This window comes from Cognataquiflexum aquatile (assembly GCF_003316845.1).
GTDB classification, from domain to species: domain Bacteria; phylum Bacteroidota; class Bacteroidia; order Cytophagales; family Cyclobacteriaceae; genus Cognataquiflexum; species Cognataquiflexum aquatile.
Map to the genome: position 1 here is coordinate 1326439 of NZ_QMIK01000001.1, position 57671 is coordinate 1384109.

General features: G+C 40.2%; 45 protein-coding genes (2 of these 45 only partly in view). 18 read left to right on the top strand and 27 right to left on the bottom strand.

Annotated features, from left to right (window positions below; genetic code table 11):
• On the top strand, positions 1 to 463 hold the final stretch of the coding sequence (locus DQW11_RS05485) for a glycoside hydrolase family 32 protein (RefSeq protein ID WP_113922951.1). 1043 nt of this gene lie to the left of the window's left edge; the window shows 463 of its 1506 coding nt (coding positions 1044-1506); its start codon lies beyond the left edge, outside the window; it ends in the stop codon at positions 461 to 463.
• Between the two features lie 176 nt (positions 464 to 639).
• On the opposite strand, the gene DQW11_RS05490 is transcribed toward DQW11_RS05485, so the two are convergent.
• The gene (locus tag DQW11_RS05490; RefSeq protein WP_113922952.1) at positions 640 to 3489 is read right to left on the bottom strand and encodes a PD-(D/E)XK nuclease family protein; all 2850 of its coding nucleotides are present in this window, start codon (positions 3487 to 3489) and stop codon (positions 640 to 642) included.
• 156 nt (positions 3490 to 3645) lie between these two features.
• Here DQW11_RS05490 and DQW11_RS05495 point away from each other — a divergent pair, with 156 nt between their 5' ends.
• Both DQW11_RS05495 and DQW11_RS05500 read left to right on the top strand, forming a co-directional pair.
• The gene (locus DQW11_RS05495) at positions 3646 to 3855 is read left to right on the top strand and encodes a hypothetical protein (RefSeq protein WP_113922953.1); all 210 of its coding nucleotides are present in this window, start codon (positions 3646 to 3648) and stop codon (positions 3853 to 3855) included.
• Positions 3852 to 4172 carry a type II toxin-antitoxin system RelE/ParE family toxin gene (locus DQW11_RS05500; protein WP_113922954.1) on the top strand — a complete coding sequence of 107 codons (321 nt, stop codon included), beginning with the start codon at positions 3852 to 3854 and terminating at the stop codon, positions 4170 to 4172. The genes DQW11_RS05495 and DQW11_RS05500 overlap by 4 nt, the downstream gene beginning before the upstream one ends.
• 27 nt (positions 4173 to 4199) lie before the next feature.
• Here DQW11_RS05500 and DQW11_RS05505 read toward each other — a convergent pair whose 3' ends face one another.
• Positions 4200 to 7421, bottom strand: coding sequence for a UvrD-helicase domain-containing protein (locus DQW11_RS05505; protein WP_113922955.1), 3222 nt, complete (start codon positions 7419 to 7421; stop codon positions 4200 to 4202).
• 268 nt (positions 7422 to 7689) lie between these two features.
• Between DQW11_RS05505 and DQW11_RS05510 the strand changes: the two genes are divergently transcribed.
• Together DQW11_RS05510 and DQW11_RS05515 are read left to right on the top strand one after the other, a co-directional pair.
• Positions 7690 to 8004, top strand: coding sequence for a hypothetical protein (locus DQW11_RS05510; protein ID WP_113922956.1), 315 nt, complete (start codon positions 7690 to 7692; stop codon positions 8002 to 8004).
• Entirely contained in the window at positions 7994 to 8320 is a 327-nt protein-coding gene (locus tag DQW11_RS05515; protein ID WP_113922957.1) for a ribosome-inactivating family protein, read from the top strand. Before DQW11_RS05510 ends, DQW11_RS05515 begins: the two co-directional genes overlap by 11 nt.
• 122 nt (positions 8321 to 8442) lie before the next feature.
• Here the strand turns inward: DQW11_RS05515 and DQW11_RS05520 are convergent, their stop codons facing one another.
• From DQW11_RS05520 to DQW11_RS05540, 5 genes are all read right to left on the bottom strand, one after another.
• On the bottom strand, positions 8443 to 11388 hold the full coding sequence (locus DQW11_RS05520) for an FAD-binding and (Fe-S)-binding domain-containing protein (protein ID WP_113922958.1): 2946 nt from the start codon (positions 11386 to 11388) through the stop codon (positions 8443 to 8445).
• A 389-nt stretch (positions 11389 to 11777) separates the two neighbouring features.
• Positions 11778 to 12668, bottom strand: coding sequence for a transglutaminase domain-containing protein (locus DQW11_RS05525; RefSeq protein ID WP_113922959.1), 891 nt, complete (start codon positions 12666 to 12668; stop codon positions 11778 to 11780).
• Positions 12669 to 12851: 183 nt separating this feature from the next.
• On the bottom strand, positions 12852 to 13373 hold the full coding sequence (locus DQW11_RS05530; protein ID WP_113923234.1) for a DinB family protein: 522 nt from the start codon (positions 13371 to 13373) through the stop codon (positions 12852 to 12854).
• Positions 13374 to 13535: 162 nt separating this feature from the next.
• Positions 13536 to 14378 (bottom strand): hypothetical protein, encoded by an 843-nt coding sequence (locus DQW11_RS05535; protein ID WP_113922960.1) that lies wholly within the window; start codon positions 14376 to 14378, stop codon positions 13536 to 13538.
• Positions 14379 to 14521: 143 nt separating this feature from the next.
• Positions 14522 to 15628, bottom strand: coding sequence for a Gfo/Idh/MocA family protein (locus DQW11_RS05540; RefSeq protein WP_113922961.1), 1107 nt, complete (start codon positions 15626 to 15628; stop codon positions 14522 to 14524).
• 334 nt (positions 15629 to 15962) lie between these two features.
• Between DQW11_RS05540 and DQW11_RS05545 the strand changes: the two genes are divergently transcribed.
• The 4 genes from DQW11_RS05545 to DQW11_RS05560 all read left to right on the top strand — a co-directional run bounded on the left by DQW11_RS05545 (position 15963) and on the right by DQW11_RS05560 (position 25418).
• Positions 15963 to 17291 (top strand): DEAD/DEAH box helicase, encoded by a 1329-nt coding sequence (locus DQW11_RS05545; protein WP_113922962.1) that lies wholly within the window; start codon positions 15963 to 15965, stop codon positions 17289 to 17291.
• A 702-nt stretch (positions 17292 to 17993) separates the two neighbouring features.
• The gene (locus DQW11_RS05550; RefSeq protein WP_113922963.1) at positions 17994 to 21212 is read left to right on the top strand and encodes a SusC/RagA family TonB-linked outer membrane protein; all 3219 of its coding nucleotides are present in this window, start codon (positions 17994 to 17996) and stop codon (positions 21210 to 21212) included.
• Between the two features lie 29 nt (positions 21213 to 21241).
• Positions 21242 to 22798 (top strand): SusD/RagB family nutrient-binding outer membrane lipoprotein, encoded by a 1557-nt coding sequence (locus DQW11_RS05555; RefSeq protein WP_113922964.1) that lies wholly within the window; start codon positions 21242 to 21244, stop codon positions 22796 to 22798.
• 70 nt (positions 22799 to 22868) lie between these two features.
• On the top strand, positions 22869 to 25418 hold the full coding sequence (locus DQW11_RS05560; protein WP_113922965.1) for a phosphocholine-specific phospholipase C: 2550 nt from the start codon (positions 22869 to 22871) through the stop codon (positions 25416 to 25418).
• Positions 25419 to 25490: 72 nt separating this feature from the next.
• Here DQW11_RS05560 and DQW11_RS05565 read toward each other — a convergent pair whose 3' ends face one another.
• Positions 25491 to 26060: an HD domain-containing protein gene (locus tag DQW11_RS05565; RefSeq protein WP_113922966.1), complete on the bottom strand. Its 570-nt coding sequence runs from the start codon at positions 26058 to 26060 to the stop codon at positions 25491 to 25493.
• A 428-nt stretch (positions 26061 to 26488) separates the two neighbouring features.
• Between DQW11_RS05565 and DQW11_RS05570 the strand changes: the two genes are divergently transcribed.
• The 4 genes from DQW11_RS05570 (at position 26489) to DQW11_RS05585 (ending at position 30317) form a co-directional block, all read left to right on the top strand.
• Positions 26489 to 27184, top strand: a complete 696-nt coding sequence (locus DQW11_RS05570; protein ID WP_113922967.1) for an HAD hydrolase-like protein — start codon at positions 26489 to 26491, stop codon at positions 27182 to 27184.
• Positions 27185 to 27249: 65 nt separating this feature from the next.
• A complete protein-coding gene (locus DQW11_RS05575) occupies positions 27250 to 28572 on the top strand; it encodes a DUF5690 family protein (RefSeq protein ID WP_113922968.1) in 1323 nt (440 codons plus the stop codon).
• A gap of 3 nt (positions 28573 to 28575) precedes the next feature.
• Complete coding sequence (locus tag DQW11_RS05580) at positions 28576 to 29700, top strand: TIGR03364 family FAD-dependent oxidoreductase (RefSeq protein ID WP_113922969.1); 1125 nt, start codon at positions 28576 to 28578, stop codon at positions 29698 to 29700.
• A gap of 38 nt (positions 29701 to 29738) precedes the next feature.
• Positions 29739 to 30317 carry a helix-turn-helix domain-containing protein gene (locus DQW11_RS05585; RefSeq protein WP_113922970.1) on the top strand — a complete coding sequence of 193 codons (579 nt, stop codon included), beginning with the start codon at positions 29739 to 29741 and terminating at the stop codon, positions 30315 to 30317.
• Positions 30318 to 30455: 138 nt separating this feature from the next.
• On the opposite strand, the gene DQW11_RS05590 is transcribed toward DQW11_RS05585, so the two are convergent.
• From DQW11_RS05590 to DQW11_RS05630, 9 genes are all read right to left on the bottom strand, one after another.
• On the bottom strand, positions 30456 to 32270 hold the full coding sequence (locus DQW11_RS05590) for a metallophosphoesterase family protein (RefSeq protein WP_113922971.1): 1815 nt from the start codon (positions 32268 to 32270) through the stop codon (positions 30456 to 30458).
• Between the two features lie 168 nt (positions 32271 to 32438).
• Positions 32439 to 33149, bottom strand: a complete 711-nt coding sequence (locus tag DQW11_RS05595; RefSeq protein WP_113922972.1) for an SIMPL domain-containing protein — start codon at positions 33147 to 33149, stop codon at positions 32439 to 32441.
• Positions 33150 to 33274: 125 nt separating this feature from the next.
• Positions 33275 to 34123, bottom strand: a complete 849-nt coding sequence (locus DQW11_RS05600; RefSeq protein ID WP_113922973.1) for a prephenate dehydrogenase — start codon at positions 34121 to 34123, stop codon at positions 33275 to 33277.
• Positions 34124 to 34150: 27 nt separating this feature from the next.
• A complete protein-coding gene (locus tag DQW11_RS05605; protein WP_113922974.1) occupies positions 34151 to 35296 on the bottom strand; it encodes a pyridoxal phosphate-dependent aminotransferase in 1146 nt (381 codons plus the stop codon).
• 1 nt (position 35297) lies between these two features.
• Positions 35298 to 36113, bottom strand: a complete 816-nt coding sequence (locus tag DQW11_RS05610; RefSeq protein ID WP_113922975.1) for a prephenate dehydratase — start codon at positions 36111 to 36113, stop codon at positions 35298 to 35300.
• Between the two features lie 3 nt (positions 36114 to 36116).
• Positions 36117 to 36485, bottom strand: a complete 369-nt coding sequence (locus tag DQW11_RS05615) for a DMT family protein (RefSeq protein ID WP_113922976.1) — start codon at positions 36483 to 36485, stop codon at positions 36117 to 36119.
• Positions 36486 to 36535: 50 nt separating this feature from the next.
• A complete protein-coding gene (locus tag DQW11_RS05620; protein WP_113922977.1) occupies positions 36536 to 37783 on the bottom strand; it encodes a 3-phosphoshikimate 1-carboxyvinyltransferase in 1248 nt (415 codons plus the stop codon).
• On the bottom strand, positions 37780 to 38838 hold the full coding sequence (gene aroB, locus DQW11_RS05625; RefSeq protein WP_113922978.1) for a 3-dehydroquinate synthase: 1059 nt from the start codon (positions 38836 to 38838) through the stop codon (positions 37780 to 37782). The genes DQW11_RS05620 and aroB overlap by 4 nt, the downstream gene beginning before the upstream one ends.
• Positions 38839 to 38940: 102 nt before the next feature.
• Entirely contained in the window at positions 38941 to 40038 is a 1098-nt protein-coding gene (locus DQW11_RS05630) for a chorismate mutase (RefSeq protein ID WP_113922979.1), read from the bottom strand.
• Positions 40039 to 40518: 480 nt separating this feature from the next.
• On the opposite strand from DQW11_RS05630, the gene DQW11_RS05635 reads away from it, so the two are divergent.
• The 3 genes from DQW11_RS05635 (at position 40519) to DQW11_RS05645 (ending at position 44923) form a co-directional block, all read left to right on the top strand.
• Positions 40519 to 41706 carry a proline dehydrogenase family protein gene (locus DQW11_RS05635; RefSeq protein ID WP_113922980.1) on the top strand — a complete coding sequence of 396 codons (1188 nt, stop codon included), beginning with the start codon at positions 40519 to 40521 and terminating at the stop codon, positions 41704 to 41706.
• A 70-nt stretch (positions 41707 to 41776) separates the two neighbouring features.
• Positions 41777 to 43495, top strand: coding sequence for a lysine--tRNA ligase (gene lysS, locus DQW11_RS05640; RefSeq protein ID WP_113922981.1), 1719 nt, complete (start codon positions 41777 to 41779; stop codon positions 43493 to 43495).
• A 213-nt stretch (positions 43496 to 43708) separates the two neighbouring features.
• The gene (locus tag DQW11_RS05645; protein ID WP_113922982.1) at positions 43709 to 44923 is read left to right on the top strand and encodes an arginine deiminase; all 1215 of its coding nucleotides are present in this window, start codon (positions 43709 to 43711) and stop codon (positions 44921 to 44923) included.
• 19 nt (positions 44924 to 44942) lie between these two features.
• On the opposite strand, the gene DQW11_RS05650 is transcribed toward DQW11_RS05645, so the two are convergent.
• From DQW11_RS05650 to DQW11_RS05660, 3 genes are all read right to left on the bottom strand, one after another.
• Positions 44943 to 45851 (bottom strand): histidine phosphatase family protein, encoded by a 909-nt coding sequence (locus tag DQW11_RS05650; protein WP_113922983.1) that lies wholly within the window; start codon positions 45849 to 45851, stop codon positions 44943 to 44945.
• 182 nt (positions 45852 to 46033) lie between these two features.
• Positions 46034 to 46771 (bottom strand): hypothetical protein, encoded by a 738-nt coding sequence (locus tag DQW11_RS05655; RefSeq protein ID WP_113922984.1) that lies wholly within the window; start codon positions 46769 to 46771, stop codon positions 46034 to 46036.
• Between the two features lie 123 nt (positions 46772 to 46894).
• Entirely contained in the window at positions 46895 to 48526 is a 1632-nt protein-coding gene (locus tag DQW11_RS05660; RefSeq protein ID WP_113922985.1) for an Ig-like domain-containing protein, read from the bottom strand.
• A gap of 523 nt (positions 48527 to 49049) precedes the next feature.
• Here DQW11_RS05660 and DQW11_RS05665 point away from each other — a divergent pair.
• Positions 49050 to 49406 (top strand): LytR/AlgR family response regulator transcription factor, encoded by a 357-nt coding sequence (locus tag DQW11_RS05665; RefSeq protein ID WP_198669845.1) that lies wholly within the window; start codon positions 49050 to 49052, stop codon positions 49404 to 49406.
• A gap of 176 nt (positions 49407 to 49582) precedes the next feature.
• Here DQW11_RS05665 and DQW11_RS05670 read toward each other — a convergent pair whose 3' ends face one another.
• Together DQW11_RS05670 and DQW11_RS05675 are read right to left on the bottom strand one after the other, a co-directional pair.
• On the bottom strand, positions 49583 to 51223 hold the full coding sequence (locus DQW11_RS05670) for an Ig-like domain-containing protein (protein WP_157966041.1): 1641 nt from the start codon (positions 51221 to 51223) through the stop codon (positions 49583 to 49585).
• A gap of 393 nt (positions 51224 to 51616) precedes the next feature.
• Positions 51617 to 52930 carry a carotene biosynthesis protein gene (locus DQW11_RS05675; RefSeq protein ID WP_232826683.1) on the bottom strand — a complete coding sequence of 438 codons (1314 nt, stop codon included), beginning with the start codon at positions 52928 to 52930 and terminating at the stop codon, positions 51617 to 51619.
• Positions 52931 to 53675: 745 nt separating this feature from the next.
• Here DQW11_RS05675 and DQW11_RS05680 point away from each other — a divergent pair.
• Entirely contained in the window at positions 53676 to 55070 is a 1395-nt protein-coding gene (locus tag DQW11_RS05680) for an exopolysaccharide biosynthesis polyprenyl glycosylphosphotransferase (protein WP_113922988.1), read from the top strand.
• Between the two features lie 1093 nt (positions 55071 to 56163).
• Here the strand turns inward: DQW11_RS05680 and DQW11_RS05690 are convergent.
• The 5 genes from DQW11_RS05690 to DQW11_RS05710 form a co-directional block, all read right to left on the bottom strand.
• Entirely contained in the window at positions 56164 to 56358 is a 195-nt protein-coding gene (locus DQW11_RS05690; protein WP_113922990.1) for a hypothetical protein, read from the bottom strand.
• A gap of 258 nt (positions 56359 to 56616) precedes the next feature.
• The gene (locus DQW11_RS05695) at positions 56617 to 56844 is read right to left on the bottom strand and encodes a hypothetical protein (RefSeq protein ID WP_113922991.1); all 228 of its coding nucleotides are present in this window, start codon (positions 56842 to 56844) and stop codon (positions 56617 to 56619) included.
• Positions 56832 to 57272 (bottom strand): DUF5675 family protein, encoded by a 441-nt coding sequence (locus DQW11_RS05700; protein ID WP_113922992.1) that lies wholly within the window; start codon positions 57270 to 57272, stop codon positions 56832 to 56834. The genes DQW11_RS05695 and DQW11_RS05700 overlap by 13 nt, the downstream gene beginning before the upstream one ends.
• A 4-nt stretch (positions 57273 to 57276) precedes the next feature.
• Positions 57277 to 57459, bottom strand: a complete 183-nt coding sequence (locus DQW11_RS05705) for a hypothetical protein (RefSeq protein WP_157966042.1) — start codon at positions 57457 to 57459, stop codon at positions 57277 to 57279.
• Between the two features lie 19 nt (positions 57460 to 57478).
• Positions 57479 to 57671 carry the end of a hypothetical protein gene (locus tag DQW11_RS05710; protein WP_113922994.1) on the bottom strand. Its footprint extends 350 nt past the window's final position, so only the last 193 of its 543 coding nucleotides appear in the window; its start codon lies beyond the right edge, outside the window; it ends in the stop codon at positions 57479 to 57481.

Consider the following 57671-nt stretch of genomic DNA (forward strand, 5'->3'; position numbering starts at 1 on the left):
GTCCGGAGACGGCTATATAGTGGCTTCAAGACCTGTAGCAGAATTACGTGCCTTACGAAAATCCACACATGAAATCTCAGGGGAATCTATTGTTTTGGAAGAGGAATTGGTGGAATTAGGTCTTACAACGACCGTCGGAAGTAATTTTGAAATTGAACTTTCGAACGAAAAAGGAGAAAAACTCACCTTCAAAAAGTCAGGAGATTCTTTGATTTTTGACAGGACAGCTTCTGGTTTGGTAGATTTCGAAGCAAGGTTTGCTAAAATCCATACCGCTCCGCTTAATGGTTTGGAAGTAAAATCCCTCAAAATATACATCGACCGCTCGTCTGTTGAGATTTTTGTCAATGATGGCGAAATGGTCATGACGGAATTGGTTTTTCCGACTGAGCCTTACAGTAGATTAAAACTTACAGGCTTTGAAAATCCTGGATCCATGCATTACCTCAAGTCAATTTGGTAATCAAAAAAGCCTATCGCCTTTGGCAGTGTCTCCACTGCCAAATTTACTTAAAGAATGTCCGTGAAGGAAGGCAAGGTTTTCGCCAATGGCAGTGTCTCCACTGTCAATCTTTCAAGGATCTGAATGTCCGTGGAGACACGGACATTGGCGGCAGAAAAGTTTCATTAATTCAATACTTACCTTCCGCAAATTTCTGAATACGGGCAATATTTACATTTTTCCAGATTATCTGTCTGTGAAAAAGAAACTTCAGGATCGTACATTTCTTCAAGCATTTTCCTCAAACCTGATTCATATTCGACTGCATATTCTATGTAGTCCTGTACTTCAGATTTTTGTTCTTTGTTCTTAAGGTACGGATTGAAATCCTCTTTGAAAATCTCCTTAAAATTAAATAGCGCGGGTTTCAAAGGTTTAGAATTTTCAGGATGCATGGCCTGATAAAGCAATCCATAATACATGGTCTGCATGGCTGCTTTGTTCCGGTTTTTATCCTCCCGATCAAAAAGACTAGCCACATTGGAAAAATCCTTTTTGTCACCACCCGATTTGTAATCAATCAATCTTATAGTACCGTCTTTCTCATCCACCCTGTCAATAAAACCTTTGAGACTGATCTTTTTGATGCCGGTTCCAGTGTTGATTTCAAATTGGGACTTGTGGGCTTTTTCCATGGATAATAAGCGAAAAGGCGCATCTTCTTCATCGATCTCAAGCAAGCGAACCATGTATTTTTGCATCACATCCCGGACAATGGCCATTTGTCCACTGAGTTTGGTATCGGCATTTTCTTCCAGATGGTAAAACTTCCTCACCCCCAATTCTATCGATGGAAAGACCCAATTTTTCCTCAAATCCTCGAAATCTCCTTTTTCTAGAACATCCCGGTTTTTCCTTTTCCTAAATCCATCATAGAGAAATTCCATGCTGTAATGGGCAATATTTCCAAAAACTGCTGCGTCAATCTCTTCTTTTACCTCATCTTTTTCCTGAATGTTGGCGAGGTATTGCAGGTAAAACTTAAGTCTGCAATCCAGATACACACTCAAGGCAGAAGGTGAAAATGAAGTCTGGGAAAAACCTTCGTCAGTAACCACATACCTTTCCAGCAAATTGAGCACTTCGGGAGTTTTAGAAATGGAAATGGCATCTGTATTTTTCAAGTCAATGGGTACATAGATGATTTCTTCCTTCATCTCAATTCCCAACTCGACCATCATCTGCTGGATATACCGGCTCTTTTCACCGGCCTTGCCCTGATCGGAAGCAGTGGTATAGATCATATGTACTTCCTCCGCACTGTGCAAAAGTCTGTAAAAAGTATAGGCATAAATGGCATCATTCTGCTCCTGAACAGGAAGACCAAACGCCTTTCGGATATTAAAAGGAATCATGGAATTAAGCCCGGCAGAAGGAGGAAAACTGTCCTCATTCATATTACAAATGATCACACGTCGAAAATCCAGGTTCCTCGATTCCAACACACCCATGACCTGCAATCCCTGCAACGGTTCCCCTTCAAATGGCAATTTCACCTCACGGAATACCTGTCTGAACAATCGGATAAAAAACTCGCGGTCTACAGTCGTTGATTCCTGTTTTTCAAAAATTTCCCTTAACCTGTTCAACTGCTTGAAGCATTGGTACAGGTACGAGCGCTGCAATGGTTCATCGGTCAATCTCTCCGCAAGTTGTTCCATCAGGACAGAGAGATAAGGAAATAGGGTTTCACTCTTGAGTTGCTGAAAGATAAGCTGGAACAAAGCGCCACCTTGATGGAGCGTAGACTCAGGAATATATATTTGATTTTTCTCCTGCATGTCTGCCAAAGTCTTTGCTACAAAAGACTCATTTTCAGCTTTGAGGTAAATCGAAGACAGCAGGTTTTTGACAGGCTGATGGTAAAATAAAACCTTCCCTTCCTCGACTTTGATAAAGCGCTGCATTTCCAAAACAGCCTCCAGAAAAGCATAGACAGGGGCGTTTTTGACGGGATAGCCCATCGTTACGTTGACTTTATCGATTTGACCCGGTAAGGTATGTAGGATAGGAAACAGCATCTGCTCATCCGGCAAAATCACCACTGTCTCCTCCCAATTTTCATCCAGTCCTCCTTTTTCTAAAATAGACCCAACCAAATTCGCCTGATTGGTTTTGAGCGGAGTGGCATAGGTATGGATTTTGGCTTTTGGGTTTTGGATATGGGTGGGAATTTCCTTTGGAAAGGTCGGTCCAAAAAATTTGTCTTTTTGATATTCCCTAAAGAAAAGTCCCGCTTCCTGATTGGCATCATCCAAGTAATATCCATCGATATCCCAAAAAATCCTGGCATCAAACTCAGAAATGAAATACTTGATCAATTTCTCTTCCGTACCTGTAAATGCATTGAACCCGATGAAGATGAATTGCTTTTCGGGCTTTGAAATCTCTCCCAATGACTGTGCTACTTTCCGGTATAACTTTCCGGAATAAGCCAATCCTGAAACTTCCAGAGATACCTGATAAGCTTGGTATATTGGACTGAGCATTTGCCAAAACTTCAGAAATTTTTCCTGATGGCTTCTGTCCTGTCTTTCAAATGAATTCCAGAATTGACGGATCAATTCAATCTGACTGTTGCTCAAAAAGCTAAGGTCAGATTCCAATTCCTTGATTTCTGACAAATGGAGATAGAGTTTTTTGGCATCAGCCATAAACTGATCCAAGTCATTGAAGTCTTTGAGGATCATTTCTCCCCAAAAATAAAACCTGTCAAAAGTCTCCGGTTCGGGATGAAGCCTTTGGTAAACTTTATAAAGCTCAAATATCAACGTCAAATCGTCTGAAGGCCGCTGCCCGGCATATTGGTAAAAAACATCCTCAATCGTCTTTACCTCCGGCATCCAGGTCGGCTTCTCTATCAATGCCCCCAAATGTTGTGTAAAGAACAATCCAGCCCGTCGATTGGGCAAAACGATCACCAGATTTTGGAGTTCCTGATATTCTTGAAGAATGGAATCTGCTGTATTTCTTAAAAAACTATGCATGAAAGTAAGTTAAGTACTCCTACAAAAGAAACGGATTTAAAGGAAGGTAAAAAATCAATGACAGTAGATGTCAAGAATTAATTCCTCCTGCATTATTGCGGAAATTTTCAGTCAAGATTTATATCTTTATCACAGGTATATCTAAAAAAGTGTGAAATGAAACAAGTAACCATTAATATCCCGGAGAATATGTATGGATTTTTTATGGAATTGATCCAAAAACTTGGACTTGAAAAAGTGGAAAATGAAATTGTAGATATCCCTGATTGGCAAAAAAGAGAAGTTATACACAGGATGGAGTCAACCTCTTCTGAAGAATATTTGACTTGGGAAGAAATCGAAAACCAGTTAGAAAATGGTTTATGATCAAATCTTACACAGTAATATTCAACCCACAGGTTTACGACGATATCAAAGATTCACTAGCCCATTACAGAAAAGAAACAAAAAGTGAAATTCTAGGCCAAAGATTTCTTAAAGCTATAAAGACAAACATCAAAAAACTAAACAAAAACCCGCTGAATTATCAAATTAGATATAGAGACATGCGATTTTTGGAAATTGTTCCTTTTCCACATCTTGCACATTTCAGAGTAGATGAAGAAAATAGAATTGTCAGGGTTGAGGCCATTATTCACCCAGCTCAAGATCCAAATAAATGGCATTCCAAAACTTCTATCTGATTTTCTGATTGGACCTAGGGAATAATTTCAAACTACCTCTACCACTTTTCCTGATTCCAAATAACATATAAATCCTCTGACCGGCTTTGCGGCCAGTTTACCTACCAAGTCCATGTAATCGCGAACCTGCTTTTCATACTTTTCATAGGCTTCCCCTGTCTTAAAATCCACGATGAGAGCCTCGTTATCTTTGAGAATAATCCTGTCCGGCCGCTTTTGTTTTCCTCCCGGAAGGAGGATTCCCTGTTCGGCCAATAAAACGCCTTCTGTATCAAACCAAGAAGCAAAAAGCGGATTAGCAAACAATCCATGAAGTTGGGTTTCTACCTGAAGACGCTCCTCTTCTGAAATTCTTCCTTCAAAGTAAAAAGCTTGTAAAATGGATTGGCATTCAGCCAATGTCCCGGATTTCTCCAAAATCTCATGAACCAACAATCCGAAATTCTGCTTTTTCCGCTGTGCCATCCCTTCTGCAGAAAAATCAACGGCATACTGTTTCACCTTCAGGAGTTCTGACCAATTTTGGTAAGCCCACCGGAGTTGAGGCATATGTGTCTCCTCCTTTATCTTGGTTTCTGTTATTGGCCAAGATCCATAATCAAAGACCTTGGTTTCAGGATCGAAATATTCGGAAAGACTCAATTCTCCGATGTGATCCGAAGATCCGCTAAGTATTTGTTGCAGATGGATTTCAAGGTTATTTTCTGAAGATTTACTGTTGATTTCTTTAAAAGGCACCAAACCCCAAATCACTTCCTCTGCCCTTGTCAAAGCCACATAAATCATGTTCAGACTGTCCAGATACGCCAAAGTAGCCTCCTCAGAATAAGTTTCATTGAAATCTGATTTGGCCAATTTGCCATTCAAAGTCAGAGGAATGATGGCAGATAAATTCCTTTCAGAATCCTGAAAAGGTGACCAAACCACATTGCCTTTTCTGGTTTCAAAAATTTCCCATTTCAAAAATGGCATCAGCACTACTTTGAACTGCAACCCTTTGGATTTGTGAATGGTAAGGATCCTCATGGCATTATGCCCTTCGGGAATTTTGACAGTCCGCTTTACCTTGTTTTCTTCCCACCACTCCAAAAATCCTGATAAATCGGCTCTGTTGTTGGCAGTAAAATCATAAACCGCTTCTTTGAAACCCGATATATAAGCCTTCTCCAAGCCATTTTCTTGAAGCTCCAATTCATCTATCAACTCCTCCACTGCCTCCATCAAAGGCAACTGCAGAAGAATTGTCTCCTTGTCTTTGAATGACTTTTCCTTTTTGACCAAGTACTCGGGGGTTTTCTCCAAAGCAAACAAGTCATGGTTGACCGGTTCGTTTTTCAGAACAGAATAATAGTACCACATCGTCTTGAACTGAACCTTGTCTTCAGGTTCATGCAGGTAATTCAATCCCGCAACCAAGGCTTTGACTGAAGCCGACTTCTGTAGGTACATGGACTCATCCGAGAGTACATCAAAGCTGTAAGGAAGTTCGGGATTGTCTGCTCCAAAGGCCATCAAAGTATCTGCGATCGCCACTCCCTGATCTTTCGTTCTGACCAAAAAAGCAATATCACGAAGCTGATACCCCTTGTCCTGTAACTCCATCACGATTCTTGGAAGTCGGGAAAGTGCCTGTGCGTCAAATTTTCCCTCTTCCTCACTTTCCTTGACATCGATAAATTCAAATCGAACTTTTCCTTTCGATTCCAGATTGGCTTTTCGGTCAGAGACCTTTTGGTGCACATCATGGTATGCCCGGGAAATAATCCCTGCATCGCTTGCACTATAGACTCTTTCCACTACCTCTTCAAAAACCTTGGGAAGCTGCTTGAAAAGTGCATTGTTGAAGTTGATAATATTGGGAAGGCTCCTAAAATTGGTGTCCAAGTTTTCGTTTCTGACCCTTTGGGCGCCGATTTCAGATTCGACTTGCTCAAGTAAAAGCTTCATCTCCCCTCCTCTCCAACGGTAAATCGACTGCTTGACATCTCCTACAAGCAGGTTGGTATTTCCTTGGGAAAGGGAGTTTTCAAGCAATGGTTTGAAACTTGCCCATTGAAACCCTGAGGTGTCCTGAAATTCGTCAATCAGGTAGTTCCTGTATTGGTTGCCCACTTTTTCATAGATAAAAGGAGCATCGTTTTCTTTGGTGATTTCTTTCAGAAACTCATTGGCATCGGAAATCAACAGGATGCTTTCCTCGTCTTTGAGCAGGGTCAGTTCTTCAAGGAGGTTTCTAAAAATCCCAAAAACAAAAATATTCTTGGATATTGCCTCTAAGGTATTCCATTTGGTCAATAGGGTATCAAACTGAGAAAGGATCAGGTTCAAGCCATGATGATAAGCACTTTCGATCCGCTCCATATTCGGGTCTTTTTTCTTATACCACTTATCAGGATTGCCGATTTTGTCTACCTGCGTCGGGCTGAGTTCGGGGACAGGATTGTATCGGTCGCCCAAAAGATCAAACTTTTTAGCAAAAGAAAGGGTCGCTCCGGAAAAATCAGTCCATTCCAAACCATTGTTGATTCGGATCTGATTGGCTTCTTCCTTGAGTTGACGTGTGACCTTGATGAGTTCTGCTTTCCTTTCGCGAACAAAAGCATTCAGGTTTTTGATGTTTTCTTTTTCCTTCAAAAACTCCCTGATCTCATTCCCATATTTCTTGAAATCTTCCTGAAAAATCTGCTTTCCAAGTTCTTTTATGTTTTTTCGGATATCCCAGGATTTGCCGTTTTGGATTTGCTCGACAGCATAATCCACGAGCCATTTGTGCAAAAATTCATCGTCCATCACCTTTGCCACCACCCGATCTACAACGCGGTCAAGAACCGCATCCTGATCCATTTCGACCTCAAACTTTGCATTGAGATCCATTTCCCTGGCAAAGGACCGGACGACTTTCTGGAAAAAACTATCTATCGTACTGACAGAAAACCTCCCATAATCATGCAGTATGGAAGTCAGTACTTTGGCAGCACGGGATTTCAGTTCGTCTTCACCGATATTCAAACCGTCCAATAATTCCCGATCCATTTTCTGGTCAGATTGTACGGTATGTTTAAGCCTTTTCAATTCCTTGATGATTCTCTCCTTCATTTCGGCAGTGGCTTTATTGGTAAAAGTCACCGCCAGGATGGATTTGAAATTATCAGGAAATTTTAAGGCTAATTTAAGGTATTCCATAGTCAGGGTGTAAGTCTTGCCCGACCCTGCAGAGGATTTGTAAATGATAAAGTTTCTGTCTTCCATTTTCAAAAATCAAGATAGACAAAACAAGTAGAAATACAGAGGATAAAAAAACGATTGACGGAGACTGTCAGATTAATAAAAAACAAAATTTACTTTGGGTGACGGCATATAATTTTGCTAATTTCTAATAAAATATTCCAAATCCACTCACTTTAGGTTGAATTAGCTTAGTAAATTGAAATAAATAATAATATTTACTTTATAAACATTATTATTTTTATTAACCTTAAGTCCAAAATTAAGAAAACATAAGTCACGATATAATACTATGAAAATTGAAATCAGTATAAAAGACGATAAAGTTGATTTTGTACTTGAGGTTTTAAGCCACTTCAAGTATGTAAAAGTCTTGAATCCAAAAGATGGTCCAGTAAGAATCCCAGCCACACAAATTGACCACGACGGTGACCGTAGACTATACCGATATGAAAGGGTCCGTCAATTAAAAGAACCAGTTCCTGCCAAACAACCGAAAGTCATCAATTTGCCTAAACCTTATTCGGAAGCCGTCGAACAGATCCGACAGTCCCAAGAAGGTAAAATCGAACTCAAATCCGCTAAAACCTTATTAAATGAACTTTAACATTATCTGCACGGATGTCTTTACAAAAGAACTCAAAAAGTTGGTTAAAGAACATCCCTCCTTCAGCCACGACTTCAAATTACTATTGGACAAGTTAGAAGAAAACCCGGATACGGGAACTCCTCTTGGCAATCAGTTTTTTAAAACAAAACTTTCTTTCCGTTCAATGGGAAGACAAAGTAGAGAAAAACCAAATGTCCAGATCTATTTCTGTATCAGACAAAAGAACGTCTACCTTATTGCAATCCAAAACAGAAATGAATCAAGTGCATTTCCTGAAAAAGACATGCAGGAAGTATTGAAATCCATCAAATAATCAGATTGAAGCTTTTCTTTGGAAAGTATTGCTTTTGATTATTCCGACCTCAGATTCAGTTTTTTACAAAAAAAAGCGCAAGGAAATTTTTCACCCTTGCGCTTTTTCTTTGATTTTTCATGTCACTTTAGAGCATCCCACAATATCTCAACAGGATGCTTGGCTTTCTTTCCTGTTCCATCTTCGATCTGATGCCGGCAGGAAGTTCCCGGTGCTGCAATTAGTGTTGTCTCTTCCGCCTTGCGTACAGCCGGAAACAAAACCATCTCCCCAATCTTCATGCTGATATCGTAATGCTCCTCCTCATAGCCAAATGACCCTGCCATGCCACAGCAACCTGAAGGAATGGTTTCGACACTGAAATTCTTTGGTAAGGAAAGCATCTTCTGCGTCCAGGTCATGGAAGACAACGCTTTTTGATGACAGTGCCCGTGAAGCTTGATTTTCTTGGTTTCCTCAGTAAAGGAATCTGATTTGATGTTTCCTGCTGCAATTTCCTTCCCTATAAATTCCTCTATGGTTTGGGTATGAAATTTCAGTTTCTTTGCTCCCTCAACCAATTCCTTTCCCACCAACCTTGGATATTCATCCCTGAAACTCAAAATAGCAGAAGGTTCGATTCCCACCAAAGGTGTGTTTCCATCAATTAGGTCCTGAAATATCCTCACATTAGCTTCCGCGTGTTTTTTGGCTTTTTCGAGCAAACCCTTGGACAAAGCAGAACGACCGCTTTCCTCGTGGTCCGCTACCTTCACCTCATATCCCAACTTCTTGAGCAATTTGATCGCCGTGATTCCAATTTGGGTATCGTTATGGTTGGTAAATTCATCTATGAACAAGTACAGCGATTTGATCAAAGGAGTTTTCCCGGGAAGTTTGCTGTAATTGCTTTTGTACCACTTCCTCAAACTTGTTTTGCTGATTTCCGGCAGGTTCCTTTTTGGAGCGACTCCCAAAACCGATTTCATCAATCCTCCCGTAATCCCATTTGCCAAAGTAAAGTTGGCTATACCGGGAACAATTGCCGCCAGTCCATTCAGTTCATTGATATGGGCAAAGGCTTTGGACCGTAGCGGAACCCCGTGGGTCTTTTGATATTGGTAGAGAAATTCCGCTTTCATCGAAGCCATATCGACATTGGATGGACATTCGGCAGTACATCCTTTGCAGGAAAGACACAGGTCCAAGGCCTCCTTGATCTCCGGATGGTCAAAGGCATTTTCTTTTTTGTCCAAAGTCAAAAACTCACGTAAAGTATTGGCACGGCCGCGAGTAGTATCTTTTTCATTTCTTGTAGCCTGGTAACTTGGACACATCGTCCCGCCTGATGCCGGCAATTTGCGGCAGTCTCCTGAACCGTTGCACTTCTCCGCCAACCTCAATATGCCTCCTGCAGCACTGAAATCCATCAGGGTGTCTTGCTCCGGAGTCACCATTTCGGCTTCATACCTCAAAGAAGTATTCATCGGTGCAGTGTCCACAATCTTGCCGGGATTGAAGATATTGTCAGGATCCCAGGTGTATTTGACGCGGCGGAGAAGTTGGTAATTGTCCTCTCCCACCATCATCGGGATAAATGGCGCACGGACCCGACCGTCTCCATGTTCGCCGCTGAGTGAGCCATTGTATTTTTTGACCAACTTGGCGGAAGCCTCCGAGATCCTGTAAAACTCCTCCTGATCTGCTTTTTTCTTCAAATCCAAAATCGGGCGCATGTGGATTTCGCCTGCGCCGGCGTGGGCATAATGCACAGGATTTTGGTTGAATCCCTTCAGGATTTCATCCAATTCATCAATATAATCCGCCAAATCATCGATATCCACGGCGGTATCTTCAATACATGCCACGGCTTTTGGGTCGCCGGGAATATTCGCCAAAAGTCCCAAACCTGCACTTCGTAAAGCCCAAGCGGATTTGGTCAGGTCAGGTCCGATTACCGGATAGGCATAACCCAATCCGGCTGCTTTCAGGTCAGCAATAAGTTTGTCTCCTTTTTCCCTTGCTTCAGATTCGGTCTTGCCGGTAAACTCAATCATCAACAATGCCATCGGATCACCCTCGACGAAATAGCGGTTTTTGCTGTATTCAAGGCTTTCTTTGGTACAATCCAAAATGATTTTGTCCATCAGCTCCACGGCAGTCGCAGGATGCTTCATCGCCACCTGGGCGGCTTTCATGCTTTGGTGTATTGATTCAAAATGCGCAGCCACCACGATTTCCAATGGATCAGGAACAGGATCCAAGAGGATTTTGATCTCTGTGGTAAAGGCCAATGTTCCCTCCGAACCGGCCAACAGCTTACAGAAATTGAACTTGCCTCCACCTTGTGTAAATATTTCGGACTCCAAAAGAACATCTACTGCATAGCCTGTATTGCGGCGGTGAATGGTTTTCTTTGGAAATTGTTCTTCAATGTTTTTTTTGTTTTCCGGATTGGAAAGTTCCTGTCTTACCTGACGGTAAAGCTGCCCTTCCAAAGTTTCAAAATGGCACTTGGCTTCAAATTCAGCTTGGGATAATTCGCCAAAAACCACTTGCGAGCCATCACTCAAAAAAACTTTTAACTCCAAAACCTTATCCCTTGTCGTCCCATAGACGATCGAAGTCGTCCCGCAGGAATTGTTCCCCACCATCCCACCGATCATGGCCCGGTTAGCGGTGGAAGTAATGGGACTAAAGAACAAACCGTGAGGTTTCAAAAATTGGTTGAGTTCGTCCCGGACTACGCCCGGCTGCACACGAACCCATTTTTCTTCTTTGTTGAATTCCAGGATTTTGGTAAAGTTTCTTGCCACATCCACCACGATACCGTTACCGACACACTGTCCTGCGAGTGAGGTTCCCGCTGTCCTTGGGATCAGGGAAGTTTTGTTTTTACCTGCGAAAAGGATCAGTTTTTGGATGTCGGACTCTGATTTTGGAAAGGCGACAGCCAAAGGAATCTCCCGATATACGGAAGCATCTGTGGCATAAAGAGTTTTGGTAAGTGCGTCAAATCTGAGTTCCCCTTCTAATTGGGTAGCCAAATTCTCCAATAAAGGCAACAGGTTAGGTTTGGTCAAAGTCATGCTTCAAAAATAAATAAAAGAAACAGGGTATAGGAGAAATTCACGTTGGTTTGGGAAATTATTTTAGGGAAGACAGAAGACGGAAGACGGAAATTTTTGAAAAAGACCGATGACCGATGTAATGGCCATGGAGGTTATTCCATCTCGGTGGACAGTCGACCGTGGACTGTTGACAATTTAAATCCAAATTCTCAACCTTAACCCTTCATTTTAAACTATTTTTGTATTCTATTTGGAGGTGTTTTTCATTCAGAGAATCACTATTCAAACTCAATCCCAACTTCTAAAAAAAACTGAATTTCATAATTAATCGGAACCGCCCGCTGTATCCAGGGTGATGTTACTGCTTGCCTTTTTCTTAAGTTAGAGTCCAAAAGGGTATATGTTCTTTATTTTATTGGTTCTTTATAAAAATCCTTCAGAGAATTTGTATAGTCTTTGTCATCAATAGGATATTTCCTTTGAAAGACACTAGGTTGTTTACTTCCTAGAGGAACTAGCATCAAACTAGAATTCCCATTAAATCTAACCATCTTATCAGGATCAATGGTTGATTCGTCGAAAGAGATTGTAAAGTAATAAAGGTAATGAGGGATAAAATCCATAAACTTCTTATACTCTTCGGGATTGAGCTCACCCTTAAGGTTGATCAGGGAAAAATCCTTTTTTTCAATAATTGCCGATTGAAACTCTACGGCACTTAAAGGGATATTATCCAATGTGGGCATAACATCAAACTGGGCATCGACCATCGCCCATTTCTTATGGTCATTCAACCATACCTCTGTCAGAACGTGACCTGCACCAAACTTAACTTTTTCTACATCCTGGGTCATTAGGCCCAAAGTCCTCGATTTCATACCGATTGTAGCTAAGACACTTTTTAGGACTATTCCATATTCTACACATCTGAATTTCTCTCCTTGCCCAGCCCTTTTTAAAATGACATAGGCATCTTTTGTACCTGCATTATTCCAGCTATTATGTTCCCATTGATTTCTTACCCAATTCAGCGCTAAAAGTATTTTGGTCTGTTCATCTTTTTCATCCCTGATCAAATCCTCAATGGGATAATTCTCTCTAATCTTAAATATGATAGAGTCTTTGTTTGGGTCAGGAAAATAAAATTGATACTCCGGATTTATTGATTCTGTGTCAAATGATATTTTATTTATCTTTTTTGATGGTAAAATATTCAACACTGTACATCCCGAAAAAAACAATGCACAAGAAAACAGAATTATTAGTATCCTCATTTTTTTATCTTTTTTAATATGCACGATTTTTAGAAGCTAAATCAGTTTTTATGGTTAGCCCTAACTGTTTGCAGCTATTCGGGTGGCAGCAAGATCTGCCTAATCTGTAAATTTTATAGGGAAAAAGCAAAGTTAAATTGTAAAACTGCACCTCATTTTAAGCACTTCACCCCGCATGGCGCAAGACCAGTGAAGTAGCTAACAATTTTATTTTAAATTGCGTTTAGTTAATTCTTCGTGATGTCTAACGTGATAAATTGTAAAATACAGCATTTCTCGGATTGTCAATTTGCCCAATAATGGATGAGGTAAAATATATTTATCAAGGTCATCTTCAGTTAATTTGTCAAGTTTACCAGCTAATTTATCTACCTCATTTTTCAAGTCACCTTTCAGTCTTAAACCTTTTTCGATACTTACTGCTTTTGGGATAAATCTTCCAATTGCTCTTCCTCCGTTTTCTAATTTCAATAAATATTTTTTCACCAAATCTTCGTAACTCTTACTTTTCCTGTTGGCTTGTCCCCAAATAAGTTTCAGAATGAAATTAGGAAAACTCAATATTTGGCTAACAGGTTTAACTCCAAGAAATATGTGTTCAAGTTGTTGTCCTGCTGTCCATTTATCATTTTTCCTACTTAGAAATTCATCTTCAGACAAACTTTCCAAATAGGAAATAAATGAATTATGACTTTCGTAGAGTTTATTTTTTATAGTCTGTTTGTCCATGATTTTTGTCTTTACGCTTTTGACTAAGGGTCCGTAGCTAAGAAACATGGGGGCATTTCGGAGCGATTTCCTTTCTGCAATAACTAAAGTTAGTTCGGGGAACAAACTTTGCGAATGCCACTGACTGTTCCATGTTTCCTTAGGTGCTGTTACCAGAGGGTTTTATCTCATTTCAACTTTTTGACTTGTCTTTGTTACCATTTCATTTGTGAATATTAATTCTTCAAATCCTACAGATATTTTCATTTTTAAGTCAGTGCCATAATCTTTTACAAAATTGGCTTTCATGTCATAAATGGCTTTTCCTATTCCTATTCCCTCTGCTTTTATTGTGGCTGAATCCTGGTCCATATTTAATTCAATCTTTTGATTTAAATTAAAATAGGCAAAAGCGTCTTTAATTTCATCTAAAGTATAGGTGGTAGAAATTTTTATATAGACGCTTGCTAAATCTGCCACAGGAATTGTCATAGGGATGACTTGATAGAATGAATCGCCAATTTTCATCGGCTCTTCAGGAAAAGGAATACTTTGCGTGACCTTTTCTAGAGATGATTTAATTACGTTTTTTGTAGCATCATTTACTTTATCACTGATTATATTCAGAACTTCAACTTGTCCATCGGGTTTATATTTTCCTTCTATAACCAAACCTGTCATTGGGTTTTCCTTTTCTTCTTTTTTTCCGTTTTGTGTGGTTGTTGTATTTATGGACTTATAAAGCATTGTATAAAAGAAACTCTCATCTTCTTGTTTCTCCCCATTTTTCATTTCAGTTTGTATTTGGGTTTGACTTAAAATTTCTATAGGGAAATCAAACCCATTTTCCTTTATTTTCAATATTCTTTCTTCAGGTCCTGACACATCAAGGGTATTTTTGGAATCAGTTGAGCTTGATGTGAAATACTCTTTATCAGGTAAAAACCTTGACTTAAATACGACTTGCTGACCTTGGGCGCAGGGCACAATTGCTACAAATATCAAAAGGGAAATAATTTTCTTCATATGTGGTTTTTTTAACTTGCCGGTAACATCCTCAAGTCCTTTATAATAAGAAAAGAGTTCAAATAGCTTACTTCCTCCAAAAATTTGGAAATAATTCCCTATAAAACTAAAAGAATTTTTTAAACCTAATCTATCCCATCGCCCTATCTCCCCAAAAATACCGTCTCCTTTTTCTCCGCTGACTTTCTGGCGGCATCGAGGATTTCGGCGACGATCATGTTGTTGTTCAGAGAATAAAGACTATAGTCTTCCACTTTGATTTTGCCCCTGATCACCTCTGCGAAATAGGAAAAAGGATCTACATACACCCCAACTTCATCCGGCCGAACTTCGAAGGTTTTTTCCTCAGGATTGTCCCAAGTTCGTGTCCGCATCTTTGACCTGTTTTCGCTGATTACCTGACCGGTCTTTCCATAAAATTCCATGTCCTTTCTGTCAAAAGGCCAATTCCAAGAAGCTTGGATAATCGCCTGAGCATCTCCATAAACCAAAATGATCGTCGCCTCATCATCCACTTTGGGATAGATGTCCGGTTTGTAGGTATTCGTGACGGCTGTGACGGAAATCGGCTTTCGCCCTTCCATCAGGTAAGTCATGATATTGGCTCCATAGCAACCAAAATCAACCAACGCGCCACCCCCATTTTGAACCGGATCCGTCAGCCAATCCAGAAACTCCTTCCCCACCCCGATTTCTTTGGGACCTCTGTGTCCATGATGAAATACAGCTTTGCGGATCGGCCCAAAAGCTTCCTTGTCCTGAAGCAATTGATAGGTCTTTTCGGTACTTGCATACCAAGAAGTCTCAAAGTTGGTCAGGAGATGGATCCCGTGTTTTTTGGCCAAAGCTTCCATTTTTTTGGCTTGGTCGAGAGAAAATGTCAACGGCTTTTCCACCATGACATGAATTCCACGCGGAGCGGCAAGTTCCACGGCTTCCAAATGGGCATAAATGGAACCAAAGGCCAATACAGCTTCCGGCTTTGTAGCATCAAGCATCGCTTTGGCATCGGTAAAAAACAGTTTTTGATCCAAGTTGTAGCGCTTGGCATAGCTTGCTGCAAGGGCTGCATCCGGTTCGTAAATCCCCACCAAGTCCACATCAGTCTTGTCTTTTCTATTGAAAATCCAGGGCGAATGCCCATGAGAAAGTCCCATCATCGCCATGCGGACAGGTTGATTGCTTTGCTGTGCAAATGAGTATTGAAAAAAAGAGGAACAAATGAAAAGAAAAAGGAGGAGATTTTTCATGGTTTGGTTTGGGTTGGAGAATAGAATACAAGATGGGAATTTTCATTCTTCACAACAAATTCGGAATTTTTATATCTAAAACTGAACCTAATATTTTTTATGCGGGGAGAAAAAAATAAGGTTCGGATTAACTGATGGAATTAAAACTTCATCAATTTCAAATTTAGAATATACATTCATACAGATTCTCATTTTTCCATTTTACCAATTTGTATTTACACTTTCACGTCACCAACCAAGTAAAACTCGGACTGAAGTTCATATGCAGCATCTGTGGACTATGGACTGGTGACTATTGATAAATCTCCAAATTTTATTTCCGTACCTTTGCCCCATGTCAGAAAATACCGCTTCCTCCCACGCCAGATATTTAAAGAACCTTTCTATCGATGCATTCAATGAAATGCAATCGGACTTTATAGAATCCGCTGCCAAGACCGACAATATCATGCTCTTGGCACCTACCGGTTCGGGGAAGACATTGGCTTACCTGATTCCTTTGGTAGATTCCCTTCAGGAAGACCTAAAGGAAGTACAGGCGCTGATCATAGTCCCATCACGGGAGTTGGCGATACAGATCGAGCAGGTTTTAAAAGGGATGAAAACTCCTTTCAAAGTAAGTACTGTCTATGGCGGTCATGCCATGAAGGTCGAGCAAAACAGCCTCAGCGAAGCGCCTGCAGTGGTGATAGGAACGCCGGGAAGACTTTCTGACCATGTCCAAAAAGAATCTTTCGACACCCAGGGAATCAAAATGATCATCTTGGATGAGTTCGATAAATCCCTGCAAATGGGTTTCCACGAACAGTTGCAGGTGATATTCCGAGGACTGAAGGCACAGACCCAACGGCACATCCTTACATCGGCCACCGTATTGGAGCGCTTGCCTGATTTTATTCCTTTCCAAAAACCCTATACTGTCAACTACCTCGAAGAAGTGGACGATTCCAAGCTAGAGCTTAAGCTTATCCATACTTCGAGTAAGGAAAAAGTCCAGGTCTTGATGCGCTTGGTAGCAGGATTTCAGAATGAACCCTGCCTTGTTTTTTGCAATCACCGGGATGCGGTGGACCGGATCAGTATGCTGCTAACAGGAAATGGATTTGAACATGGCGTCCTGCATGGCGGAATGGAACAAATTGACAGAGAAAAAAACCTGATCAAATTTCGCAGCGGAGTTTACAATCTCCTGATTGCAACGGACTTGGCTTCGAGAGGTCTTGATATCCCCGAAATCATGCACGTGGTACACTACCAATTGCCGATCAGGAAAGATGCCTTCATCCACCGAAATGGTAGAACCGCAAGGATGCATGCCGAGGGAAACAGCTACCTGGTCTTGGCCAACGATGAGGTTTTGCCCGATTATATAGACAAATCTGTCGAGGAAATCACCGTTACCGAAGAACTTCAGCCGGTGCAGCCTTCATCCTTTGAATGCCTGTATTTCAGTGCCGGCAAAAAGGACAAAATCTCCAAAGGCGACATTGTGGGTTTGCTGACACAAAAGGGAGGCCTGACAACTTCAGATATCGGGCTGATTACAGTTTTGGATTTTTCATCTTATGTGGCTGTCAAAAGATCCAAAGTCGCAAAAACCCTTGACAAAATCAGGAATGAGAAACTGAAAAAGAGCAAGGTGAAAATTGAGGTGGCGAGATAAAGTGCCTGCACCCTGAGGAACGAAGGGTCTCACTTTAATCGGTTGTAATTGTTATAGTTGTTGTAATGGTTGTCTGGAATTTTGGTTATTTGGTTAAAGGGTTATTTGTTTAACTGATTTGGGTTTAATTGGTTAACTGATTTGGGTTTAATTGGTTAATTGATTATTTGGTTAATTGAATATCCTTAATCTAGTTTATCTCATCCCGAAACGTGCGAGATTATAACCTTAAAACGGAACGATAGAATAGCAATGAGGTATTCCTAATTATCTCCAATTTCACATATATCCACTCAATTCTTTTGCGACCTCCAAACCACAGTCTTTCCCAACCCAGGAACCTTCCAATTTTTTAAACCTCCTGCTCCTCTTACCTTTTACTTCTCACTGTCTAGCTACTTCGTACTTGGTACATTGTACTTAGTACTTTCAGGTACTAAATCCTTTCCACCCTCTTGTTTACTATTTATATACTTTTTTACTTAACATAAACCTAACTATTTCTAAACACTACACCTTTTTTAACTATCAATATTATCTCAATAATGTTGATTTTTGATTTAAAAAAGCCATTTTTTTATCATTTAACATAAAATTAATTCACTTTAAGTTAACTTTTTCTTAACTGCCAAAAATTCTCAAAAGTTTAGCTTTGGTAAAACTTTTAAACTTAAAGCTATCAAACATTTCTACCAAAAACACATGAAAACGGCAAGATTACAGCACGTCGGATGGATGTTGGTCCTCTTTTTTGGATTGACGCTATCAGCCATCGCCCAAGAAAAAAGGGTCGAGGGAAAAATTACTGACCCGACAGGGCAACCGCTACCAGGAACAAGTGTACTGGTCAAAGGCACCAACAGAGGCACTGTAGCAGATCTGGATGGTTTGTACAACATCATGGCAAATCCTTCAGATACTTTGGTTTTCTCCTTCATCGGATTTCAGAAAATGGACAGGATTGTAGGGAATTCTTCTATCATGAATATCACGTTGATGGAAGGTTTAGATATGGGCGAAGTGGTCGTGACGGCACTCGGAATGGAACGTGACGCAAAAGCTTTGGGCTACGCAGTTCAGACTGTAGGAGGCGACAGGTTTACCGAAGCTAGAGAGACCAACGTCTTGAATTCCCTGAGCGGACGTGTTGCCGGGGTGCAAATCACCAATGGATCAAGTACTTTGGGTGGTTCCACAAGGGTGACAATCCGGGGAGAATCTTCTTTGAACATCAATGCCAACCAACCGCTATTCGTGGTGGACGGTATTCCTATCAGTAACAATATCGTCGGTTCATCGGGACGGGGCGGCCTAGAGGTGGATTATGGCAATTCTGCCGGCGAGATCAATCCCGACGACATTGCTTCAATGACGGTTTTGAAAGGTCCTGCCGCAGCAGCACTTTACGGTTCAAGAGCTGCCAACGGTGCGATTCTGATTACAACCAAATCCGGAAAAGGCAAAAAAGGATTGGGAGTGACCATCAATTCCAACACAACTTTTGACAGTCCGCTCGTCATGCCGCAGTGGCAGGACAAATATGGACAAGGCAACAACGGGCAATTTTCTTTTGTTAATGGTGCTGGTGCCGGTATTGCAGATGGGGTCGATGAAAGCTGGGGTCCAGAAATGGACAAAGGACTGAACATCCCTCAATTTGATTCTCCTAGAAACATTCCTGGATTCAGGGGAGGTGATTTGAATGCACCTGCAGGAAGTACCATCAATGCAACCCCTTGGGTTTCCGATAGGGACAACATCAATAACTTTTTCCAAACCGGCGTCACTTTGGCAAACAACGTGTCTATTGCAGGTGACAATGAAAAAGCCAATGTGCGCTTCTCATGGACCAATCTGGACCAAAAAGGAATCGTGCCCAACACAGATTTGAAGAGAAATACCTTGGCGCTGAATTCAGGCATCAACATTATTCCTGAAAAATTGACCTTGAACACCACGGTCAATTACCAAAATACCACTTCAGGAAACAGACCAAACATCAGCTACGGTACAGAAAGCTTGATGTACCTCTGGATCTGGTATGGAAGACAAGTCAATACCAATAACTTGAGGGACTATTGGATGCCAGGTCTGGAAGATGTTCAGCAGTTCAATTACAATTATAACTACCATGACAACCCCTACTTCACTGTCTATGAAAATACCAACGGGCAGCAAAAAGGCAGGGTCTTCGGTAATGTGTCTTTGAATTACAAAATCACAGACAAACTCAACCTGATGGTCAGGACGGGTCTGGATACTTACAATGAATTTAGGGACAGAAAAAGGGCATTTTCTACACAGCGTTTCCCTAGAGGACATTACAGAGAGGATAATATCTTTTTCAGTGAAAGGAATTCTGATTTCTTGCTTTCCTACACAGAAGCCGGCAGAGGAACCTGGACATATAATGTAGCCCTAGGCGGTAACCTGATGTCACAGGAAAACAGGTTCCAACAAGTAGTTGCACCTGAATTGTTGATTCCAGGAATTTACAATTTAACCAATACGGCAGTTGCATTGCAGGTTGACCAATTCAATTCAAAAAAGAAGATCAATTCGCTCTATGGATTTGGGCAGATCGGATATAAAAACATCCTGTTTTTGGACATCACAGGCCGAAATGACTGGTCTTCCACTTTGCCGGTCAACAACAATTCCTACTTCTACCCTTCAGCAACATTGAGCGCTATCCTTTCGGATATGATCCAAATGCCAAGAAGCGTCAGTTTGGTAAAATTGAGGGCTGCCTATGCAGAAGTGGGAAATGACACAAGTCCATATAGCTTGACCAATGTGTTCAACAACCAGATCGCATGGGGTTCAAACCAGGCCAAGACTGAATCCTCTACCCTATCCAATGCAGACTTGAGACCTGAAAGAACAGCCTCCACCGAATTTGGTCTTGACCTCAGGTTCTTTGAAGGAAGACTCGGATTGGATGTTACCTATTATGACAATGTCACCCGTGACCAGATCATCCCTATCACTTTGGATATTGCTACAGGTTACAACAGCCGGATCATCAACGCCGGAAAAATCCAAAACCGTGGTATAGAAATCGTCGCTTTGGCCAACCCGATCAAAAGACAAAGCGGCTTCCGTTGGGACGTCATTGCCAACTTTACAAGGAACAGAGGAAGGGTACTTGAACTGACAGAAGGATTGGACACATACACCCTTACTGAAAGAAACGGTGCATTTGTTCAGGCTAGGATCGGTGAAAGAATGGGGAATATTTACGGAGTAGGATTTGCAAGGGTTGAAGATGCGAACAGCCCGTATTTTGGCCAAATCATCCATAACAGCACGGGAACTCCACTCAGGGATTCTGAATTAAAACTTCAAGGAAACTACAATCCTGATTGGATGCTTGGTATCCAAAACAACTTTACCTACAAAAACTTCAACCTCGGGTTCTTATTTGATATCCGATATGGAGGCATTGTGGTATCGAGGACCAAAACGATCGGAAGTACTTCAGGCCAATTGGAAGAAACACTTTTTGGAAGAGAAAATGGCTATGACCTGACTGTAGAAGGCAACGGCATCATCAGCCCAGGTGTCATCCAAAATGCTGACGGTTCTTTTACTCCAAACACCATCAAAATCACTTCCCGAAACTGGCACAACAGGTACTTCGAAAGAAACAATGTGGAAGCGGCCAAATATGATGCCTCTTATGTGAAATTGAGAGAAGTTACACTTGGATACAACTTCCCAAGGGAATTTATCAGCAGGACTCCTTTTCAGGATATCAAAGTCTCATTTGTAGCCAGAAACCTGGCGCTGTGGACCGAAAACCCACACTTTGATCCTGAGACATTGTCTATGTCAGGAGGAACTTTGCAGCCTGGAGTCGAAAATATGGCGTTCCCATCTACCAGAAGTCTTGGGTTTAATATCAATCTTAAGTTTTAACCAGTAAAATTTCCGAACATACATTTGTTATGAAAACCAATATCAAAAAACTATTCACTGCCTTACTAGCCCTTCAATTGGGTTGGTTCGCAGCCTGTACAAGTGATTTTGAGGAAATCAACAGCAATCCCAATTCACCGGAAACTGTCCCTTCTTCCCTATTACTGCCGACTATCCTTAGAACAACAGCAGGCCAGCATGCCGGTCAAGCTTGGGGAATCGGCAATGTGGTCATGCAATACACTGCGAAAATCCAGTTTACCAATGAAGACCGATACAATTGGGGTCCTTTTGGTGATCCATATGGAAGCTTTTTCAATGCCCAGAGAGACATTGCGAACATCATCAAAATCTCTGAACCTCTTGGCCAAAATAACTATATCGGAATTGCCAAAATTGTCCGTGCATTACAGTATTCCTTTATGACAGACGCTTATGGGGAATTGCCTTATTCAGAGGCAATTCAGGCAAAAGAAGGGATAAACTATCCTGTATTTGATTCTCAAGAAGCCATTTATGAAGGGATCTTGAAAGATTTGAGAGAAGCCAATGAACTGCTTGGTTCAAGCAGCGAGCCCGTGCGTGGAGATATCCTTTTCGGGGGAAACATAACCACTTGGAAAAAGTTTGCCAATTCCCTTCGGATCAGGGTTTTGATGAGGATTTCATTGAGAAAGAATCCATCCACAGAATTGGAGCAAATCCTCGCTAACCCTGCTCAGTTCCCGGTTTTCACCGGAAACAGTGATCACGCGGTGTTACAGCATCTGCCGGATGTTCCCAATCAGCATGATCTCTATACCACACGATCGGGTTCGTTTGACGAATTTAGGCTAAGTAAAAACATGGAGATAACGCTCAAAGGGCTAAATGACCCAAGACTTTTTGCTTATGCCCAACCTACCAATGCTTCTGCAGCAGGTGTTGTTGGAAATCCAGCTGATTACAGTGGCGTACCAAACGGTCTTTCTGATGAAGAAGCTTTACAGTATTCCCCATCAGGTGACCCGGCCAAAGGTGGTTCCAACTTCATCTCAAGGGTAGGTTTCCTTTGGACATGTGCTGCATGTTCTCCTCGGGCAAACCCAATAGGCTATCAAACGATCTTGATGAATTACTCAGAATTGCAATTCTTACTTGCTGAGGCATGGGAAAGGGGTTATATCACATCAGGTACTGCGGATCAATATTACCTCAATGGCATCAATGCTTCTTTTGATTACTATGAAGCAAGATACAGGGTAGTCAACCTTCCCCAGATTGCAGACAGGCTAAACATTGGAGATGAGTATCTTTCCCAACCAAATGTTGCCTATACCGGTACACAGGCCGAAAAACTTAAAAAAATCGGAATTCAAAAATGGGTAGCTTTATATTTCTCAGGTCTTGAAAACTGGTATGATTGGAGAAGAACAGGTATCCCAACAATTGTACCTGGACCGGCAGCATTTGAACCAAACGTTCCGAGGAGGTTTATGTATCCCTCGTCTGTTCAGGCTTTGAACGAAGATAACTATAAGGCCGCGCTTGCAAGACAGGGAGTGGACAGGATCTCTACCCGTGTTTGGTGGGATTTAGCTAGATAATTTAATTGAAAAATGATAGATTCCTGCCTGTTCCGGACATCGGTACAGGCAGGATTTTTAAACAATACCCATGAAAAATAACAGAAGAGAATTTCTTAAACAGGCAGCAATTTTTTCAGGAAGTATGGCACTTTGGGGAGGAATCCCACAGGCTATCCAAAAAGCCATGGCCATCAGTCCGGAAGCCGGCACGACATTTCTTGATGCGGAGCATATTGTATTCCTGATGCAGGAAAACAGGTCTTTTGACCATGCATTGGGTTCTCTTCAGGGAGTCCGGGGATTCAATGACCCAAGGGCTATCAAGCTTTCCAATGATTTGCCCGTTTGGCTACAGCCTGACAAAGACGGCAAAATCTACAAACCATTTCACCTAGATATCCTAAATACAAAATCTACTTGGATGGGTGGAGTTCCCCACTCTTGGGAAGATCAGGTTGATGCACGGAATGAAGGAAAATATGATGGATGGGTAGAATCCAAAAGACCCGGGAACAAAGAATTCAGCCATATACCCTTGAGCATGGGATATTACAAAAGAGAGGACATCCCTTTTTATTATGCATTGGCTGATGCATTTACGGTCTGCGACCAGCATTTTTGTTCGGCACTGACCGGCACCACGACCAACAGAATGTATTTTTGGACAGGAAAAAGCAGGGATCCCAAAGACGGGTTTTCGGTTGTACGTAACTCCGAAGCCACTTATTCCAAAGAAGTGGATTGGAAAACTTATCCTGAAAGACTGGAAGAAAACGGAGTTTCATGGAGGGTTTACCAAAATGAAATCAGCTTATCTTCAGGTTTAGAGGACGAAGACGAATCACTTTTAGCAAACTTCACAGACAATAACCTGGAGTGGTTCAAGCAATACCACGTGCGCTTTGCCAAAAGCCACTACCCATTTTTACAGAAAGGAGAAAAAGATCTGCTGAAATCCATCGCTGATTTGGAAAATTCGATGAAATCCAATCCAGTCGATGGCATGGAAATAGCATTGGAAGAAAACAAAACCAAATTGGCCTATATCCAAGCGACCTTGGTCAAGTATCATCCGGACAACTTTGACAACCTTTCCGAAACAGAGAAAAACCTCCACAATAAAGCATTTACAATCAATTCTGAAGATCCTGATTTTCACCAGACAGAATGGATGGAATATGAAAAAGACGGGGAAACCTTCAAAACAAGAATCCCTAAGGGCGACATCCTCCACGAATTCCGCAAAGATGTCAAAGAAGGAAAACTTCCGACCGTATCTTGGCTAGTCGCTCCGCAAAAATTCTCCGACCATCCATCTGCCCCTTGGTACGGCGCATGGTATGTCTCCGAGGCAATGAACATCCTGACCGAAAATCCTGAAGTCTGGAAGAAGACAATTTTTATCCTCAATTACGACGAGAACGACGGATATTTTGACCATATCCCTCCTTTTGTCGCCCCGCATCCTTCAGATCCAAATTCCGGAAAAGTAACCGGAGGCATTCAGACCAAAGATGAATTTGTAACCTTGGAAGAGGAACTTTCCAAACCCGGAATGAAGCCTGAAAATGCCCGCCAAAGTCCCATTGGTTTGGGTTATAGGGTCCCGCTGATCATCGCCTCCCCTTGGACGCGCGGCGGTTGGGTCAACTCAGAAGTCTGTGACTTGACTTCTCCCCTGATGTTTTTGGAGAAATTTCTCAAACACAAAACCGGAAAAGACATCACAGAAGACAATATCAGCAGTTGGCGAAGGACCGTTTGTGGTGACCTGACATCCGCTTTCAGACCTTATGATGGCGAGAAAATAGATTTTCCAAAACCCGTAGTACAGCAAGAATTTATGAAAATGATCCACCAAGCGAGTTTCAAAAACCTGCCTGACAACTTCGGCCCTTTGAAATCAGAAGAAATCCAAGCAGTCAAAAAAACCGGGAGAAAATCCAAAGTCCTGCCCAAACAAGAAGCCGGCACAAGGAATTCCAATGCGCTTCCTTACGAATTATACCTAGATGGAGCAATGGATTACTTTCAGCAGTCATTCCGGATAGTTTTTCAAAATTCGGATAAGGTGTTTGGGAAAAAGACAGCAGGTGTTCCTTTTCAGGTTTATGCTCCTACCAAATATTTAGAAAATGGAAAATGGATGCCGATGAAAGTCTGGTCTTTTGCTTTGGAACCTGGAACAGACCTTGATTACCAATGGCCATTGGTCAATTTTGAAAACGGACATTACCACTTGGATGCTTATGGCCCTAATGGATTCTACAGAAGTTTCAAAGGAATTAGAAACGAACCTTTGGTAGAAGTCAGTGCAACTTACGACCTCAAAGATCCAAAAAATCCCAAGTTGATTCTCACTATCAATAACCACGACAAAGTCAAAAATTTGGACTTGATCTTGGAAGATCAAGCCTATGGAAAAGCCCAGACGGAAATATCGTTGAATCCAAACTCAGAGAAAACGATCACATTGGAAACCGAGAAAAGTTTTGGTTGGTACGATTATGCTTTGAGAATCAAAGGAAACGAACTATTTGAAAGAAGACTTGCAGGAAGAATAGAAACAGGATTACCTTCTAAAACCGACCCACAGATAGGGAATTTGTCAATAGAGAGTGACACATTCTCTGTTTAGGTGAGTGCATTGAGAGATGATTTTATGAAAAAGCCGGTATCGAATCCGGCTTTTTTATTTTCGAATCATATTTCATTCAATAACCGACAGCGCCATTTCTTTCAAATATCCCAAATCTGGAACAGGAATTTGTTCCTCTTTGGCCAATTCATCCCATGTTCTCATTTTGAGGGAAAGGTCAAATAAGGGATCTTTTTCAAAAGCCTCAGCTTCTTCCGAAGACATGACGCCACCTTGGTAACCCAAAGTCATCAGACTCGCCTCGGACAGCTTTTGAAGATATTCAGTGTATTTGAAAGTCAGGTAGCGCTTTGCCTGCACATGGTTTTCGACAAGTTTGGCTACTTTGTCAGGGAAACCTAATTCTCTCAAAAAATCCGCTCCGATTTGCTCGTGGCGCTTTACTCCAAACCCCCCCATATTTTCAAGCTGTCGGTCCATGGCAAACAAATGACCCAAATCATGGAAAAAAGCTGCCAAAATCACTTCGTCGTCATATCCTTCTTTTTGGGCAAGTTGGGCGGATTGGCACATATGTTCAATCTGGGAAACGGGTTCACCTATATAATCTGCATGACCAAATTTTTCATACAAGTCAAAAACCAAATTGACTCTTTCTTCCTTGGAAAGGGTATCCTTCATTTTGTTTAATGTTTATAAATACTAAATTAATTCATCCTTTTGGATTCCATACAAAATTCGAATTAAGAAAAGATTATGTTAAAAAATAAATGATAATCCGCTATTAGGCTAATATATTCCAAAAGGGCAAAGAGGTGCAAATAATCGACCACAGTCGATAGAGGACAGTCCAAGGCTGCTACAAAAAGACTTCAGCCCAAGTTTTATTTGGAGAGTGGCATGAAAGCGAAAAAACAAAATTAAATGATTGATTAAGGCTAAATCACCAACAGGAATTTGAATGATAACACAATAGTAATTGCATTATATTTGAAATATAAAATCGTAAAGTTTATTTTTGCTAAACTTATGTTTAAAAATCTAAGCCATAAAAAGTCAACAAATCCTTCTTTTTCATTACCCAAGAAAAGAATCTAAAAATACAGCAAATGAAAAAAGCCATCAAACTCGCAGTTTTTGACATTGCCGGAACCACGATCAAGGACAATAGCAATGTTGCCGGATCTTTCCAGCATGCTTTTCTGAATCATGGATTTGAAAATGTCACTCTTGCGGAAGCGAATGAAAAAATGGGCTATCCAAAACCATTGGCAATACAGGCAATTCTTTCCAATCATGTAAGCGATAAAGCCACCATTACTGCGGACCTCATCGATGATATCCACGAAGATTTCGTCCAAAATATGATAGCCTATTATCTCACCGCTCCCGGAATTGCACCGATGGATGATGCGGAGGCTGTTTTCGAATCACTTCAGGACTTGGGGATAAAAATCGGATTGGATACAGGTTTTAGCAGGGACATTACCGATGTGATTTTGGAAAGGGTCGGTTGGAAAAACTCCCCGTTGATTGACGTTACCGTTTGTAGCGATGAGGTGGAAAAAGGCAGACCATACCCCGACATGATCCGAGTGATGATGAATAGATTCGGGATTACTGACCCCAAAGAAGTCATCAAAATCGGCGATACCGAAGTTGATGTCAATGAGGGACACAACGCAGGTTGCCTGATGAGTATTGCTGTCACAACAGGCGCTTTTTCTGAAGAAGAACTTTTGAAGCATCACCCTTCCCACATCGTGAATTCATTGACAGAAATCCTGGACTTTATCGATCAATAATCTAGACAAAAACCCTCCAAGAGTTCCGTACCCTTGGAGAGTTCACTAAAACCAATTTTTCTCCCATGCTGCAGTTCCCTTTTGTCTCCAAAAAACTTGCCCAAAGCAGCAACTTCAGCATGAGTTTGTTTGCGGCAGTAATGGCCTTTTTGACTTACAGCAGCATGTATGCTTTCCGAAAGCCATTTGCTTCAGCGACTTTTGAGGGGGAGTTATTTATGGGAATGGACCTGAAAGTCTGGTTGATATTGGCGCAGACTTTCGGCTACATGGCGAGTAAATTCTATGGCATAAAGATGATCTCAGAACTCAAACCTGAAAGAAGGGCGGTTTTGATTTTAACTTTGATCGGCATTTCATGGATGGGATTGTTAGGTTTTGCGGTACTACCTGAACCATTCAATATCCTTTGTTTTTTGGTCAATGGGTTTCCTTTGGGATTGATTTGGGGATTGGTTTTCAATTACCTGGAAGGGAGAAAATTCACTGAAATGATGGGCAGTATTCTGGCTGTCAGTTTTGTATTCTCCTCAGGTTTGGTCAAAACAATAGGCAAGTACCTCATGGACGAATGGCATGTTTCCGAACTTTGGATGCCATTTTGGACGGGAGGAATTTTCATGCCTTTGCTTGTGATTTCTGTTATTTTGCTCAATCAGACTCCTCCACCCAATCATGAAGACGTGGCTTTGCGCTCTGTCCGCACGCCTATGTCCAAAAAAGAAAGAGTTGATTTCTTCAATGCGTTCAAGCCGGGAATCATCATTCTTGTTTTGGTCTATGTGGTGCTTACCGCGCTCCGTGATATCAGAGACAATTTTGCAGTGGAAATATGGGAGACAATGGGAATCAATGTCAATCATGTGCTACTTACACAAACAGAAATTCCTATTACCCTAATTCTTTTGGTCATGATGGCGCTTTTGGTTTTGGTCAAAAACAACCAAAAGGCGCTGTTTCTGTATCATTGGATCATCATTTCCGGACTTGTTTTGGCCGTCGGTGCTACTATTCTGTTACAGATGGGCGTCATTCCACCCTTTCTTTGGGTTGTCTTGACCGGCACAGGGATTTATATGGGATATATTCCATTCAACTGTCTGTTGTTTGACAGGCTGATTGCCTCATTCAAGTCTGCAGGAAATGTGGGATTCCTGATGTACCTCGCAGACAGCTTCGGATATTTGGGTTCGGTAGGGATAGTCACCATCAAGCAATTTGGTATTTTGCAGGACATGAGTTGGCACCTTTTCTACACCCAAGGCATCTTGGTAATGCTGAGTATCGGGACAGGAATGATGCTTTTTACATTATGGTATTTTAAAAGAAAAACAAAAACCTACAAGTCGGGAATCGTTGAAAACATTTCTCTGGCTTCAAAAATATAAACCATGCAACCATCAGCAATCGTCATTGGCTCAGGAATCGTCGGATTGGCAGTCACAAGAGCACTTACAAACAAAGGTTGGAAAGTCAACGTCATCGAAAGAAATCCCAAACCGGTTGGTGCATCCATCCGGAATTTTGGAATGGTATGGCCGGTCGGACAGGCACAGGGTGCGACTTTTAACAGGGCAATGCGGTCAAGGGCAATTTGGTTGGAAATGAGCAAAAAGGCAAAATTCTGGGCAGAAGAAACCGGATCATTACACCTAGCATATACTGACTTGGAAAATCAGGTGGTCGAAGAATATGTGGCTGCGATGCAGGGCATCAAATCAGCCTTTCATTTAAATCCCGCACAGACCGCAGAGAAAAGTCAGGCGGCAATCGTAAATGGGCTCAAAGGTGCACTTTGGACAGAAGAGGAAGTGATCGTAGATCCCCGGGAAGCTATCTGGCAAACTGCTGCTTACTTGGAATCTTTAGAAAATGTAACCTTCGAATGGAATAAGGCAGTCACTGAAATCAACGGAAACAAAGTCAGGTCAGGAAACCAAACCTGGGAAGCTGATCAGATTTTTGTCTGCAGCGGAGCAGATTTTGAAACGTTATATCCTGAAATTTTTGATGCCACTCCCATCACCAAATGTAAACTTCAGATGATGCGCCTTGCAAAGCAACCCGAAAATTGGCGTATCGGACCGCCGCTTTGTGCTGGCCTGAGCTTTATCCATTACAAGGGCTTTCATGTAGCTCCTTCATTGGCCAAGCTCAAGGAGGTTTATGAGGAACAATATCCTGATTTATTGGATCTGGGTATCCATGTGATGGTTTCCCAAAATGGAAATGGCCAACTGACCATCGGTGATAGCCACGAGTATGGCAGGCATTTGGATCCGTTTGACAGGGAGGATATCAACAAAAAAATCACTGATTTTTTGAAGACTTTTGCGGCATTCAGGGACTGGACTTTGGAATCTTCCTGGCATGGGATTTATCCCAAAATGACCAATGGAGCAACTGAATTTATCCATCAAGTCAGTCCTCAAGTCTGGATAGTCAATGGAATGGGAGGAGCCGGAATGACGCTTTCATTTGGCCTTGGCGAAGAGGTGGTGGATAAAATCAGCTAAGGACTAGGGTATATTTAGATATCCTGCTATTTTTCATCATGGAAAACGAAATCTTGGTTCAGATCAGCCAAAAAATCAAAAGCATCAGAAAAGACAAAAACCTTACCATACAGGAAATCGCCGAAAGGGCGGGCGTCACGAAGGGTTTGATCTCACAGATTGAAAACTCGAGGACGCTCCCTTCGCTGCTTGTGCTGATGCAGATTATCAAAGCGCTTGAGGTGGACCTGAATTTCTTTTTCAATGACCTCAGCCTCGACGGCAGGGAAGCTCCGGTTTTGGTCCTGAGGAAAGAAGAATACAGCAAATTCGAAAAAGAACCTGCTTCAGGCTATCAGTATGAACGCATCTTCACAAGAAAAATCAAATCAGGAGCAGTTGATTTTGTGTTGCTGGAAATCAAGCCGGGATCGGTAAGGAATTTTGTGACAACTGATGCGTTTGAATTCAAATATATCCTTCAGGGCACCGTCAAATACATTTTCCGCGATCAGACCGTCGAGCTTTTTGAAGGAGATTCCATGCTTTTTGATGGACGATTGGAGCACAATCCTGTCAATGAAGGAAAGGAAACTGTGAGGATGCTTGTGGTGTATTTCTTTGAAAATATGGATTAAGGGTGAAATCCAAATTCATTTTTATGGTTATCCCTTTCTTTGCCCGTTAACCAAAATCCCACTACTGTCAGGACGGAAGTCGGAAGACCGAAGTACCGTGATTTCAGTTTTTCTGGCTCAATTGCAATTATAAACTTTTCATTTGTTGACTTTAAAGACATCAATAATCTCTCCCTCAAGATTGTACGTCCTTAGTTCCAGAGAATCCCCAATCACCTGAACGGTACAATAATGATGGCCTCGGAAGTTCTTGGCAGTAAACCAAGCACGGGTTGGGGCATTGTCCTCCAAGTTACCTCCCGCTCCTCCTGCCTGCACATAGACTGTCCCTTTTTCAGAATCGACTTTGTCCCCTTTCAAAGGATGCGACCGCATATAAGTATGCAGATGTCCGAAGAAAACCATATCAACTTCATTGGCTTCAACCAGTGAAATCAAGTCTTTCAGTTGTGAATCACCCTGATTTCCGGGTTCCTTCCAGGTATTGCCATAATCATCCTCATCTGCAGAATAGGGTGCATGGTGCAGTACGACAAATTTCCACTTAGATCCACTTTTGGTAAGTTCATTTTCCAGCCAAACATATTGTTCTCCTCCTTTCTGAAGGTCTTTTCGGGGATTGCTGTTGAGCATAAAAAAGGAAGCGTCTCCGTAATCGAAACGGTAAAAGCCCTTTTCACCTGTATGCGGATGGTAATGTTTGTACCAATGAAGGTCTCCGTCCCCATTTCCCGGAACAGTTGCAATAGGAATCCTCGCAGTTAAGGCACCAACTCCTTGAAAATATTCCATTGTCCACTCAAACTTGGAATCTTTCCATCCACCATCCGTCAGATCCCCCAAATGGACCAAAAAATCCGGCCTTTCTTCCCAAAGTCGTTGGGCAACTTGGTTGTTGACCTGCGGTCTGCTTTCTGTATCACTGATGATTCCAAAAAGAAAAGGATTGCCTTTTGGCTTCGCGGTTTGGAAAGATAGAACAGGAGTGGATAATTTCTCTCCGCTTTCAGATTCCAAGTCCAGCTTGTAAAAATAGGTCGTCCCGGATTTCAAATTTTCTAAAGTAATGGTTCTAATGAAGTCATTTCCTGAGTCAAAATTCTTAGACATTTCCAAGGGATGTTTTTCTCCATAGGTCAAGATGGCTTTGGAGGCCCGATCTGTTTCCCAAACCAATTTGGCAGAATTCTCACTGATGTCATTGAGATATGGGCCTGCCATGAGATGGAACTTGTCAGAATAGAGCTTTCCAGCACTGATTTGGTTTCCTATTTTCGAAAAAAGACCGGCTATTTCCTGTTCTGTGAGGTCTTGGTTGAATTTCACCGCTTTCTTAAGAATATCATGGGCTTCCATGTAAGACTCCATATCCAAAAAAGATTTTAAGATCAACTGACTTCCTTCCAAAGTTTTGTCCAATTCCTTTTGCCAAACCATTTCTCCTTGTTCAAAAAGTGTAATGTTTTTCCCATCAAAGTTTAGCAAGTAATGATTCCAGTATTTTTTCCAGGGTTTGGAATTGGATCCTGATTCCTCCCAAATCCCATTTTCCATCATGCCGGTAGTCACTTTTTTATCAAATACCGAAATAGCCAATCCCAATTCCTTCTCATTCCAAAATTCCCAGGAAATCCCAACCGGATTATTGACATGGATGAGTAACAAAAACTCTAAAGCAAATGGCTTAGAAAAATCGACAGTATGGCTTTCAAATAGCTGAAAAATGGACGAAACCGGTTGATTCAGGCTGTTTGGTGAGTCAGAAAAACCTGCACTAAACTTTTGAAAATCTTTCAAATAAACGGTTTCATCAGTAGACTTTGTAGATGCATTTCTTGGTAGGTCATACTGATTCCAAAACCAGAATTCTTGGGCAGGTTTTGGGATTGAATCAGAAGAATGAAGTGAAGCCTTTGGAAAGAGCAATGAAAAAAGGATCAGAAAAGTCAGCATTGGAACAGGAATTTTTGTTTACCAATACTAAACAGAAGAAAAATAAAAGAGATGAAGGGGCTGTTAAGAAACTGCTATAAAATCATCAACATAAAAGCCACCGCCAAAAAGGATTGATACTTTTCAGCGGTGGCTTTCACTTTTTGATATTCTTACTTTTTCTTATTTCTACTTTGAAAAAGAAAAAGAAACCATCACCCTGTCATTGAGCTTTTGCTCCTCAAGACTGAAAGTAGGTTCTTGGTATGATTCACTAATGTCCATGGCCATCATGGCTTTGGCATTGCGCATGACAGGCATGTAGTTGTTATTCCCCGAGGTATAGGTGACATTATGGACTTGGAGTTTTGATAGCCCCATCGCTTTTGCAATTACCTCTGCCTTGGATGTGGCATCAGCAATGGCGAGTTCGAGCAATTTGGAAGCAGATGATTTCCTCAACGCGTCCGAAACCTGAAATTGCACTGTGTAGGTCATATCTGTCGTTTGATGCAATGCTTCGGTGATTTTTACCAAATTCTGTTCTGCGATTTTCACCCTGACTTTGATTGTTTGGGCAGCAACGTAGCCACTGTCTTTGGAAGAGTTGTTGGAATAAACCCTGTTGACATTGACAAAATAATTGTCCACGGTAAAAGTGTATCCGCTTACCCTGGTTTTTTTGAGGGCATCCTCAATTGATTTTGTCTTCTTGTTCAGTGCATTGGTAGCATCTGAAACTTTCAGTGCTTTTTCTGAGAGGTTGATAAACATCAACGCTTCATCCGGCATAATGCTGAGTTCGCTTGTTCCTTCGACCTGAATGAGTGGAATGTTTTCCTGCGCAAAGGCAGATCCAAACAGGAATAAAAACGGCAATGCAAATAGTAGTTTTTTCATAATATTGGTTTTTAAGTCTTGTACGGAGGGTTCAAAATTTCGGCCAGTTTTTTCCTGTAATCAATAATCAGAAAAAACGGTTGGCAGTGGAGACTGCAAACTGAGACTGAATACTGCAAACTTAATTATTTTCCCAAATCCAGGATATCCTTGATTTTGTTGGTTTTTTCCATTTCGTGGTACAATCCTTCGTAGTCATCTGCAATGATTTTATCACGAAATTTGGAAAGGTTGGATATGTACAAGCTCATCGCCTCAAGGATGTTTTTCTTGTTTTCCTGCATGATGGGTGCCCACATTCCCGGCGAACTTTTGGCCAACCTGACCGTCGACGCAAAACCACTTCCCGCCATGTCAAAAATGTTTTTTTCATCTTCCATTTTATCCAAGACGGTCTTGCCCAACATAAACGAAGTGATGTGCGACAGGTGGGAAACGAAAGCGAGATGTTTGTCATGCTCTTCAGGATCCATGAAGCGCAGCTTCATATTCAGCGCTTCCAATACCTCATAGGCTTTGGCTTTCAAGTGGATGTCTGTCTTTTCCATTTCGCAAATGATAAAAACTTTCCTATCCAACAAATCTGCTTTGGCGGCTTTTGGACCTGAATATTCTGTTCCTGCGATCGGGTGGCCTGCCAGGTAATGATCTCTTTTGGGATGTTCTGATACCGCCTGGCAAAGCAATTCTTTGGTTGATCCAAAATCCATCACCAAAGTTTCGTGAGAGATCTCATCAAGAGTTTTGACCAGCAATTCAGATAAGGTATTTGCAGGAGTTGCCAAAACGATGATATCTGTGTCCGCATCGGCCTTTTCTTTGACCTCATCAATGATCCCCAAAGTCAGGGCATCCTGGAGGTTTTGTGGATTGGAATCAAATCCTGTAAAATGGATTTCCGGCTTTACCTGCTTCAATGCCAGGGAAAATGACCCTCCCAAAAGACCCAAACCGATGATGTGAATTTTTTTCATTGTTGATAATGTATGTGGGTGATGTGTTTATGATAATCGATTTATTGCTTCTTTGATGGATTCCTCTTTGACACAAAGTGAAAATCTTATGAAACCTTCCCCTTGTGTTCCGAAAATATGTCCGGGTGTAAGAAAAATAGATTTGTTGTAAAGTAGGTTATCTACCAATTCATCAGATGTTTTTCCCTGAGGCAATTTAGCCCATACAAACATGCCTGCTGTGTCCTTTTCAAATTCCAAACCCAATTTTTCTGCCAATTCCCAAATCAGTTTTCTTCTTTTGGAATAAATTTCATTCAGTCCTCCATACCAATCCTTTCCCAATGACATGGCTGCAATGGCACCTTGTTGGATTCCGAGAAACATTCCTGAATCCATATTGCTTTTGACTTTGGTGATGGCAGAGATCCATTCTGGTTTACCTGCTACAAAACCAACCCGCCAACCGGCCATATTGGAGGTCTTGCTTAGGGAATTGAGTTCCAAAGCTACTTCTTTGGCTCCTCCAATCTGGAAAATACTTTTTGGATTATCCTCCAAAACAAAGCTGTAGGGATTGTCATTGACGATGATGATGTGATGCTTTCTCCCAAATGCAATCAGCTTTTCAAAAACCTTCAAATCAGCCTTTGCGCCTGTAGGCATATGCGGATAATTGACCCACATGAGTTTGACTTTGCCTAAGTCCATTTTTTCAAGTTCATCAAAATCAGGATACCAACCATTTTCTGATTTTAAGTCATAATAAACCGGTTCCGCCAAAAGCAATTTGGTCACAGAAGTGTAAGTTGGGTAACCGGGATTTGGTACCAAAACCTGATCTCCCTCGTCCAAAAAAGTCATGGAAATGTGCATGATTCCTTCCTTTGAACCCAATAGGGGCAATATTTCCGTATCGGCTAATAAGTTTACCCCATAATGACTTTGGTAAAAATCAGCGTAGGCGATTCTCAAAGCTGGAATTCCCTGATAGCCTTGGTAGCCGTGGCTCGTTGGCAACAAAGAAGACTGGTGCAGAGCCTCTACGACAGAAGGATGAGGCGGCAGGTCCGGACTTCCAATTCCCATGTTGATGATTGGCTTTCCTTCCTCCCGCAGTCGGTTGACCTCTTTGAGTTTTTGGGAAAAATAATATTCCTGAATGCTATCTGTCCGTTTGGAAAATCCCTTCATCTTATTTCCTGCTTACATATTCACCAAAAATCTTCACTTCTCCCCCATTTTGATTGACTGCGTCGATGGCCTTCAGGTATTTGGCGTAGTCGTCAAATTGTGCATCAATGAAAAACGCATAGTGCCAGGGATTTTCTATAACCGGAATGGATTGGATTTTACTCAAGTCAAGGTCATTTTCACTGAGCAAAGTCAGGAGCTTGGCAAGACTTCCCTTTTCATTTCTGATTGTGATTTTGAATGAGGCTTTATTGGGTTTTTCAGTTTGCTGCGGTTTGTCTTTTTGCAGGAGTATGAAACGGGTAAAATTGTTTTTGATCGTCTGAATGTCATCGGCTAGGATTTCCAAACCATAGATTTCTGCGGCTGTCGAGCTTGCAATTGCACCCAAGCCTTTTATTTTTTCATCCGAAATCCGCTTTGCAACAGTAGCCGTATCCACATCATCGATCAATTTGATGTCAGGATAATACTCAAAAAAGCGCTTGCACTGAAGTAAAGCCATAGGATGGGATTTTACCTCCTTGATATCAGTAATTTTTTGCCCCGGCAAAACCATGAGGTTGTGGGAAATCGGCAGGTAGTATTCTTCAAAAATATGTAATTCATGCCTGTCGATCAGGTCATAATTTGGGAGAATTGCACCTGCAATGGAGTTCTCGATCGCCATGACACCGTAAGGAACATCTCCTCTTTGCACCGCCTTGGCCACTTCCTCAAAAGTCCTGAAACCCTCGATTTCAGTATCCGCCCCAAAATAATTGAGCGCAACCTGATGGTGAAAAGAACCGGGAATACCTTGAATGGCGACTTTCATAAGCTATTTTTTGAAAATAAAATAAACCGCAAGCACTAAAAACCCAAATCCGATAAGATGATTTAGTTTGATGGTTTCATTCTTGAAAAATACCAAAGTGAAAATCATAAATACCACCAAAGTGATAACTTCCTGAAGCACTTTCAATTCTACCAAAGAAAAAGGCCCTCCGTTTTCTTTGAACCCTATCCTATTGGCAGGAACCTGAAATATGTATTCAAAGAAAGCGATTCCCCAACTGATCAAAACGATCGAGATCAACCCAAGATTTTCAAACCACTTCAAGTCTTTGAACTTCAGGTGTCCATACCAGGCCATGGTCATAAAGGTATTGGAAAGGATCAAAAGAAGGATGGTATAGGTGCCTTTCATTATTTAGACAGGAGATTTGAGACGTGAGACGTGTGATTGGAGATGGAAGATCAAAGTCTTGTGTCTTGTGCCTTGTGTCTTGCATCTATCAAAGAAACGTGTTTCCAAAAACTCGGATACGATTTATTGACCACTGAAGGATCTTCGATAATCACCTTCGTTTTGGTCATCAGCGGCATAAATGCCATGGCCATCCTGTGGTCATCATAGGTGTGGATATGGACCTCATGGGGCATTGTCACGGAAGGAATCAAGGTAAACACTTCATTTTCTCCTTCTTTGAGTTGGGCATTGAACTTCCCCAATTCTTGCTGCAAAGCATAAATCCTGTCAGTTTCCTTGATCCTCAAACTTTCCAATCCTGTAAATTTTGTCTTTTGACCAATGATCGCACAAGTCACAGCTACTGTCTGTGCAAGATCCGGGCAATGTGTAAAATCCCAGGAATCAAGTCCTTTGACAGGTTGTTTGGTGAGTTTGACCCCACCATTTTGAAATTCACTTTTGACACCTAGCCTGTCCATGATGTCCACGATTTTGGAATCTCCCTGAAGGCTGTTTTCTTTCAGGCCTTCCAAAAAGAGCTCCCCTTCATCGGCACAAGCCAATAAACTGAACCAATAACTTGCTCCCGACCAATCACTTTCGACATTGAATTGGGTAGGTTGATAAGCTTGATGGGAAACTTTGATGAAATTTCCTTCCCAAGTATACTTTATACCAAAAGCAGCCATGAGTTCAAGGGTCATTTCGATATATGTCCTCGATCCGATTTTTCCTGTCAGTTCCAATTCGAGTCCCATAGGAAGCACCGGCGCAATCATCAACAGTGCTGAAATGTATTGGGAACTGACGTCTCCCCGGATTGTGATTTTATTTGTTTTTTGTTCTTTCAGGCCATGAATGGCCAAGGGTGGAAAACCTTCCTTATTCATGTAATGGATTTCAGCACCTATTTCTCTCAGCGCATCCACTAATATCCCTATCGGCCTTTCACACATACGGGGCGTTCCGGTCATGACCTTATTTTGATTGGTTGCAGCAGCAAAAGCAGTCAAAAACCGCATGGTCGTACCGGCATCCAAAACATCAAAGATTGCAGGATTTTCTCCAAGCAACCTGATCATGGTCTGGGTATCACGCGCTTCGGCAAGGTTGCTCAGTTTGTTCTCACCTTCTGTAAGCGCATCGATGACCAATGCCCTGTTGCTTTCACTTTTGGAAGATGGAAGCGGGATGACTGTAGGTTGAAAAGCACTAATCTGGCTTAGAAATAAAGTTTCCAAGGTTGGATTCATTGGTTTAATGGAACTTGTGAAGTTAATGATTGGTAAAATGAGATGGCTTCTTTGATTTCTTCGGCTGTTCCTTTGATGTTGTAATCACAATTGCCGATTCTTCTCAAAAGTGAAAAGTTTACCGTTGATCCTTCATTCTTTTTATCCTGACTGCACAATTTGATAATATCATCGATATCAGCTTCGGAAAACTGAAAAACCCCGTAAATTTCAGTCAAGGCATCAGTAATGTTTTGGAGATCTTCTTTTGGCAATCCTGATTTTTTATGGGAAAGAAAAGCTTCGCAAACCATCCCTACCGCAATGGCTTCACCATGCAGCAAATGCTTATCGGTATTGAGGTAAAAAGACTCGAAAGCATGGCCGATAGTATGTCCAAAATTCAAAATTTTCCGCAATCCAGCTTCTTTAGGGTCTTTTTCTACCACTTCCCTTTTGATCTGAACAGACTTTTCAATGATCTCCCTCCAATTTTGCTTTTCCCAATCTGCGATTTTGAGGCAAGAAAAGTAATTGGCATTTTGGATCAAGCCGTGCTTCAAAACCTCAGCGTAACCCGACCGGAGTTCTTCATGAGGAAGGGTTTGGAGAAAAATTTCAGAAATCAAAACGAGTTCTGGTTGGGTAAATACGCCTATGTGGTTTTTGAAACCATTGAAATCAATCCCCAATTTTCCACCCACACTGGCATCCACCTGAGAGAGCAAAGTTGTCGGAATATTGATGAATCGGATTCCTCTTTTGTAAGTTGCCGCACAAAAACCTCCCATGTCCCCGGTCACGCCTCCACCAAGATTGATGATCAATGCTTTTCTGTCAAAGCCTTCATCAGTCATCCATTGCCATATTTGGGTACAGGTGTTGAGGTTTTTATTGGCTTCGCCGGCAGGAAAAGAAAAATGTTTATGGCCTTCCGGCAAAAGCTTCTCGATAATCGGATAACAGAATTTTGAAGTATTTGAATCTGAGATCACTCCCAATTGGGAATAGCCCAATTGGTTCAGGTATTTACTCAAATCAAAAGAGATATTATTTGAAAATATTACTGACTCCAAAATATTGGGGATTTAAGGTATAAATAGAAAATCTATTTTGGGAGGTAAGAAGTGAGAGGTAAGAGGTGAGGACAGATACCTCTTACCTTTTACTTCTTACCTTCATTTTTTCACGGGATCAGCTTCTCTCAATTGCTTTTCCTGTCTTTTTACGGATTCTTCGTGGATACAATAAAGTAATTCCTTCATGAATTTTTCCGAAAGGTTCTTCTGAACACCCTTTTGGGTACGGGATTCCATGACGAATTTCCATCTGTCTGATTGGAAAACAGTAAGGTGATGTTCTCTTTTATAGGCACCGATTTGATCGATCAGGGAAAATCTCTCCTGAAGAATATCCAACAATTGGTCATCCAAATGGTCAATTGCAGTTCTGAGATCATTCAATTTTTCTCCCGGATTTTCACTTCCAAGGGTATCTTTGAAATCTATCAAGGAAATAATTTCTTTCAATCTTTTTGGTGTGACCTGTTGCTTGGCATCAGACCAGGCGTTATCCGGATCGTGGTGCGTCTCAATCATCAAGCCGTCCAGTCCAAAATTGATAGCTCTCTGTGCTGTTTCAAGTATTCCTTCCCTATTACCAACAATATGACTCGGGTCGTTGATCACTTCCATTCCTTTCCACTCTCTTTTCAAGTGAATCGGCATGGACCAATTAGGCTTGTTTCTGAATCTTTTGTCATAAGAATCAGAAAATCCACGGTGGATTGCGGCCAATTTGTTGATCCCTACTGAATGCATTCTTTCCAAAGCGCCGATCCAAAGCTGCAAATCCGGGTTCATCGGGTTTTTGATCATCACAGGGATGTCCACTCCTTTGAGTGCATCGGCGATTTCCTGTACAGCAAAGGGGTTGACCGTAGTCCTGGCACCCACCCAAAGTACATCTACATTGTGTTTCAAAGCCAGCTCCACATGGGCGGCATTTCCGACCTCAGTAGTGATAGGGATGTTGAGGTGATGTCTTACTATTTCCATCCATTTCAAACCTTCTTCACCAATTCCTTCAAAGCTTCCCGGCCTGGTTCTCGGTTTCCAGATTCCTGCACGGAACATATCAGGAATCATGTTTTCTTTTTTCATGTCTAAACAGACTTTTTCGATCTGCTCAGGTGTCTCTGCACTACATGGTCCTGCAATGATGACATGGCCTTCTATTCCGAATCCCCAGTCTTTGATTTGTAAATGGTCTTTCATGATTTGATAGGTTTAATAAAAAAAGCCCGACTCTTTCGAACCGGGCTTTTTTTGCTTTATGAATTTTTAGATTTTTTCTAGACAATAAGCAGCTCCGATTCGACTTTGAAGGCGAAAGTAAAAGTAATAAAAGCTAAAGAAGGCGAATGCTGCGATTAACATGTTCCAAAAGTAAGTGGCTCTTTTTTAAAAACAAATTAATTAATGAATAATTTCTTGCTTTCTGTTCAAAAATCGGACTAACCATTAAAAATTCAATAATTACCTTTAGCGAATTCTAAAAATTCAAAATATAATTTTGCTTTAGTAAATGCCAAAAATATAATTAGCGGTCTGTTGTCAAGTTTTTGAGTTTATCTATCCATCATTTTCTAAATGGCTTCAAATATCTTTTTTCGCAAGATATATGCTACCAAATAACCAAACAATCCCCTCCCCGATGAGGTTTTTTTAATATATTTGCGCCGTAATTTGAGTCCTATGCCTGTCAAACCCAATATTTCTTTCGAAAATCTTGAAGTTGCTTTTGCCTCCAAGTCAAATGCCGAGTTGAAAAAAATGTATCTCATTTTTGCTACCGTCAACAACAATCTTGCAGTCAGCGTCGGTACCAAACTCGCAAATTGGTCTTTTGCCCTTGGTCTGCCAATTAAAGGAATCATGAAAAAAACCATGTTTGGGCATTTTTGTGGCGGAGAAGATATCAATGACTGTCAGCATGCCGTAGACAACCTGGCCAAATACCATATCCGGACCATCCTTGATTATTCTGTAGAAGGAGAAGGAGATGAAATCAGCTATAATGCCACCAAAAACGAAATTTTAAGAACAATTGAACGGTCAGCAGGTGATGAGAATATCCCATTCGCGGTATTTAAGGTAACGGGATTAGGAGATTTGGCAATTATGACAAAAATCCAAGATGGCAAATCCTTGGAGGAAACTGAAAAAACCTCTTTTGAAAATCTCCAAAAAAGGATTGATGACCTTTGCAGGGCTGCATACGAAGCGAATACAAAAATACTGATCGATGCGGAGGAGTCTTGGTTTCAGGATGTGATCGATGAAATGGCCTACGAAGCGATGGAAAAATACAACAAGAAATCCTGCATTGTGTACAACACCTACCAAATGTATCGCCATGATACACTTGCAAGACTTAAAAAAGCCCATGATGTCGCAATGGAGAAAGGATACCTACACGGTGCCAAATTGGTGCGGGGCGCTTACATGGAAAAAGAAAGAGACCGCGCGGCGGAGAAAGGATATCCAAGCCCTATACAGCCAACCAAGGAATCCTCCGACAGGGACTACAATGCTGCCTTGGAATTCTGTGTCGAAAACATCAGAACCATGGGATTGGTATCCGGTTCGCATAATGAAACAAGCAACCTGCTTTTGACGGAATTGATATCAAAATACGGCATCAATCCTTCTGATGAAAGTATTTACTTTGCCCAACTATACGGAATGAGTGATAACATTTCTTTCAACCTGGCAAAAGCCGGTTATAATGTAGTGAAATATGTCCCTTATGGCCCGGTGGAAAAAGTAATGCCTTATCTTTCGCGAAGGGCTGAAGAAAACACCTCTGTAGCCGGACAAAGCAGCAGGGAATTTGACCTGGTCAAAAGGGAAATGGCAAGACGCAAAGCGGCTAAGAAATAAAGGTTATTAGTCCTGATAGCTATCGGGATGGTTATTGGTTAAAAATTATTTGAACTGAACAAATAGAGAAATGCAGTTATTAAGCGAACAGGAATTAGAAAGAAGAAAAGACCGGGAGGAATTGATAAAATTGGGCATCAACCCCTATCCTGCTGAATCATTCTTTGTCAATGTGACGGCGGATGATATCCATAAAAACTACGAAAACAGAAAAACAGATTATAAAGACATTTCCATCGCCGGCAGGTTGATGACAAAAAGAATTATGGGTTCTGCTTCTTTTGCAGAAATCCAGGATTCCACAGGAAGACTTCAAATCTACCTCAGAAGGGATGATTTATGTCCGGACGAAGACAAGACTTTCTACAATACTGTATTTAAAAAGCTTTTGGGGATAGGTGATTTTATCGGCCTTAAAGGATATATTTTCACCACCCAAACAGGTGAAATATCCCTTCATGTCACTGACCTGAAGATACTTTCTAAATCAATCAAACCACTCCCAGTGGTAAAAAGAGACGAAGAAGGGAATATTTACGATGGATTTACCGATCCGGAAATGAGGTACAGGCAACGTTATGTTGACCTTACTGTAAACCCGGACGTGAAGGATGTCTTCGTGACAAGGTCCAAGATCATCACCAATATGCGCCGCTATTTTGATGACCACGGATGGCTGGAAGTCGAAACCCCAATCCTGCAACAGGTCCATGGCGGTGCTGCTGCACGTCCCTTTAATACGCATCATAATACCTTGGATATGCCCCTCTTCCTAAGGATCGCCAATGAACTTTATTTAAAAAGGTTGATTGTAGGCGGATTTGAAGGTGTATATGAGATAGGAAAAATGTTTAGAAACGAAGGAATGGACCGTACCCATAATCCTGAGTTTACCGGTATGGAAATCTATGTGGCATACAAAGATTATATCTGGATGATGGAAATGGTCGAGGACCTGATCGAAAAAATAACCTTCACTGTCCATGGGAAAACCATCCTGAAGGTAGCTGATAAGGAAATTGACTTTGCAGGACCATACAGAAGATTGACGATGTTTGATTCCATCAAGGAATATGCAGGAATTGATGTGAGCGAAATGGATGAAGTCGGGTTGAGGAAAGTATGTGCTGACCTTGGCATCCAAGTGGAGAACAGCATGGGCAAAGGTAAGCTGATCGACGAAATTTTCGGTGAGAAGGTGGAAGCCAATTTAATCCAACCTACCTATATCACAGACTATCCTGTAGAAATGACCCCTTTGGCCAAAAATCACAGGTCCAAAAAAGGTTTGGTAGAGCGTTTTGAGCTTTTTGTCAATGGGAAAGAAATCGCCAATGCATATTCTGAATTGAATGATCCGATAATACAGAGAGAAAGGTTTGAGGATCAGTTGAAATTGGCGGCAAGGGGTGATGATGAAGCTATGGCCATGGATGAGGATTTTCTCCGGGCATTGGAATATGGGATGCCTCCTACTTCGGGACTCGGAATTGGAATTGACAGATTGACAATGCTTTTGACCAATAAAACAACCATTCAGGAAGTCCTTTTCTTCCCACAAATGAGACCTGAAAAGAAAATGAATATCGCATCGGATGAGGATTTCATAGAATTGGGCATTCCTGCAGGATTGATTCCGGTGATAAGGGATATGAATATCCAGACTATTGATCAGTTAAAGGAAATGGATGCAAACAAGCTTTTCAATGATGTTTGTGGCAGAAGAAAAAAACTGAAACTTGAGGTTCCAAATCCAACAAAAGAAGATGTGGAAAAATGGGTTTCATGATTTAAGAAGTGACAAAAAATAAAATCGAAAAACCGGATCATCAGTCCGGTTTTTTTTATGGATTCTTTCTATTTTACGCATTGATCTTTAGGATAAAACAGAAAATTTTATTTTTTGTCTTTTTAATTTTATTACACTTTCTTTGATTTATTTGTAACGTTTAAATATTATTGTTAATTATTAATCAAAAATAAATACTTTTCATTAAAGGATATGAATTTACGCCTCAACTCTGAATTTGGAACATTGAAAGCAGTTCTGATGCACCGGCCGGGAAAGGAAATTGACCGGCTTACTCCTTACAATAAGGAATTGCTCCTTTTTGAAGATGTTCCTTATCTGGAAGCAATGCAAAAGGAACACGATTTCTTTACCGATCTGATCAAACAGACTACAGGTGCACAGGTCTACAGGCTTCATGAGTTGCTGATACAGGTTCTTTCTAATCGGGAAATTCTGGAGAAATTGATGCTGGATGCGCTGACAAAATCCGGTCTGACACACCTGAAAGACCATATTCTTGAAAGGCTATCCACTGCAGAATGTGCGACAGCACTAACGGCAGGGGTAAAAGTCCATGAATTAAAACGAAAGATACCCAATTTATCCTCCGGTGAATTGTTGGATTATGCTTTTGTGATTCCTCCAAGTCCAAACCTGTATTTCCAAAGGGATCCTATGGCAATAACACCGGGTGGAATTATTTTTTCGAGTATGAAAAAAGAAGGAAGACAAAGGGAAGCCAATATCCTCCGGGCAATATTCGAAAACCACGTGGATTTCAAAGACCATGTCAACCGTCTTTATCCGATAAACGGACATGATTCCCCGCCGAGTATTGAAGGTGGAGATGTGATTGTTTTGTCAAAACATGCAGTTGCCATTGGTAATTCTGAAAGGACAGATGAAAAGGCTATCTATCATGTAGCCAAAGCATTGCTGGCTGAAGGGAATGTAGAAAGGGTTTATGAGGTACACTTGCCCAAAAAACGACAGTACATGCACTTGGATACTGTCTTTACCATATTAGATGAAAACCTCGTTTTAACTTACCCTGATGCCCTCAACTCCGTCCTCCAAACCTCTCTCTATACCTTGAAAGAAATCAAAGACGACAAAATTAATATCAAAAGACAGGTATTGAATGAATCTCTTTTGACGGTCTTGGAAAAGGAAATCCCTCATCTCGAAATTTTGTCCACGGCAGCGGGAAAGCCTGATTATTCGATGAGAGAACAGTGGTTTGACGGAGCAAATGTGTTTGCAATAGGTCCAAGAAGGGTTATTTCTTACAATAGAAATATCCATACTAACCGGGCTTTAAGGAATATGGGTGTTGAGGTATTGGAAATTCCCTCCTCGGAACTTTCCCGTGGCCTGGGTGGACCAAGGTGTATGACCATGCCATTGAGTAGGGCTAAGATTTAAAATCCTCTCAGTTTGACGGTCAAAGGAAAATATCCCACATATAGATCGGGATGGAACCTATAAAATCCAATTCACCTGTTGGCAGTCTTCTCATCAGGAACCCATCAGATTGGTTAAATGGCCGGATGGAAGTTCTGTAAGGATTTTCAGCATACATATTATAATGACCGACCAAGACTACGATCCCATCGTTTTTTGGATTGTCTTTGATGACCTGAAAAGCATCTTCCCACATCACAAGCTTTTTACTTTCATTTTCGTGGTTTAGTCTTCTGTCTTGTACAATGTTTACTCCCAAAGCCATATTCTCGAAGGTCTGAACAGCCCTGCAAAATTCGCTGCTTATCGACGCAGAAACAGGGATTGAAAGTTTCCTGATGGCATCTCCTATTTTCTTGGCATTGTTTTTACCCGACTCATTCAACTGCCTTGCAACATTGGAATCACATGATTTCCACCATTGGGGAATAGGAGAAGTGACGATATCCTCCCCAACAGTAGCATTAGTATGCCTCAAAACAATGGCATAACCGGCATTTTCGGTCTTCATTTTCTTTAAAGCAGATACTGTTTGGATTGCTTCTTCTTTGTTTTTTGTGATATACACAGGGATAGTTTCACGGACGGGAATCCCATTTTCCCACACTACATCAATCCAATATAAACCCGGAGCCAATTCCAAAAAATCCTCCCCAGATTCGTCAATTTCAAAAGTGTTTTTGGAAGGTGATGGAAAAAACTTTGCCGAAGTGCTTGTAGGGATTTGGATAGCAAAACCCTCATCACTGTGGTTCAAAAAAAGAACGCCATCTATGAAATCACTTGACAGAATTTTATTTACAGGTTCATCTTCAGGCTGACACGAAAACAAAAGCCCTAAACAACAAACAATTAAAAAAGACTTTACGAAAGCAGGGAAGTTTTTCATTCTTTGACACTTAGAAATTTCTTGGAAAACACGATAAAAACAAGTTGGCAAATATTATTCCAAACCTATCCCGCAAAAGGAAAAACATAAATCATCAAAAAAAGACCTAAAAAACAATTTTCTTTATTTGAATCGCACTTGTAAGTTATTAAAAATTTTCTTTCTCGACAATTATCTTTCAATCAATTGACTGCAAAGTTCTTGAAATGATATTTTGCCCTCAAGTACAAATGATTGCCCAAGCTATCTACCCGATAACTTTCTCTTTTAGCAGGAAAAAGAATCCCGGTGGAGTTGTCCCATTCCTGATTGTACACCATGCTGAAATGACCGCTTGTCTTGACTCTGTACCCTACAATCTGAAAAGACTCAGTATCAAAAAAATACCACCATATATCCACAGCAGGGTTTTCGGGATCACCGTCAATGACCTGAACGGTCTCTACCTCCCGTCCGTCTGCCAATTTGGTAATCCCTTGATATTTTAGAATTTTACTTTTATCCAATAAGTCAAAAGGTTTTGTCAAAACATAATAAGCGGCATCAATATCCTTCTTTTTATTCGCTAAAAAGCCCTCGTTTTGGATCTCATTTTCCCCCATCCAATACTTGGTACGAGACCCGTCGAAAACAACCTTATGGAAAATAGAATCTTTTTCCCATGACATTTTTGCCTCAAAAAATGGCTTTTGCCGAAATTCAATTTCTTGAAGGATATGATTTTCTACTTCTCCATTTTCAAGATAAAGCTTGGTTTCTTTTTCCAAAGAAAATGATTCCAAATTATTCCAAGCTTCCTCCCCTCCATGTGCGGCAATTGATTTTTTAATTATCCTGACCGCCCTATTCTCAATACAAGAAGTGCAAAAAACCAACAAGATCGAGGTATAAATAATAGAAATCGAAAGGCGGATCTTCATGGGACTTTTTGTTCAATTTCTCCAAAGGTAAAAATTAACCACTGAGGAAAGGAAATTAAACTACCTGAAATAAAAAAAGAGGGGAACAATGTCCCCTCCTATAATTGATTTCACTTAGAGATTTTAATAACCCGTTGATTTTTTAGGATCAAGGTCAGAAAGTGTTCTTAGGTTAGACAAATCAACTATTCTACTTGATTTGAGTTCAGTTATCGGCGTAGTATCAATCTGTGCAACTCCTGCCAAAACCAGGTTATTTGCTCTATTATAGTATAAGGCAAAATCATTGGGACCGAGTTCAATTACTGAGGCACAAGCAATCGTCACGTTTGTCATATCTCTTGTAATTGGATGAGGTCTTAATGAAGATTCGGGAAGGATGTTGTATCCACAGTCAACAGCATTGCCGACATTTCTCATAAATGCACCCATATTAATCAAGAATTGATTTTCAACCGCCAAGCCTACGGGGGTATAGAAACCGTCCCACTCTCCAATAAATATTATTCTTCCACCTCCCTCAGCAAAAGCTTTCATGGAGTTAATTTCATCAACTGAGAATTGAACTTTAGGAAGCCATAAGAATAGAATTTTAACATCTGAAGGAATATCGGTAAGTGGCGTATTGGAAGAGTTGATAAAGTCAAGATCAAATCCATAACTCCTGATTTCGTCATGAAGCCTGGAATGGGTACCTGAAGTTTGGCATGACTCCGGATAGCCAGAATTTCTGCCACAATCAAAAAGTACCCTGGTACCATTTGCCCTTTCTCCAATAGTGGTGTAATTAATGAGGTTTCTTACGAGAAGAATATTATTGGGATTGTTCAAAGAATTATTATCGATATGGTTGACATCATTGAACACAACAACATCTCTTCCCGGACGAGGGGCTACAGATTCCTGTACAAACAAATCAGCAGAACCAACAACATCAAAAGATTTTGCACTGACTTTGGTCAAACCAAATTTCTTTCCCTTTGCCAAACCATTCTGGTCTACGGAGGCTACATCATCTTCTGAAACAAACCATTCAACTTTCAAATTTTCGAGCAATTCTCCATAGAAATTATAAACTTTTGCTTCAAATTTTTGCTCTCCATCCACCAAAATCGTTGCTTCTTTTGGTGAAATCTCAATCCTGGCAGGGCAAGTTTTGTCCTCCAATCTATATACAACTCTTAATGATTGATTTTCCATTAATGGAACAATACCATTGTCAAGTTTTGTGGTTTCTTTTGAAACAATCGCCACATCAACAAATCCCAAAACTTTTTCACCAATCCTGACCCTAACCCTGTAAATTTTGCCTTTGACAGCTTTGGACTTTGCTGTGTCCCAAATCACAGTGTAATTTTCTTCAGAAGCATTTAAGGTCACTTTGTCGGTTCCTGTTCCCTCCCGCTTAAATGATTGAAGGACAGTTTTAAATTCAAAATCATCACTGATTTCAACTATCGGAGAAAGATTGGGATTGAACTTACCATGGAATTTGGGATCCTTGCCTATTGTGGGTGCTAGGAAATAAAATTCGTCAACATCTCCTCCATTAGCGGCGTCCGATATACCGATTTTGCCGAAATTAGAAGACAATGTTTGGGACAATAATGCAATATCATCATTGATATCATCATCGTTCAACATACTTTCAGAACATGAACCTGCCACCATAATGACAGCAAGAAATACCAGAAGTTGCGACTTAAAGGTTTTGATCCTTTGCAACAAATTTGAATTTTTGAAATAGGATTCCATTGGGTTTAAAATTAAAGGTTAAAGTTTGACTGGGATTTTCTTGACACTAGCTTTATCGGCTTTTAGCCATTCCATTTTGATAAAATTAGAAATTTCAATGCATTGAAATTCTGAACAACAATTAGGTAAGGAGTTCAATGTACAGTTACATACTTTTCCAATGCCATTGCACCATTCTGGTGTGTAGAAAACATGTCAAAACATTTATTTTTAAACCATTAATAGTTGTTTGACCACAAAAAAATGTTCTACAAATAGTTTTTTTAGCATTTTAATTATAATATATTTATTAAGGTTTATGGTTATCATAAATTCTTTTTATTAAAATCGAGTGTCATGCAAGTCATTACCCAAATAGTGAAGATGCCTGCTTTGATAATTTCTGTTTTCACAATTCTGAAATCTCAACTTCAGCAACCTTCACTTCCGAAGGAGAATTAATGCGTTTTATATTATTAAGGTAGACCCAAAAAAGTTAGAGAAAATTTATCCTATAGAAACCATGGATGCCATCAAAACCAAAATGACCTCAAAAATTGCCATTCCCATATTGAATGGTTTTGAAATTCTGAATATTCAGGAAATCATCAGATGTGAAGCAGATGGCAATTATTGCAAAATAATTTCTCCCAATGGCAATGATATCCGACAACCCGAAATACGTGTTGTGTCCAGAAACCTCAAGGAAATATGTGATAATCTTTCAAAAAAGGGATTTATAAGGATTCACCATTCTCATTTGATCAATCCCTTATATATCAAAAAAGTCTTGAAATCTGAAGGTGGTATGATTGAAATGGTGGATGGAATTAAAATAAGGATTACTCAAAATAAGGAAACCGTATTGCATGAAATCTTTGATTATGTACCAAAAATTTAAATGAAAATCATATTCTCTAGGTTTCACCATTTTGGCCTTCTTTTAGAATAGCCAAATCAGTTAAAAGTTCCTTTTTGAGATAATCTATTCATTATCAAGCGGACCGGAAGTCTTTATCATTTCACAATTTTTTGGCTTCAACATTCATCCAATTCAACCAACAATACACCCTTAATTCAAAATCCACTTGAATTATTGGGATTCAAAGACAATTTGATTCTAGAATTGAAATAATCATGACTCCTTCCTGTAACCAATTCTGAAATTGGTTGGGTATTGATCTGTGCTACTCCTGCAAGTACAAATTGATTTGATTTGTCATAAAACAGCGGATAATCGTTTGACCCGAGCTCGATTACAGACGCGCAGGCTATTGTGAGATCGGTAACATCCCTCATGATTGGATGGACCCGCAAGGAGGATGCGGGCAGCGTATTGTATCCACAGTTTACAGCCTTCCCAACGTTCCTCATAAATGCACCCAAATTGATCAATAATTGATTTTCAACTTCCAACCCATCATTACCATAAAAAGCATCCCACTCTCCAATGAAAACTATCCTCCCCCCTTCTTCTGCAAATTTCTTAAGTGCATTGATTTCTGAAAGTTTAAAATGAACTGTTGGAAGCCATAGGAAAATGACTTTGACTTCTTGAGGGATTTCAATCAAAGTACCCGCCGAAGAGGAAATGTCCTCTAAAATATACCCTTCGTTTGTAATCAAGTTACGCATTGGGTTATATCGCTCCGAATCCCCACAAGGTGTGGGATTTTCTTTTTCGTGGGCGGAGGACCTTCCGCAGTCAAACCAGATTTTTGAGCCATTGTTTCGGACTCCCGGGCTTGAAAAATTAATGAGATTTTTGACCATCAATTGGTTGTTTGGGTTTTCTATTCCCTCCCCAAAAAATGGATTGACATCATTAAAAACAACGATATCTCTACCCGGCCTTGGTGAATCCTGCTTTTCCTGAACAAATATATATGCAGAGGCCGACACATCATTTGATTTGGCTATTACCTCCGAAAACCCATATTTAATCCCGGTCGCAAGCCCTTTATTGTCTATAGAGCCAATTTTTTCGTCTGAAATCGACCATTCCACTTTTTGGTCTTCGAGGATTTCACCATAATAATTAAAAACAACAGCATCATATTGCTGCGTACCGGACACCATGACAGTGGCCTCTTTTGGTGTAATTTCAATTTTTGCCGGGCATATTTTCTCTTCAATTCTGAACGCAATCTGCAAGGTTTCATTTAGGTTAAGTACCTGAATTTCTGCTCCTTGTATTCTTGTCTTATTTGTCCCGATGGCAATATCCACATAACCTAATATTTTTTCATTAATCCGGATCCTGATTCTATAGATTTTACCTAGTCTTGGTTTGGACTTAGACGTATCCCAATGTGCCGAGTAAAACTCTCCTTCCCTACTGACTTTTATCCTGTTTTCCCCAATCTCTTCTGTTGAAAACTCTTGATGAACCGAATTGAAATCAAAATCATCACTGATTTCAATCACAGGGGATAAATTACCATTGAAATTGCCTCGGAATTTTGGTTGTTTCTCTACTGTTGGAAAAAGGAAATAAAATTCATCTAAGCCTTCATTCGCCGCGTCATGCACACCGATTTTTCCATATTTTGAAGAAAGTTTTTGATGCATTAAGCTGATGTCGTCGTTGAAATCCTCATCGTCAAATACATTTTCCGAACAAGAACTAATGGAAAGTAAAAAAATAATCCCAAACCAAAACTCAATTCTAGATCTTAAAGTCTTTAAATATCTACTTGTGATGGCTGATTTGCTCATAAATTCATTTATTTCTTCAATTTTCCCTGACCAATTTTTGTCCAATCAAGGGAATCAAGGGAGATTGACAATTGTTTGGGTAATTAAAACGAAGAAGGTGATTTTTTTAATCTTATGGCCAAAAAGCAAAAGTCGGCACTTTGCTTTTTGATGGATTTCACTTAAAGTAAATTAAAATATCAATAATACTTAATCACTTATATTCAAGCAAATAACAAAAATAAATTAACATTTACCAAAGGCCAATAATGAAAATCGATTTATTAAACCGAGTATTTGGGGAAAGAAAATTTCTAAATATTCTAAAGTGTTTTCCAAACAAAAAACTTCGGATTAATAGTCTGTAAATCAGAGATAAACAAAAAATGGCATGACGGAAAAACTCTGTAAAGGTTATCTTACTTTTCGGCCAAAAGGATTTGTTGTGATTTCTTTCAAAATAAAAATTAACAATGTCCCGTATTCTACAAATAAAAGAATGACGCTTTCTTTTACCTCAGGGTCCGAATAGGCATTGTATGATAGGAATACTAAACCTGTCCAAACCAAAAAAATCTTGCTTTTTGTCAAGACACTTATCCCAAATGCAGGAATAATATACCAAGGATGGACAACATTCTGTGATAACAGGTATATAAGGTATATATGTACAATTCCCATCAATAACTTTTCATAATTCTGGATTTCAATTTTTGAACTGTAAAAAACTATAGCAAAAAAGGCAAGCAAATTGAGCGATGGTCCTACGTAGGCTATGGGATTGTAGCCCACAAAAAAACCTGAAACCCATTTTACGACATTATATATAGATCCATTGAATTCAAAGCTGCTTTGAAACAACCTGGCACTTTGCCAAAAATTTTGAATTCCATCCGAAATCATAAGAGGTGAAAATATAAGACCTATCATTAGGGCAGAAAAAAAAAGGTATGCCATCCATTTATCCTTTTTCCATGAAAGAATGAACAACGGGCCCAACATCAAAGGCGTCAGTTTGATACCAATTGCCCAAGACCAACCAAATGCAGACTGTAGAGGCTTCTTTTTGATCCAAAAAAATATTGAAGCCAAAATCCCGGTTAAAACAATTCCTTCGAAATGAAGATTGCCGGTTAGCTCGAGAATTAATAGCGGATTGAATGCATAAATCCAAATTTTCGAAATTGGTTGGTTTACAAGAATTAGGATTCTGTATAGCAGATAGATATTTAAAAAATCAAACCCAATAATGAAACTCCGAAGGAAAACAATGTTTATCAGCAAGTTTTCCCCTGTCACCGAAGCCATAAAAAAGAAAAACTGGTGTAACGGAGGATAGATGGAGTAATAATGGGGAGAATTCATTTTTTCATATAGGTAATCCCAATAGGGTTTTGGTCCTAAATCCAAACTGTTCGATATCTCATGCGGAGTTGATAAAAATGGGTTCAAACCAAACTTTAATAATTGGCCATCAAAAAAGTATCTATAAAAATCGTCTGAAAGTACGGGTATGGATACAATCAATACTAGTCTCAAAAGCAATGCGAGCAATAAGCCCCATTTTAAAGAAAACTGTCTGAATTCAAAATCAAGGCAAATAAATAGGTATAACAAGAAGCAAAGTCCAAAAAATAGGAAAGTCAGAAAAAACTCTTCTCTAGGAATCCAATATCCCAAAAGAAAAAGTAGCAAGGAATAAACAATGAAGTAAATGTAAATTTTCAAAATAGTGGATGTTGATCATTGGTTTTAAATAAAATCTTCTTAATTCCCAAAATTTCGAATTTTGGAAAAACGAACACCTTTAAAATCACTTGATTTTTTATATAGAATGTACTCTATTAACCCAAATATCCAATCCGGAGAGATTTTAAACTCAAAATAAATAATGACATTATTTGACTTTTTAAGCTGGACAGGAGCGTTAGTGGTGAAGATAAACAGTCTTTCTATAATTATGTAAGATTGGTCATTTGAATTTTTGAAGGCAAAATTTTAATAATTGGGTAATGAGACCAGAAAAAAAATAGAAAATGAAAAAAATTAAACAAGAATGAAAATCAAAATTTATGTATAATTTTAATCATATTTTTTACTGCATTATTTATTTTTAATTGATTTTAAGGCTATTTTTTTGTGTTATTGATTGTTTTTCATCAATTATTTTTTAAAAAAAATTGAATTAACAACAGAAACTAAATCTTTTCCAATGTATTTTTTTGCTTTTCAAATAATTTTTTATGCATTTTATTTTTTTTTTTAAATTTACGGTTCTATATTTGAATCATCAATCAAATAAAAGTTAACCAAAAGGAAAAATTTATTTAAAAGGAAATTAATGGAATTGAAATACAATTTTATGTATATTTGATGCCGATTAAAAAGCCTAAAATAACTTAACGACAAATTAGTCACTTACTCAATTAGTAAAACACTATTATTCTTCTTTATTATTAAATTTTTAAAGGCTATGACAAATCACCAAAAATCAAACGTTCCTATCCTTGTTTTCTGGGACGTGATCAGCTTAAGTATTGCATTCTTTATTTCTTTGTACTTTTACAGAATCAATGACCTCAATTTCCAAAGGATGGAAGTTGTGTTTTTAATTGCATTGATCTCCCTATGGCTTGTGATCGGTTATTCCAATAAACTATATGTAGATTGGACTGGGAGCAGTTTTTACAAGTCCCGTATGAGTAAATATTTTAAGACTTACTTCATACTCGCCGGCATAATAGGCATTCTTTATCTTGTATTTTCTTTTCCTAAAGATGTCCGGAATTTATTGATGGCAATCTTAGCAGGGATTCCTTCTTTGGGAATTATCACAAATTCGCTAGTGATTAGACTTTCAGCGCCAATAAAAGAAAGACGTTCCAAGATGAGCACTACCTTAATTGCAGGTTCAGGCCAATTGGCAAATAAAGTTGCTGGATTTTTGGAATCAAATTCCTACGCAAAGTTTGCAGTTCAGGGCTTCATTGATTGCAATCCGGAAGCAAAGTTAACATCAAAAAATGAGCGGGTGGTTTCGACTTTGGATGGATTGAAAGACTATCTAAAATACAACTTTGCTGATGAAATTATCATTGCATTGCCCTACAATGAACTGGATAAAATAAAATCCATTGTTGAAATAGCTGATTACCATGGTACGAGGATCAGGTTCGTTCCTGACTATCAAGGTATTTTTGGAGAAAATTTCAAAACCTATCAATTTGGAGACCTTCAATTGGTCAACATACGCCAACTACCTTTGGATAACTGGTTCCCTAACCTTTTGAAAAACATATTCGATATCATCTTTGCATCTGCAGTACTATTGTTCCTTTCTCCTGTATTCTTTGTAATCGGATTATTGATCAAGCTTGATTCTCCGGGACCTGTATTCTACACTCCTGTGCGAATAGGAAAAGGCGGTAAACCTTTCAAAGTATACAAGTTCAGGTCTATGAACAGCAATGACAGTGTTGTCGGTGGAACCCAATCTACCGTGAAGGATGATCCAAGAATAACCAAAATTGGTAAGATTCTTAGAAAATATAGCCTTGACGAATTACCTCAGTTTATCAATGTATTGACAGGAGAAATGAGTGTTGTAGGACCACGTCCGCACAGGACCTTCCTTAACCAAGTCTTGCAGGAGACTGAAGACAAATACATGGTAAGGCATTATTATAAGCCTGGAATCACAGGATGGGCACAAGTTAACGGATGGAGAGGTCCCATGGAAACAGAAGAACAAAAGAAACAAAGAACTTCCCATGATTTGGAATACCTAAAAAAATGGACCTTGTGGTTGGATATAAAGATCATTTGGTTGACAGTTTTTGGTAAGAAGACGCACGAGGAAGCATTTTAAGCCCTACATTATTTAATAATATAATCCAAAAGGTTACCCAAGTTAGGGGTAACCTTTTTGGTTTTAATTATTAAAGGCACAAGTTGAGTATCAATTCCAAAATTTAAGTGCGAGAGATCTCTAGGAAAAAATTAGCTAATTACTTTTCCCTTATCAACATTGGACTGGATTCGAAAAAAACCTATCTTTTGAAAGGCAGGAGATATCTCCTTTCTTGAAGACCCATTTTTCTTTTTGTAAAATAAAATCCAATTTTTAATTCCTTAACTTTACAAAAAACTCTATCCTGCTTTCCCTATGTTTGGAATTATCGTCCTTCTACCGGGTTTTTAAATTATCCGTTTCACTTTCATTCAGAAATTTTTATAAAAAAATGTGTGTATGCAATAAATTGGATAAAATAGTAAAGAAAAAAAGAAATTGAAGCATTGTCTTGTTCTACCATAGAAAAATCATCCCTCTCTTATTTAGACATCGATGATTGGTAAAATTAACAGCAAAAGTTTGCCACTAAAACAGGAGCTCAATGGATGCGTAGAAGAAAATAACCCAGACTGAAAGGTTTGTTATATTTCGAAGCAATCCGTGCTTAGGCAGTGACATCAAAGAAACCAGCAGGAAATCTAGGAGCAACAAAGTGCCCCAAAACAAAAGGTGAGACGTTGGTTTTCTCAGAATTGCCTTAATGATTCCTGTGTTGATCCCTCCTCCTTCCGTATTGGACATTTTTTTTCTTTTTAAATTCTGTTTGTTTCATGAATTTTCCTAAAAAAATGAAATAGAAAGTGATTAGAATTCCAGACAATTTTCAAATGAAACCGATTCATGGAATCCTAAAGATTGTGCAGTCTAGAAGCAAATCTTCCATCAGAATCCTTAGTGAATGCTGTCCTTACCATCACTAACTTTTTACTGCGGGAAGTCGGAACCCTCATATTTATTAACGTTCCTAGATCGGGAATTAAGTAGACCTGAATAAAGAAACACTGAAAACCTAAAAAGGCTAATGGCCAGAAGAAAACAGGTTTGCTATCCGGCAGGGTGAAAGAAACCTAAACCAAAAGTGTGGAGACAAATCGCCTACCTTTTTTGCTTACAGGTATTCCATCACTTTTTCTACTGGTATACCATGGAAGCGGGCGTATTCATCTATAGTGACCAACTGGTGGTCATCTTTACTGAAAAAAGCCTTAATCTTCTTGAGCAAACTATAAGCGTATGTTTTGCTTCTTCCTGTAATTTTCATGATATCCTTTGCATAAATGAAACTGCGTTCTCTTTTTGCCATACTCATGTTGGTTCAGACATAAGTTACAAAAACCGGGGAAGGGAAGTCTGATAGGCCCGTCCGGTAGCATAAGGTTAGTGACCCAAAAATCTGTGGGTGATTAGGTCATTCCACGTTGTTATTTACGTAAACTAATGTTAACATAAGTTTAATTTTATTTTAACACAAATGTTTTTCAAAATATTTTAGACATCTATAGTTGACTGTCTAAAAAATCAGGGATCACTTTGACCCCTGATTAATTTTAAATGAAGTAATTCAATCCGGTAATTCCGGTTTCCTTTTGGTTTTTTTCATCAACCCATCCAATTTGGTCCGGATGGATACCTGCTCAGAAATCAGCCCGTTGCAGGTGTTTCTCAGTTCGCTGTAATCCTTCTTGAACTGCTTCATTTCTTGGGAAATGGAACTCAGGTGGTAGGTGATGATGGTGAGTAAAAGGGAGATGACCCCTTCCATCATCGGCTGCATCTCTAATCCATCCATGAGAGTTCAAACTGGACAAGGTTTAAAGCTGCATCGGGAAAGCTTCTGATTTCAAGGATAACAACCTCTTTCTGGTCCATGATGGAGTAAACCAACTCTTTGAACTTTTCAAAAGCATAGCGGGACTGTGAACCCCTTCCTTCTCCGAGGGTTTTAGAAACCGGGGTGATTGTGGTAGCAGCGCCAACTTTCGGAGCCTGCGGCAGGATTCTGACCAATCCCCTGCCTGAAACCTCCCTTATTACAAGGTGCCAACCGTGTTCTTCAGAATATTCCCTTTCCAAAGGGTAAGCCCCTTCGGGAAAGCATGAATCAGGGTTGTTTCTCCGCCATGCAGATTCAACGGTATGGCAAATTTTGAATCCATCGATCCTGATGGTTCCATTGGTTCCACCTGGCCAATATTCGCGTTCGAGGTGTAGCAGCATGGTCCTATTCGATAAAGATGATTTTTGCCGAATTGTGGGTCTTGTCATTCAACGGATAAATCCCTCCATTGACCTCCTGCATATACTCCACACCAATCGCATAGACCTGTGTGGTCCCGGCAATGATAATCTTCGGGATGGAAACCTGAAACCCGGCCAAAGGCTGCTGGTTGATTTCAATATCCACAGATGAAACCAAGTTGGTCTCATAAGGTACCCTCTGCCAGATTCATCGCAGTACCTACCAAAAACATCCTGGCATGTGAAGCTCCCATGGGTTTCGCCTGTTTAGTACCCGGAATAAACTCAGAAAATGCCACGCTAAGGTCAGTCGGTGTAGTCACCTGGATATGCTGGACAAACACCGCTGTACCCCAAAGAGAGTTGACGTTGAAGTGG

What these genes read in the sequence shown, in the direction of transcription:
- DQW11_RS05500 (WP_113922954.1), top strand. Translation starts at nt 3,852, where the DNA reads ATGATCAAATCTTACACAGTAATATTCAACCCACAGGTTTACGACGAT.
- DQW11_RS05515 (WP_113922957.1), top strand. Translation starts at nt 7,994, where the DNA reads ATGAACTTTAACATTATCTGCACGGATGTCTTTACAAAAGAACTCAAA.
- DQW11_RS05490 (WP_113922952.1), bottom strand. Translation starts at nt 3,489, where the DNA reads ATGCATAGTTTTTTAAGAAATACAGCAGATTCCATTCTTCAAGAATAT.
- DQW11_RS05540 (WP_113922961.1), bottom strand. Translation starts at nt 15,628, where the DNA reads ATGAAAAATCTCCTCCTTTTTCTTTTCATTTGTTCCTCTTTTTTTCAA.
- DQW11_RS05600 (WP_113922973.1), bottom strand. Translation starts at nt 34,123, where the DNA reads ATGAAAAAAATTCACATCATCGGTTTGGGTCTTTTGGGAGGGTCATTT.
- DQW11_RS05595 (WP_113922972.1), bottom strand. Translation starts at nt 33,149, where the DNA reads ATGAAAAAACTACTATTTGCATTGCCGTTTTTATTCCTGTTTGGATCT.
- DQW11_RS05530 (WP_113923234.1), bottom strand. Translation starts at nt 13,373, where the DNA reads ATGGACAAACAGACTATAAAAAATAAACTCTACGAAAGTCATAATTCA.
- DQW11_RS05560 (WP_113922965.1), top strand. Translation starts at nt 22,869, where the DNA reads ATGAAAAATAACAGAAGAGAATTTCTTAAACAGGCAGCAATTTTTTCA.
- DQW11_RS05585 (WP_113922970.1), top strand. Translation starts at nt 29,739, where the DNA reads ATGGAAAACGAAATCTTGGTTCAGATCAGCCAAAAAATCAAAAGCATC.
- DQW11_RS05655 (WP_113922984.1), bottom strand. Translation starts at nt 46,771, where the DNA reads ATGAAGATCCGCCTTTCGATTTCTATTATTTATACCTCGATCTTGTTG.
- DQW11_RS05505 (WP_113922955.1), bottom strand. Translation starts at nt 7,421, where the DNA reads ATGGAAGACAGAAACTTTATCATTTACAAATCCTCTGCAGGGTCGGGC.
- DQW11_RS05690 (WP_113922990.1), bottom strand. Translation starts at nt 56,358, where the DNA reads ATGGCAAAAAGAGAACGCAGTTTCATTTATGCAAAGGATATCATGAAA.
- DQW11_RS05495 (WP_113922953.1), top strand. Translation starts at nt 3,646, where the DNA reads ATGAAACAAGTAACCATTAATATCCCGGAGAATATGTATGGATTTTTT.
- DQW11_RS05650 (WP_113922983.1), bottom strand. Translation starts at nt 45,851, where the DNA reads ATGAAAAACTTCCCTGCTTTCGTAAAGTCTTTTTTAATTGTTTGTTGT.
- DQW11_RS05630 (WP_113922979.1), bottom strand. Translation starts at nt 40,038, where the DNA reads ATGAAAGACCATTTACAAATCAAAGACTGGGGATTCGGAATAGAAGGC.
- DQW11_RS05695 (WP_113922991.1), bottom strand. Translation starts at nt 56,844, where the DNA reads ATGGATGGATTAGAGATGCAGCCGATGATGGAAGGGGTCATCTCCCTT.
- DQW11_RS05615 (WP_113922976.1), bottom strand. Translation starts at nt 36,485, where the DNA reads ATGAAAGGCACCTATACCATCCTTCTTTTGATCCTTTCCAATACCTTT.
- DQW11_RS05550 (WP_113922963.1), top strand. Translation starts at nt 17,994, where the DNA reads ATGAAAACGGCAAGATTACAGCACGTCGGATGGATGTTGGTCCTCTTT.
- DQW11_RS05580 (WP_113922969.1), top strand. Translation starts at nt 28,576, where the DNA reads ATGCAACCATCAGCAATCGTCATTGGCTCAGGAATCGTCGGATTGGCA.
- DQW11_RS05570 (WP_113922967.1), top strand. Translation starts at nt 26,489, where the DNA reads ATGAAAAAAGCCATCAAACTCGCAGTTTTTGACATTGCCGGAACCACG.
- DQW11_RS05520 (WP_113922958.1), bottom strand. Translation starts at nt 11,388, where the DNA reads ATGACTTTGACCAAACCTAACCTGTTGCCTTTATTGGAGAATTTGGCT.
- DQW11_RS05620 (WP_113922977.1), bottom strand. Translation starts at nt 37,783, where the DNA reads ATGAATCCAACCTTGGAAACTTTATTTCTAAGCCAGATTAGTGCTTTT.
- DQW11_RS05535 (WP_113922960.1), bottom strand. Translation starts at nt 14,378, where the DNA reads ATGAAGAAAATTATTTCCCTTTTGATATTTGTAGCAATTGTGCCCTGC.
- DQW11_RS05645 (WP_113922982.1), top strand. Translation starts at nt 43,709, where the DNA reads ATGAATTTACGCCTCAACTCTGAATTTGGAACATTGAAAGCAGTTCTG.
- DQW11_RS05610 (WP_113922975.1), bottom strand. Translation starts at nt 36,113, where the DNA reads ATGAAAGTCGCCATTCAAGGTATTCCCGGTTCTTTTCACCATCAGGTT.
- lysS (WP_113922981.1), top strand. Translation starts at nt 41,777, where the DNA reads ATGCAGTTATTAAGCGAACAGGAATTAGAAAGAAGAAAAGACCGGGAG.
- DQW11_RS05635 (WP_113922980.1), top strand. Translation starts at nt 40,519, where the DNA reads ATGCCTGTCAAACCCAATATTTCTTTCGAAAATCTTGAAGTTGCTTTT.
- DQW11_RS05565 (WP_113922966.1), bottom strand. Translation starts at nt 26,060, where the DNA reads ATGAAGGATACCCTTTCCAAGGAAGAAAGAGTCAATTTGGTTTTTGAC.
- DQW11_RS05605 (WP_113922974.1), bottom strand. Translation starts at nt 35,296, where the DNA reads ATGAAGGGATTTTCCAAACGGACAGATAGCATTCAGGAATATTATTTT.
- DQW11_RS05555 (WP_113922964.1), top strand. Translation starts at nt 21,242, where the DNA reads ATGAAAACCAATATCAAAAAACTATTCACTGCCTTACTAGCCCTTCAA.
- DQW11_RS05545 (WP_113922962.1), top strand. Translation starts at nt 15,963, where the DNA reads ATGTCAGAAAATACCGCTTCCTCCCACGCCAGATATTTAAAGAACCTT.
- DQW11_RS05510 (WP_113922956.1), top strand. Translation starts at nt 7,690, where the DNA reads ATGAAAATTGAAATCAGTATAAAAGACGATAAAGTTGATTTTGTACTT.
- DQW11_RS05665 (WP_198669845.1), top strand. Translation starts at nt 49,050, where the DNA reads ATGACCTCAAAAATTGCCATTCCCATATTGAATGGTTTTGAAATTCTG.
- DQW11_RS05670 (WP_157966041.1), bottom strand. Translation starts at nt 51,223, where the DNA reads ATGAGCAAATCAGCCATCACAAGTAGATATTTAAAGACTTTAAGATCT.
- DQW11_RS05680 (WP_113922988.1), top strand. Translation starts at nt 53,676, where the DNA reads ATGACAAATCACCAAAAATCAAACGTTCCTATCCTTGTTTTCTGGGAC.
- DQW11_RS05660 (WP_113922985.1), bottom strand. Translation starts at nt 48,526, where the DNA reads ATGGAATCCTATTTCAAAAATTCAAATTTGTTGCAAAGGATCAAAACC.
- DQW11_RS05700 (WP_113922992.1), bottom strand. Translation starts at nt 57,272, where the DNA reads ATGCTGCTACACCTCGAACGCGAATATTGGCCAGGTGGAACCAATGGA.
- DQW11_RS05590 (WP_113922971.1), bottom strand. Translation starts at nt 32,270, where the DNA reads ATGCTGACTTTTCTGATCCTTTTTTCATTGCTCTTTCCAAAGGCTTCA.
- DQW11_RS05575 (WP_113922968.1), top strand. Translation starts at nt 27,250, where the DNA reads ATGCTGCAGTTCCCTTTTGTCTCCAAAAAACTTGCCCAAAGCAGCAAC.